The 53,059-nt window shown below is 72.2% G+C and carries 53 protein-coding genes and 1 pseudogene; 27 read left to right on the top strand and 27 right to left on the bottom strand.

Features of this window, described 5'->3' with window-relative positions:
• Window positions 1-406 precede the first annotated feature (406 nt).
• From Apa02nite_RS42375 to paaK, 3 genes are read left to right on the top strand one after another with little or no spacing between them, the layout of a single operon-like run.
• Complete coding sequence (locus Apa02nite_RS42375) at window positions 407-1,033, top strand: HD domain-containing protein (RefSeq protein WP_203830120.1); 627 nt, start codon at window positions 407-409, stop codon at window positions 1,031-1,033.
• Window positions 1,021-2,037 carry a GlxA family transcriptional regulator gene (locus Apa02nite_RS42370; protein ID WP_239164944.1) on the top strand — a complete coding sequence of 339 codons (1,017 nt, stop codon included), beginning with the start codon at window positions 1,021-1,023 and terminating at the stop codon, window positions 2,035-2,037. Before Apa02nite_RS42375 ends, Apa02nite_RS42370 begins: the two co-directional genes overlap by 13 nt.
• A gap of 8 nt (window positions 2,038-2,045) precedes the next feature.
• Window positions 2,046-3,347: a phenylacetate--CoA ligase PaaK gene (gene paaK, locus Apa02nite_RS42365; protein ID WP_203830119.1), complete on the top strand. Its 1,302-nt coding sequence runs from the start codon at window positions 2,046-2,048 to the stop codon at window positions 3,345-3,347.
• Window positions 3,348-3,689: 342 nt separating this feature from the next.
• Here the strand turns inward: paaK and Apa02nite_RS42360 are convergent, their stop codons facing one another.
• Window positions 3,690-4,670, bottom strand: a complete 981-nt coding sequence (locus tag Apa02nite_RS42360) for a hypothetical protein (protein WP_203830118.1) — start codon at window positions 4,668-4,670, stop codon at window positions 3,690-3,692.
• 88 nt (window positions 4,671-4,758) lie between these two features.
• Here Apa02nite_RS42360 and Apa02nite_RS42355 point away from each other — a divergent pair, with 88 nt between their 5' ends.
• On the top strand, window positions 4,759-5,055 hold the full coding sequence (locus Apa02nite_RS42355) for a hypothetical protein (RefSeq protein WP_203830117.1): 297 nt from the start codon (window positions 4,759-4,761) through the stop codon (window positions 5,053-5,055).
• 54 nt (window positions 5,056-5,109) lie between these two features.
• Here Apa02nite_RS42355 and Apa02nite_RS42350 read toward each other — a convergent pair whose 3' ends face one another.
• Window positions 5,110-5,838, bottom strand: a complete 729-nt coding sequence (locus tag Apa02nite_RS42350) for an SDR family oxidoreductase (protein WP_239164943.1) — start codon at window positions 5,836-5,838, stop codon at window positions 5,110-5,112.
• A 169-nt stretch (window positions 5,839-6,007) separates the two neighbouring features.
• Here Apa02nite_RS42350 and Apa02nite_RS42345 point away from each other — a divergent pair, with 169 nt between their 5' ends.
• On the top strand, window positions 6,008-8,596 hold the full coding sequence (locus Apa02nite_RS42345; RefSeq protein ID WP_203830115.1) for a glycoside hydrolase family 30 protein: 2,589 nt from the start codon (window positions 6,008-6,010) through the stop codon (window positions 8,594-8,596).
• Window positions 8,597-8,620: 24 nt separating this feature from the next.
• Here Apa02nite_RS42345 and Apa02nite_RS42340 read toward each other — a convergent pair whose 3' ends face one another.
• A complete protein-coding gene (locus tag Apa02nite_RS42340; protein WP_203830114.1) occupies window positions 8,621-9,055 on the bottom strand; it encodes a MarR family winged helix-turn-helix transcriptional regulator in 435 nt (144 codons plus the stop codon).
• A 70-nt stretch (window positions 9,056-9,125) separates the two neighbouring features.
• On the opposite strand from Apa02nite_RS42340, the gene Apa02nite_RS42335 reads away from it, so the two are divergent.
• Together Apa02nite_RS42335 and Apa02nite_RS42330 are read left to right on the top strand one after the other, a co-directional pair.
• Window positions 9,126-10,070, top strand: a complete 945-nt coding sequence (locus tag Apa02nite_RS42335; RefSeq protein ID WP_203830113.1) for an NAD-dependent epimerase/dehydratase family protein — start codon at window positions 9,126-9,128, stop codon at window positions 10,068-10,070.
• Between the two features lie 49 nt (window positions 10,071-10,119).
• Window positions 10,120-12,339 carry an MMPL family transporter gene (locus tag Apa02nite_RS42330; protein ID WP_203830112.1) on the top strand — a complete coding sequence of 740 codons (2,220 nt, stop codon included), beginning with the start codon at window positions 10,120-10,122 and terminating at the stop codon, window positions 12,337-12,339.
• Window positions 12,340-12,342: 3 nt separating this feature from the next.
• Here the strand turns inward: Apa02nite_RS42330 and Apa02nite_RS42325 are convergent, their stop codons facing one another.
• The 3 genes from Apa02nite_RS42325 to Apa02nite_RS42315 all read right to left on the bottom strand — a co-directional run bounded on the left by Apa02nite_RS42325 (window position 12,343) and on the right by Apa02nite_RS42315 (window position 15,360).
• Window positions 12,343-14,403 carry a sensor histidine kinase gene (locus Apa02nite_RS42325; RefSeq protein ID WP_203830111.1) on the bottom strand — a complete coding sequence of 687 codons (2,061 nt, stop codon included), beginning with the start codon at window positions 14,401-14,403 and terminating at the stop codon, window positions 12,343-12,345.
• A 51-nt stretch (window positions 14,404-14,454) separates the two neighbouring features.
• The gene (locus tag Apa02nite_RS42320; RefSeq protein ID WP_203830110.1) at window positions 14,455-15,012 is read right to left on the bottom strand and encodes a GGDEF domain-containing protein; all 558 of its coding nucleotides are present in this window, start codon (window positions 15,010-15,012) and stop codon (window positions 14,455-14,457) included.
• Between the two features lie 78 nt (window positions 15,013-15,090).
• Window positions 15,091-15,360 (bottom strand): hypothetical protein, encoded by a 270-nt coding sequence (locus tag Apa02nite_RS42315; protein WP_203830109.1) that lies wholly within the window; start codon window positions 15,358-15,360, stop codon window positions 15,091-15,093.
• Between the two features lie 165 nt (window positions 15,361-15,525).
• On the opposite strand from Apa02nite_RS42315, the gene Apa02nite_RS52125 reads away from it, so the two are divergent.
• Window positions 15,526-17,112 (top strand): GGDEF domain-containing protein, encoded by a 1,587-nt coding sequence (locus tag Apa02nite_RS52125; protein WP_203830108.1) that lies wholly within the window; start codon window positions 15,526-15,528, stop codon window positions 17,110-17,112.
• Window positions 17,113-17,161: 49 nt separating this feature from the next.
• On the opposite strand, the gene Apa02nite_RS42305 is transcribed toward Apa02nite_RS52125, so the two are convergent.
• The 8 genes from Apa02nite_RS42305 to Apa02nite_RS42270 form a co-directional block, all read right to left on the bottom strand.
• Window positions 17,162-19,000: an EAL domain-containing protein gene (locus Apa02nite_RS42305; RefSeq protein WP_203830107.1), complete on the bottom strand. Its 1,839-nt coding sequence runs from the start codon at window positions 18,998-19,000 to the stop codon at window positions 17,162-17,164.
• Window positions 19,001-19,157: 157 nt separating this feature from the next.
• On the bottom strand, window positions 19,158-19,439 hold the full coding sequence (locus Apa02nite_RS42300) for a hypothetical protein (protein ID WP_203830106.1): 282 nt from the start codon (window positions 19,437-19,439) through the stop codon (window positions 19,158-19,160).
• 7 nt (window positions 19,440-19,446) lie between these two features.
• On the bottom strand, window positions 19,447-19,875 hold the full coding sequence (locus Apa02nite_RS52120) for a polymorphic toxin type 17 domain-containing protein (RefSeq protein WP_203830105.1): 429 nt from the start codon (window positions 19,873-19,875) through the stop codon (window positions 19,447-19,449).
• The gene (locus Apa02nite_RS42290) at window positions 19,868-20,359 is read right to left on the bottom strand and encodes a WXG100-like domain-containing protein (protein ID WP_203830104.1); all 492 of its coding nucleotides are present in this window, start codon (window positions 20,357-20,359) and stop codon (window positions 19,868-19,870) included. Before Apa02nite_RS42290 ends, Apa02nite_RS52120 begins: the two co-directional genes overlap by 8 nt.
• Window positions 20,360-20,364: 5 nt before the next feature.
• A complete protein-coding gene (locus Apa02nite_RS42285) occupies window positions 20,365-20,682 on the bottom strand; it encodes a WXG100 family type VII secretion target (RefSeq protein WP_203830103.1) in 318 nt (105 codons plus the stop codon).
• On the bottom strand, window positions 20,679-21,101 hold the full coding sequence (locus tag Apa02nite_RS42280) for a YbaB/EbfC family nucleoid-associated protein (protein WP_203830102.1): 423 nt from the start codon (window positions 21,099-21,101) through the stop codon (window positions 20,679-20,681). Before Apa02nite_RS42280 ends, Apa02nite_RS42285 begins: the two co-directional genes overlap by 4 nt.
• Before the next feature lie 186 nt (window positions 21,102-21,287).
• Window positions 21,288-22,766, bottom strand: a complete 1,479-nt coding sequence (locus Apa02nite_RS42275) for a GGDEF domain-containing protein (RefSeq protein WP_203830101.1) — start codon at window positions 22,764-22,766, stop codon at window positions 21,288-21,290.
• A gap of 65 nt (window positions 22,767-22,831) precedes the next feature.
• Window positions 22,832-24,433 carry a serine/threonine-protein kinase gene (locus Apa02nite_RS42270; protein WP_239164942.1) on the bottom strand — a complete coding sequence of 534 codons (1,602 nt, stop codon included), beginning with the start codon at window positions 24,431-24,433 and terminating at the stop codon, window positions 22,832-22,834.
• Window positions 24,434-24,584: 151 nt separating this feature from the next.
• On the opposite strand from Apa02nite_RS42270, the gene Apa02nite_RS42265 reads away from it, so the two are divergent.
• Complete coding sequence (locus Apa02nite_RS42265; RefSeq protein WP_203830100.1) at window positions 24,585-26,249, top strand: DUF8823 domain-containing protein; 1,665 nt, start codon at window positions 24,585-24,587, stop codon at window positions 26,247-26,249.
• Window positions 26,250-26,275: 26 nt separating this feature from the next.
• Window positions 26,276-26,890: a DedA family protein gene (locus Apa02nite_RS42260; protein ID WP_203830099.1), complete on the top strand. Its 615-nt coding sequence runs from the start codon at window positions 26,276-26,278 to the stop codon at window positions 26,888-26,890.
• On the opposite strand, the gene Apa02nite_RS42255 is transcribed toward Apa02nite_RS42260, so the two are convergent.
• Window positions 26,883-27,152, bottom strand: a complete 270-nt coding sequence (locus Apa02nite_RS42255; protein WP_203830098.1) for a hypothetical protein — start codon at window positions 27,150-27,152, stop codon at window positions 26,883-26,885. The two genes, Apa02nite_RS42260 and Apa02nite_RS42255, sit on opposite strands and share 8 nt — an antisense overlap.
• Window positions 27,153-27,574: 422 nt before the next feature.
• Here Apa02nite_RS42255 and Apa02nite_RS42250 point away from each other — a divergent pair, with 422 nt between their 5' ends.
• Both Apa02nite_RS42250 and Apa02nite_RS42245 read left to right on the top strand, forming a co-directional pair.
• Window positions 27,575-28,573, top strand: coding sequence for a hypothetical protein (locus Apa02nite_RS42250; RefSeq protein ID WP_203830097.1), 999 nt, complete (start codon window positions 27,575-27,577; stop codon window positions 28,571-28,573).
• Between the two features lie 38 nt (window positions 28,574-28,611).
• Window positions 28,612-28,941: a hypothetical protein gene (locus Apa02nite_RS42245; protein WP_203830096.1), complete on the top strand. Its 330-nt coding sequence runs from the start codon at window positions 28,612-28,614 to the stop codon at window positions 28,939-28,941.
• A 7-nt stretch (window positions 28,942-28,948) separates the two neighbouring features.
• Here Apa02nite_RS42245 and Apa02nite_RS42240 read toward each other — a convergent pair whose 3' ends face one another.
• The gene (locus Apa02nite_RS42240) at window positions 28,949-29,902 is read right to left on the bottom strand and encodes a cyclase family protein (protein WP_239164941.1); all 954 of its coding nucleotides are present in this window, start codon (window positions 29,900-29,902) and stop codon (window positions 28,949-28,951) included.
• Window positions 29,903-30,023: 121 nt separating this feature from the next.
• On the opposite strand from Apa02nite_RS42240, the gene Apa02nite_RS42235 reads away from it, so the two are divergent.
• A complete protein-coding gene (locus Apa02nite_RS42235; protein ID WP_203830095.1) occupies window positions 30,024-30,848 on the top strand; it encodes an SCO6745 family protein in 825 nt (274 codons plus the stop codon).
• A gap of 98 nt (window positions 30,849-30,946) precedes the next feature.
• On the top strand, window positions 30,947-31,159 hold the full coding sequence (locus tag Apa02nite_RS42230; protein WP_203830094.1) for a hypothetical protein: 213 nt from the start codon (window positions 30,947-30,949) through the stop codon (window positions 31,157-31,159).
• Here the strand turns inward: Apa02nite_RS42230 and Apa02nite_RS42225 are convergent.
• Complete coding sequence (locus Apa02nite_RS42225; protein ID WP_203830093.1) at window positions 31,122-33,011, bottom strand: WD40 repeat domain-containing protein; 1,890 nt, start codon at window positions 33,009-33,011, stop codon at window positions 31,122-31,124. The two genes, Apa02nite_RS42230 and Apa02nite_RS42225, sit on opposite strands and share 38 nt — an antisense overlap.
• A gap of 116 nt (window positions 33,012-33,127) precedes the next feature.
• Between Apa02nite_RS42225 and Apa02nite_RS42220 the strand changes: the two genes are divergently transcribed.
• Together Apa02nite_RS42220 and Apa02nite_RS42215 are read left to right on the top strand one after the other, a co-directional pair.
• On the top strand, window positions 33,128-33,949 hold the full coding sequence (locus Apa02nite_RS42220; RefSeq protein ID WP_203830092.1) for a CPBP family intramembrane glutamic endopeptidase: 822 nt from the start codon (window positions 33,128-33,130) through the stop codon (window positions 33,947-33,949).
• A 27-nt stretch (window positions 33,950-33,976) separates the two neighbouring features.
• Window positions 33,977-34,555 carry a P-loop nucleotide/nucleoside kinase family protein gene (locus tag Apa02nite_RS42215; protein WP_239164940.1) on the top strand — a complete coding sequence of 193 codons (579 nt, stop codon included), beginning with the start codon at window positions 33,977-33,979 and terminating at the stop codon, window positions 34,553-34,555.
• Window positions 34,556-34,853: 298 nt separating this feature from the next.
• On the opposite strand, the gene Apa02nite_RS42210 is transcribed toward Apa02nite_RS42215, so the two are convergent.
• Genes Apa02nite_RS42210 through Apa02nite_RS42200 form a run of 3 tightly spaced genes read right to left on the bottom strand, consistent with a single transcriptional unit; the run spans window position 34,854 to window position 38,226 of the window.
• A complete protein-coding gene (locus Apa02nite_RS42210; protein ID WP_203830091.1) occupies window positions 34,854-35,585 on the bottom strand; it encodes a class I SAM-dependent methyltransferase in 732 nt (243 codons plus the stop codon).
• Window positions 35,586-35,630: 45 nt separating this feature from the next.
• On the bottom strand, window positions 35,631-37,127 hold the full coding sequence (locus Apa02nite_RS42205) for a hypothetical protein (protein ID WP_203830090.1): 1,497 nt from the start codon (window positions 37,125-37,127) through the stop codon (window positions 35,631-35,633).
• Window positions 37,128-37,137: 10 nt separating this feature from the next.
• Window positions 37,138-38,226, bottom strand: a complete 1,089-nt coding sequence (locus Apa02nite_RS42200) for an FAD-dependent monooxygenase (protein ID WP_203830089.1) — start codon at window positions 38,224-38,226, stop codon at window positions 37,138-37,140.
• A gap of 200 nt (window positions 38,227-38,426) precedes the next feature.
• Here Apa02nite_RS42200 and Apa02nite_RS42195 point away from each other — a divergent pair, with 200 nt between their 5' ends.
• The 3 genes from Apa02nite_RS42195 to Apa02nite_RS42185 all read left to right on the top strand — a co-directional run bounded on the left by Apa02nite_RS42195 (window position 38,427) and on the right by Apa02nite_RS42185 (window position 42,052).
• Window positions 38,427-39,890, top strand: coding sequence for a glycosyltransferase family 39 protein (locus tag Apa02nite_RS42195; RefSeq protein WP_203830088.1), 1,464 nt, complete (start codon window positions 38,427-38,429; stop codon window positions 39,888-39,890).
• A gap of 61 nt (window positions 39,891-39,951) precedes the next feature.
• Window positions 39,952-40,323 (top strand): BlaI/MecI/CopY family transcriptional regulator, encoded by a 372-nt coding sequence (locus Apa02nite_RS42190; RefSeq protein ID WP_203830087.1) that lies wholly within the window; start codon window positions 39,952-39,954, stop codon window positions 40,321-40,323.
• 115 nt (window positions 40,324-40,438) lie between these two features.
• Window positions 40,439-42,052 (top strand): methyl-accepting chemotaxis protein, encoded by a 1,614-nt coding sequence (locus tag Apa02nite_RS42185; RefSeq protein WP_203830086.1) that lies wholly within the window; start codon window positions 40,439-40,441, stop codon window positions 42,050-42,052.
• Between the two features lie 58 nt (window positions 42,053-42,110).
• Here Apa02nite_RS42185 and Apa02nite_RS42180 read toward each other — a convergent pair whose 3' ends face one another.
• Complete coding sequence (locus Apa02nite_RS42180; protein ID WP_203830085.1) at window positions 42,111-42,800, bottom strand: phosphatase PAP2 family protein; 690 nt, start codon at window positions 42,798-42,800, stop codon at window positions 42,111-42,113.
• 46 nt (window positions 42,801-42,846) lie between these two features.
• Window positions 42,847-44,439 (bottom strand): sensor histidine kinase, encoded by a 1,593-nt coding sequence (locus tag Apa02nite_RS51580; RefSeq protein WP_239164939.1) that lies wholly within the window; start codon window positions 44,437-44,439, stop codon window positions 42,847-42,849.
• Between the two features lie 110 nt (window positions 44,440-44,549).
• Here Apa02nite_RS51580 and Apa02nite_RS42165 point away from each other — a divergent pair, with 110 nt between their 5' ends.
• The gene (locus Apa02nite_RS42165) at window positions 44,550-45,233 is read left to right on the top strand and encodes a response regulator transcription factor (protein WP_203830084.1); all 684 of its coding nucleotides are present in this window, start codon (window positions 44,550-44,552) and stop codon (window positions 45,231-45,233) included.
• 42 nt (window positions 45,234-45,275) lie between these two features.
• Here the strand turns inward: Apa02nite_RS42165 and Apa02nite_RS42160 are convergent.
• Window positions 45,276-45,588 (bottom strand): annotated as a pseudogene (locus tag Apa02nite_RS42160) (DedA family protein); the annotation flags it as partial.
• 89 nt (window positions 45,589-45,677) lie between these two features.
• Between Apa02nite_RS42160 and Apa02nite_RS42155 the strand changes: the two are divergent.
• The 4 genes from Apa02nite_RS42155 to efeU are packed head-to-tail and all read left to right on the top strand — an operon-like array spanning window position 45,678 to window position 48,700.
• The gene (locus Apa02nite_RS42155) at window positions 45,678-45,899 is read left to right on the top strand and encodes a hypothetical protein (protein ID WP_203830083.1); all 222 of its coding nucleotides are present in this window, start codon (window positions 45,678-45,680) and stop codon (window positions 45,897-45,899) included.
• Window positions 45,896-47,047 carry a glycosyltransferase gene (locus Apa02nite_RS42150; protein ID WP_203830082.1) on the top strand — a complete coding sequence of 384 codons (1,152 nt, stop codon included), beginning with the start codon at window positions 45,896-45,898 and terminating at the stop codon, window positions 47,045-47,047. The genes Apa02nite_RS42155 and Apa02nite_RS42150 overlap by 4 nt, the downstream gene beginning before the upstream one ends.
• 37 nt (window positions 47,048-47,084) lie before the next feature.
• A complete protein-coding gene (locus tag Apa02nite_RS42145) occupies window positions 47,085-47,825 on the top strand; it encodes a polysaccharide deacetylase family protein (protein WP_203830081.1) in 741 nt (246 codons plus the stop codon).
• A gap of 29 nt (window positions 47,826-47,854) precedes the next feature.
• On the top strand, window positions 47,855-48,700 hold the full coding sequence (efeU, locus tag Apa02nite_RS42140) for an iron uptake transporter permease EfeU (RefSeq protein ID WP_239164936.1): 846 nt from the start codon (window positions 47,855-47,857) through the stop codon (window positions 48,698-48,700).
• Between the two features lie 67 nt (window positions 48,701-48,767).
• On the opposite strand, the gene Apa02nite_RS42135 is transcribed toward efeU, so the two are convergent.
• Both Apa02nite_RS42135 and Apa02nite_RS42130 read right to left on the bottom strand, forming a co-directional pair.
• The gene (locus Apa02nite_RS42135; protein ID WP_239164935.1) at window positions 48,768-49,520 is read right to left on the bottom strand and encodes an ABC transporter permease; all 753 of its coding nucleotides are present in this window, start codon (window positions 49,518-49,520) and stop codon (window positions 48,768-48,770) included.
• A 12-nt stretch (window positions 49,521-49,532) separates the two neighbouring features.
• On the bottom strand, window positions 49,533-50,165 hold the full coding sequence (locus tag Apa02nite_RS42130; protein WP_203830080.1) for a phosphatase PAP2 family protein: 633 nt from the start codon (window positions 50,163-50,165) through the stop codon (window positions 49,533-49,535).
• A 24-nt stretch (window positions 50,166-50,189) separates the two neighbouring features.
• Between Apa02nite_RS42130 and Apa02nite_RS42125 the strand changes: the two genes are divergently transcribed.
• Entirely contained in the window at window positions 50,190-50,366 is a 177-nt protein-coding gene (locus tag Apa02nite_RS42125) for a hypothetical protein (protein ID WP_203830079.1), read from the top strand.
• A gap of 111 nt (window positions 50,367-50,477) precedes the next feature.
• Window positions 50,478-50,921, top strand: a complete 444-nt coding sequence (locus Apa02nite_RS42120) for a HEAT repeat domain-containing protein (RefSeq protein WP_203830078.1) — start codon at window positions 50,478-50,480, stop codon at window positions 50,919-50,921.
• Here Apa02nite_RS42120 and Apa02nite_RS42115 read toward each other — a convergent pair.
• Window positions 50,918-51,469 carry a ferredoxin gene (locus Apa02nite_RS42115; protein ID WP_203830077.1) on the bottom strand — a complete coding sequence of 184 codons (552 nt, stop codon included), beginning with the start codon at window positions 51,467-51,469 and terminating at the stop codon, window positions 50,918-50,920. The two genes, Apa02nite_RS42120 and Apa02nite_RS42115, sit on opposite strands and share 4 nt — an antisense overlap.
• Window positions 51,470-51,495: 26 nt before the next feature.
• The gene (locus tag Apa02nite_RS42110) at window positions 51,496-52,071 is read right to left on the bottom strand and encodes a TetR/AcrR family transcriptional regulator (RefSeq protein ID WP_239164934.1); all 576 of its coding nucleotides are present in this window, start codon (window positions 52,069-52,071) and stop codon (window positions 51,496-51,498) included.
• A gap of 76 nt (window positions 52,072-52,147) precedes the next feature.
• Here Apa02nite_RS42110 and Apa02nite_RS42105 point away from each other — a divergent pair, with 76 nt between their 5' ends.
• The gene (locus tag Apa02nite_RS42105) at window positions 52,148-53,017 is read left to right on the top strand and encodes an SDR family oxidoreductase (protein ID WP_203830076.1); all 870 of its coding nucleotides are present in this window, start codon (window positions 52,148-52,150) and stop codon (window positions 53,015-53,017) included.
• Window positions 53,018-53,059 lie beyond the last annotated feature (42 nt).

Raw genomic sequence — 53,059 nt, 5'->3', positions numbered from 1 at the left:
TAGCCGCACGCGATCTGGCAACGCGGACTCGCACCGCCCTGCCCAGCCGCGGGCCAGACGGTTCCTGGCCGCCAACGGCCCACCGAGATCAACTTGAGCTGAGCGGCATTGGAGGACGCGGGGCTGGTGCTGGCGGGTGCCTCAAGCCCTCCGAGGCAGCCACCAGCACCAGCCGAAGACGTGACGCGCGTGCGGAGCCGTGGGAGCGCGGATCGTCGCGTGCTCCCAGTCGTACCGTGGGATGTTTGTCGTCCGGCGAACCCGCGTCGGACCGCCTGCCCGGACTGCCAGGCGGTCCGGAGGACGGCCGCGACCAGCTGCGGAACGGGTGGGTGGTGGCTGGATCTGTGGGAAGGTGGTCCGTGCGGACATGGCTGCTGGCGGGCGGAACGGCGAGGCTGGGTGCATGACGACGATTGACGTTCCGGACACCACGCTCGCCCGTGAAGCCACCGAACTCGTGCGGGACACCGCCAGCGAGCTGGTTTATCACCACTCCCGCCGGGTGTACCTGTTCGGAGCCCGCCAGGGGCGGAACCGGGACCTGAGCTTCGACCCGGAGCTGCTCTACATCGGCGCGATGTTCCACGATCTCGGGCTGGCCGAGCGGTTCCGCGGCGGCGGGCGGCGGTTCGAGGTGGACGGTGCCGACGAGGCGCGACGGTTCCTGCAGGCGCGCGGGGTGCCGGAGGACAGTGTGCGCCGGGTCTGGCTGGCGATCGCGCTGCACACCACGCCGGGGATCCCGCCGTTCCTGGAGCCGGAGGTCGCGCTGGTCACCGCCGGTGTCGAGTACGACGTGCTCGGCCTGGGCTACGACGACATCAGCGCTCAGGAGCGGGCCGCGATCGTCGCGCTGCACCCGCGGCCGGACTTCAAGCGGCGGATCCTGGCGGCGTTCACCGACGGGATCCGGACTCGGCCGGAGACCACGTTCGGCAACGTGAAGGCCGACGTGCTGGAGCACTATGTGCCCGGGTTCGAGCGGGGCGACTTCGTTCGGACGATCCTGGACTCGCCGTGGCCGGAGTGAGGCACCTGGTGGTGATCCTCGCGTTCGACGGGGTGCAGTTGCTCGACGTGGCCGGGCCGGCCGAGGTCTTCACGACGGCGAACAGGTTCGGCGGGGACTACGACGTGCGCGTGATCTCCGGAACCGGCGCCGACGTCGTCACCTCCTCGGGGGTCCGGATCGGGGCCGGGACCGCGCCGGACGGGCTGCCCCGGCGGCTCGGCACCCTGATCGTGCCGGGGCGCTCCGACTGGCCCGCCGCGGTCCGCGACGAGGTGACCATGGCGGCCGTGACCGGGCTGGCACCGCGGGCGCGCCGGGTGGCGTCGGTGTGCGCCGGGGCGTTCCTCCTCGCGGAGGCCGGGCTGCTCGACGGGCGGCGGGCGACCACGCACTGGCAGCTGGCCGGTGACCTGGCCCGGGCGTACCCGAAGGTGCGGGTCGACAGCGATCCGGTGTTCATGAAAGACGGCGGGGTGCTGACCTCGGCCGGGGTCACCGCCGGGATCGATCTGTCGCTGGCGCTGGTCGAGGACGATCACGGCGCCGAACCGGCTCGGGAGGTGGCCCGGCAGCTGGTCGTGTTCATGGCGCGGCCGGCCGGGCAGTCGCAGTTCAGTGCCCGGCTCAGCGTGCGGGACGCGGAGCATCCGGTGCTGCGGGCGGCGATGGACGCGGTCACCGGTGACCCGGCCGCCGACCACGCGACCGAACGGCTGGCGTCACGGACCGGGGTCAGCCCGCGGCATCTGACCCGGCTGTTCCGGGCGCACACCGGGCTGAGCCCGGGGCGGTATGTGGAGTCGATCCGGGTGGAGGCCGCGCAGGTGCTGCTGGAGGGCGGTTCCGGCTCGGTGGAGCAGGTCGCCGCGGAGTCCGGTTTCGGCTCGTCGGAGACCATGCGCCGGGTGTTCCAGCAGCACCTGGGCGTCTCACCGACCACCTACCGAGCCCGCTTCCGCAGCACCGGCATGGCCGCATCGCGGAGCGCTGAACAGCCCGACGCGGAGCTTCCGCGGGCTTAGCATGGTGAATGCTCGATCTCACGCCGCGACCCGGTGACCTGGAATCCATCGAGACGGCCTCGCTTGATGAACTGCGGGCGCTGCAGCTGACCCGGCTGCGCGCGACGCTGCGTCACGCGTACGAAAATGTGCCTCTCTATCGCCGCAAGTTCGACGCCGCAGCCGTGCACCCGGACGACTGCCGTGCGCTGGAGGACCTGGCCCGGTTCCCGTACACGACGAAGCAGGACCTGCGGGACTCCTATCCGTACGGAATGTTCGCGGTCCCGCGCGACCGGATCGCCCGCATCCACGCGTCCAGCGGAACCACCGGGCGGCCGACAGTGGTCGGCTACACCCAGGCGGACCTGAACATGTGGGCGGATGTGATGGCGCGTTCGCTGCGCGCGGCCGGCGCCCGGCCCGGCGACCGGGTGCACGTCGCCTACGGGTACGGCCTGTTCACCGGCGGTCTCGGCGCGCACTACGGCGCGGAACGCCTGGGGTGCGCGGTCATCCCGGTCTCCGGCGGCATGACCGAACGTCAGGTCCGGCTGATCCTGGACTTCGAACCCGACGTGATCATGGTGACGCCGTCCTACATGCTGACGATCCTCGACGAGTTCGAGCGGCAGGGCATCGACCCGCGCAGCACCACCCTCAAGGTCGGCGTCTTCGGCGCGGAACCGTGGACCGAGAGCATGCGCACTGAGGTCGAACAGCGAATGGACCTTCACGCCGTGGACATCTACGGCCTCTCCGAGGTGATCGGCCCCGGCGTCAGTCAGGAGTGCGTCGAGACCAAGGACGGCCTGCACATCTGGGAGGACCACTTCTACCCGGAGATCATCGACCCGACGCTGGAGCACGTGCTGTCCGACGGCGAGGAAGGCGAATTGGTATTCACTTCGCTGACCAAGGAGGCCATGCCGATCATCCGGTACCGCACCCGCGACCTCACCCGGCTGCTGCCCGGCACGGCACGCACGATGCGCCGGATGGAGAAGGTCACCGGCCGCAGCGACGACATGATGATCCTGCGGGGCGTCAACGTCTTCCCCACCCAGATCGAGGAACTCATCCTGCGCCTGCCCGAGCTCGCCCCGCAATACCAGTGCGTCCTCGCCCGCCCCGGCCGCCTCGACGAGATGACCGTCCGCGTCGAATCCCGCGAACCGAACCCGAATCGCTCCCGCCTCTCGCAGACCCTGTCCGACCTGATCAAGCACAATGTCGGGGTCACGGTCCGGGTCGAGGTGGTCCCGCCGGCCGCCCTGGAGCGCTCGATCGGCAAGGCCCGCCGCATCGTCGACAACCGCCCCCGCCCGTGATCCAGACTGCGGCCTCCCCTTCCGACCGTCATTTTCCGGTACGAATACGGAGCGACCGCCCGCAGGCTACCGGCCGAGTCCCGCCCGTGCCCTCGCCAGACCGCAGCCACCCCCGACCGCCCCGCGCCCCCGGGTGATCGGCTGGCCTCGAGGGGTGCCTCAACGGCGTTGAGGCACCCCTGAGGGCCAGCCGGGACGGGGAGCCGCATCGCGGTCCGGAACTGCGCTCAACCTCGCGAGACCACCACCGGCCCGGACCGCGCCCGGCGGCGACAGCTCCGACGGGGTCCGTCTGGGGCCCACCGCGCTGCTGGCCCGCGCACCGAACACCGGCGGGCGCGGTCAGGCGCGCTCCTGACCCCGCCGCAGCCCCGGTTGACTTCCGAGCCGGGCCAGGGGGCACGGCGGCCGGGTCATCGCGTAGTACGACGTGGCCGCCACCAGCAGCCCGACCCCCCACAGCGTGTAGCCACCCATCTCCAGCAGCAACGGCACGAACGCGCCCCCGAAGTCACCGCGGATCCAGGCGGTCATCCCGGCGATACCGAAGTAGGCGGTGAGGCTGCCGCCCATGAACAGGCCGGTGCCGAGCACCAGCCACCGTGGCACGTCCCGGCCGCGCCACGGCACCACCCACGCCGGCCAGATCCGGCCCCAGCGGTGCGCGAGCGCCAGCGGCAGCACGGTGCCGGCCACGCTCATCAGCACCACGAAGACCACCAACGCCCCCAGAGATGCCTCGCTCCCCGCGCCCGGCCACCGCCCGGTGACCGTGTCGGCCAGCCACACGCTCATCCGCGCCGCGTACCCGGCCACGGCGACGTACGCGCCGGCGAAGGCCCAGCGAGGCGCCGTCTCCGCCCGGCTCTCCGGCGACCTGCCGTGCACCCGCCCGCACGACTCGCACGGCTGCACGGCCAGCCGCCGCTCCCCCGCCGCGACAAGCAGGCAGAACACACCGCCGACGGCACCGGCCCCGGTCGCCAGCAGGCTGGCCACCATCCCGCCGCCGGGCCCCTCGAACAGCAGCGACACCACCATCACCGGGAACAGGAACGAGTACACGCACAGGGCGGCGCCCGCGACGGCGGTGACGCCCGCGAGCACGTAGTGACCGGTTCTGGTCACCACACGCCCGGCGGCGAGGCATCCGGCCGCGGCCAGGGCCCCGAGCGCCACCGGCACCCAGCCGCCGGGAAAGTACGACTCCCGGCCGCTGAAGAACCGCGGCGCACCACCGATCACCCACCAGAGGTGCACCCCGACGTACGCAAGCTGCCATCCCGGCGCGACCCTGCGGACGAATCCATCGACATTCATCACGCCCGCAGTCTCGGCGTCCCCGACTGGGACGGGGCTGAGAAACCCTCAGCGACCACTCAGCCCGGCCGGTGCCCTACGATCGGCAGCCGTGACTTCGATCGACGAGTGGCCCTTTGCCGGCGACGCGCCGGACACCGTGGTGCCCACCCTGCTGCGGATCGTCGAGGGCCGCGCCGAGGCCCGGTTCGTCGGGCGTTCGCCGGAAGGCACCTGGTTCTTCGGCGACGGCGACGAGGTGGAGGACGAGGACATCACGCGGGTCCGGCTGGCCGTGCTGGTCGACCGGTTCCCCCGCCTGCGCGAACTGGGCGACATGGGCCTCGGCGAGAAGGCCTGGCTCACCCCCGAGGGCACCTGGAGCCGCTGGGCGTCCGACGCCCACTGAGTCAGCCCGGCCGCGCTCACCGCCGACGCCGATCGGGCCGCCGAGGCCGATCCGTCAGCCCTGCGCGGTCGGCCTGACGATGATCTCGCTGACGTCGACGTTCACAGGCTGGCCGATCGCGTAGCCGATGGCGTCGGCGACCGCGGACGCCGGGATGGCCAGTTGCTTCGTCGCGGCCTGCACGGCGGCCCGCACGTCCGGGTCACCGCCGCGGTCGGCCAGCTCGGAGTGGGTGAAACCGGGGCTGATCACGGTGACCCGGATGTCCTGGCTCTCCTGGCGCAGCCCCTCGGACAGCGCCCGGACGGCGAACTTGGTGGCGCAGTAGACGGCCGCGGTCGGATCGACGCGGTGACCGGAGGTCGAGGCGACGTTGACGACGTGACCCGAGCCCTGGGTGCGCATCAGCGGCAGCACGGCGGCGATCCCGTGCAGCGTGCCACGCAGGTTGACGTCGATCATCTGGTTCCACTCGTCGACGCGCAGCGCGTCCAGGCGCGACAGCGGCATCACGCCGGCGTTGTTGACCAGCACGTCGATCCGGCCGTGCGCGTCGGCGGCCCGGGTGACGAAGGCACGCACGCTGTCCACGTCGGTCACGTCCAGCTCGTGGTGGTCGACGGTGCCACCGGCGTCGCGGATCTCCTGCGCGAGCGCGGCGAGCCGGTCCACCCGGCGGGCACCCAGCACGACGTGGTGCCGGTCGGCGGCCAGCCGGCGCGCGGTCGCCGCGCCGATCCCGCTGCTGGCACCGGTGATGAGAACAATCTTGCGGTCGGTCACGGAGGGCTCCTGAGAAGGGGGGAACGTGTGGCGGAACCCAGCGTCCGACACCGCGCCCGGGCCAGGAAGGGCGCCTCGACCCTGGGTACGCCACACCCCGGGAACGTACCCATTGACACGTATCAATTTTACTCGAATAGTGGGGGCACTCGCGAAGGAAGGGGCCTCCATGCGCCGCGCTGTCGCCGCCGTTCTGCTGCTGCTCTGTGCGGCGATCATGCCGCCCCGGCCGGCACACGCCGCGCCCGCCGACCCCGTCGCGATCACCGTGGACGCTGCGGACATCGCGGTGGACAACGTCAACGGGCTGACGTTCAAAGGCTTCGGCGTGCTGAGCGCGAACAGCACCAGCGCCCTGCTGCTGGATTACAAGGCACAGCAGCCCCGGACCTACGCCCAGCTCCTGAACATCCTGTTCGGCGGCCGGCACCCGATCATGGACCATGTCAAGATCGAGATGGGGAACGACCGGAACAACTCGACCGGGTCCGACCCGGCCACCATGCGCTGGGAGACCGAGCCGGCCAACGTGGCCCGGGCACCCGGATTCCAGCTCGCCGCCGACGCCAAGCGGCTGAACCCCGCCCTCAAGGTCAGCATCCTGCGGTGGAACGCGCCGGCCTGGGCGAACACCAACGACAAGATCTACACCTGGTACAAGAACACCATCCTGGCGGCGTACCGGCGCTACGGCTTCATGGTCGACTACGTCAATCCCGGCGTGAACGAGGCCGCCGCCGACCTCACCTGGACCAAGCAGTACGCGGAGCGGGTGCGCACCGACGTCGAGGGCTTCCGGCCCGGCGAGGCGGAGCGCTACCACCGCATCAAGCTCGTCATCTCGGACGAGGCCGGGATCGGCAGCTTCGGCGCCGCCCTGACCGGAGACGCCGAACTGCGGGACGCGGTCACGGCGGCCGGGTACCACTACAACACCGACGACGACAGCGGCGGCAACTTCACCCGGCTGGCCGAGCAGTACGACACCGAGGTCTGGAACAGCGAGGCGCAGGCCACCTTCAGCAACTCCGCGTTCCGCCCGCACAACAACACGCCCGACCCCACCGTGGCGGGCACCGGCCTCGGCGGCTCCGGCAGCGCCCTCGAAATGGCGAACACCGTCGTCAAGGGCTTCGTGAAGTCACGCCGCACCCACTTCGTCTACCAACCGGCGATCGGCTCGTTCTACGAGGGCGGCCAGTACGCGTTCAAGGAACTCGTCTCGGCGCGTGACCCGTGGTCCGGCTGGATCCACTACGACGCCGGGCTGGCCGTGTTGCAGCACTTCACCAGCTTCGCGAGGGCCGGCTGGGAGAACGCGTCGAACACGGCGGGCATCTGGCGGGTGATCCCGCAGGCGAGCGCGTCGACCGCCACCGGGACGAACCCGGTCGTCGGGCGCAACGGCCTGCCCGACTACCTGACGATGGCCGCCCCGGACGCGTCCGGCTTCTCCACCGTGATCGTCAACGACTCGGAGAGCTCCCGGACGTACAAAATCAGCCCTGTCGGTTTTGATCTTGATCCGGAAGCGAAGCTCGCGGTCTGGCAAACGTCGGCGGCCGGGGCGGGTGTGCGGTTCAACGACGGGTACAAGCAGCACCTCGGCGACGTCGCGCCCGGGGAGGTGATCACGGTCGCGCCCTACTCGATCGCGACCGTCACCACGCTCGACGTCAGTCACGACCCGGCGTGGACCGCGCCGCTGCCGGTCGAGGGCCAGCGCACCGTGCTGGACGCGGATCCGGCGCACGGCACGCTGTGGTCCGACGATTTCCGGTACGACCGGAAGTTCATCGACGCGCGTGGTGGGGACACCGGCGCGACGCCGCTCTACACGTGGGACCGCAACGGCGCCTTCGAGGTGGTCGGGAGCGTGCTGCGCCAGCAGGTCGACCGGGAGACCACCGGGGTCGGCGGGGCGTGGAACAGCGCTGATCCGGTCACCGGCGTGGGTGATCTGCGGTGGACCGACTACCAGGCAGGTGTCGACGTGGCCTTCGACCGGGCGCCGGCGGCCGACAACTACGCGGCGATCGGGGCACGCTCGACCGGCGGGGCAAGCTCACACAACGTGAACGGCACGCCCTACGTGGTGCGGCTCGGCTCGGACGGCATCTGGCAGCTGCGGCGCACCGGGACCGTGATCGCCAGCGGCGTGGTCGAGGGCTTCGACGCGAGCGCGTGGCACCGCCTCGACATCCGGGTCGTGGGCGCACAGGTGACCGGTCTTGTCGACCACGAGCAGGTGGTCACGTGGACCGATCCGGTGCCGTTCCTGTCCGGGCGCGTCGACCTGGCCAGCGGCTTCCATTACACGCGGTTCGACAATCTGCGCGTGACCCGCGTACCGGGAAATCCGCCCTATTACCGCGAGCTGATCGACAACCTGGAGATGAGCGATCTGGCCGTGACTCCCGCGCCGAAGCTGGTCTACGGCGGCGGCTGGCGGCACGCCAACGGGCGCGGCATGTTCGAGTACCAGCGTTCCGCCTCGATCAGCCAGGGGCCGGGCGCCACCCTGAGCTACACGTTCACCGGGACCGGGTTCGACCTGCTCGGCGTCAACGACGGCAGCGCCCGCCTCGACGTGCGGGTCGACGGCGCTCCGGTCGAAACCGGCGTCGCGGCCCGAATCTCGGTTAACTTCCAGCAGACCTACGCCCTGCGCGGGCTGCCCCGGGCCCGGCACACCGTCACCGTCGAGGTTACCGCGGGCACCCTGCTGGTCGACGCGGTCGGCGTGGTCGGCAGATGACCGCAGAGGCGCCGGCCCGCCGAGTCACGCCAGCAGGGTCCGCAGTGTGCTCCGGAAATCCTGCGCCGCACCCGGGCTGATCCCGGCGAGGAACGTCCGCTCGACCTCGGCGTGCGCCACCTGCGCCGCGTCGAAGGTCCGCAGGCCCGGCTCGGTGAGCTCGACGACGTTGCGCCGCCGATCCGCCGGGTCCGGGCGCCGCGTGACGATGCCCTTGCGTTCGAGCACGTCCAGCAACGCCACCATCGTGGTGCGGTCGATGCCGAGGGTCTGCGCCACCTGCAGTTGCGAGGCCGGCTCGCGGTGGGCCAGCAGGCGCAGCGCCCCGAAGTCCTTGCCGTCGATCCCGAACGGCGCGAGCGCCGCGTCCGTCATGGTCGCGAGCTTGAGGGCGGCGTGCTTGAGCAGATAACCCAGGACCTCGTGCGGATCCGCGGTCCCGTTCGGTTCGGTGGACATGCGCCCCAGTCTAGGCCTACGCTGATCGTCAGTGATGCTGACGATCAGCACGACGACGGAAGGCTCCACCATGATTCTCGTTACCGGCGGTGCCGGCTTCATCGGCACGCACACCGTCCGCGCCCTCACCGAGGCGGGCGAGGAGTGCGTGCTGCTCCAACGCCGCAGCCCGCGGGTGCCGGCGCACCTCGCGGGCCTGCCCGTGCACGTCGTGCAGGCCGACGTCGCCGACCTCGACGCCCTGCTCGCCACCGGCCGGCAGTACCCGATCACCGGGATCGTGCACCTCGCCGTTGCCCTGCCCTGGCCGGTCACCGACGACGACCCGATCGACGCCTCCGGGCGTGCGCTCGAGGCATTCCTCAACATCGTCCGCGCGGCGCGGGCCTGGGGTGTGCGCCGCGTCGTGACCGCGAGCACCATCGGCGTCTACGGACTCACCGGCGGGGGTGCGCTCACCGAGGACATGCCGATCTCGCTGGAGCACCTGCATCCCATCCCGACGTTCAAGAAGATCACCGAGCTGCTCGCCGCGCATCTCTCCTCGGTGACCGAGGTGGAGATCGTCAACGCCCGGATCTCCGGGACGTGGGGACCCGGCGGCCACCTGCCCGACCCGTTCTTCGCCGCCCCGTCGCTGGCCCACGCCGCCGCCCGGCGTGGTGAGCCCGACCTGTCCGGGCTGCTCGCCGCGCCGCACGCCGAGGACGCGCTCGACCTGCTCTACGTCAAGGACACCGGCCATGCGCTCGCCCTGCTGCAGCTCGCCGGCGAGCTGCGGCACACGACGTACAACGTCGCCTCCGGTCACACGACCAGCAATGCCGACGTGATCGCCGCGATCGCGTCCACCGAACCCGGATTCGGCTACCAGCTCCCCTCGGCCGGCGCCCGCCCGGTGAGCTGGCTCGACATCACCCGCCTGCGCAAGGACACCGGGTTCGAGCCGCGCTGGGACACCGCGGCCGCGGCCGCCGACTACATCGCGTGGTTCCGCGCCGGAAACGAGCGGTGAGCCTGGCCGTTCCCCCGCCTGCGGGTTCCCGGATCGCAAGAATGGATCAGTGGCGAACCTTCTCTTCCGGCTCGGCGGCGCCGCGGCCCGGCGTCGCTGGCTGGTCCTGGCGGTGTGGGTGGCGGTCCTGGCCGCCGTCGGCGTCGGCGCGGCGACCCTGGCCCAGCCGACCAGCTCGGCGATCACGATCCCGGGCACCGAGTCGCAGCGGGCCATCGAGTTGCTCGCCACCAAGTTTCCCGGCACCGGCGGGGCGAGCGCCCGGATCGTGGTCGCCGCGCCGGCCGGGCACACGCTGACCGAATCCGCCTACACCACGCTGGCCTCCGACGCCCTGGCAGCGCTCGCCCAGGCGCCGCAGGTCATCTCAGTCACCGGGTTCACCAAGGCCACCCTGAGCGGCGACAAACGCATCGCGTACGCCGACGTCAGCTACGCCGTGGCGGTCGCCGACATCACCGACGAGGCCAAGGACGCCCTCGAGGCGATCGCCGCGCCGGCCCGCGCGGCCGGCCTGCAGGTCGAGTTCTCCGGCGGCGTCATCTCCACCACCGAGGAGGCCGGCAGCAGCAGCGAGGCCTACGGCGTCGTGATCGCCTACCTGGTGCTGGCCGTCACCCTGGGCGGTCTGCTGATCGCCGGCATGCCGCTGCTGAACGCCTTGGTCGGCGTCGCCACCGGCATGCTCGGGATCCAGGTGATCACCGGTTTCGTCACGCTCAACGCGACCGCACCGGCGCTGGCCACCATGCTGGGTCTGGCCGTCGGCATCGACTACGCGCTGTTCATCGTGGCCCGGCACCGCCAGCAGCTGCACGACGGGATGGCCGTGCACGAGTCGATCGCCACCGCGACCGCCACCGCCGGCAGCGCCGTGGTCTTCGCCGGCGTGACCGTGGTGATCGCGCTGTGCGGGCTGGCCGTGGCCGGCATCCCGTTCCTGACCGTGATGGGCCTGTGTGCCGCCGGCACCGTCACCATCACCGTGGTCCTGGCGCTCACCCTCATCCCGGCGCTGCTCGGCTTCGCCGGCAACCGGATCACCCGGAGCCGGATCGCTTTCCTGCACCGGCGCGCCGAACCCCAACCCCACCCTTTCGGTACGCGCTGGGCCCGCATCGCCACCGCCCGCCCGTGGCTGACCGTGCTCGCCTGCCTGGCCGTGGTCGGCGCCATGGCGTTCCCGGTGCTGGACATGCGCCTCGGACTGCCCTCGGACGGCACCAAGTCCACCGCCAGCACCGAACGTCGCGCCTACGACCTGCTCGCCGCAGGGTTCGGCGCCGGGTTCAACGGACCGCTCACGCTCGTGCTGTCCGGGCCCGGCCGTACCGACATGAAGGCCGTCTCCGCGCAGGCGGCCACCATGCTCCAAGGTGACGCGGACATCGCCGTCGCGGTCGCCGCGGCCACCAACGAGGCCGGCGACGTGTCGATCCTGTCGGTCATCCCGAGGTCCGGCCCGGACTCCGAGCAGACCAAGGACCTGGTCAGGCGGATCCGCGCCGCGGGTGAGCAGGCCAAGCAGGCCGGGATCACCGCGTACGTCACCGGCACGACCGCGTTCAACAACGACGTGTCCGACAAGCTCAGCAGCGCCCTCGCACCGTTCCTGATCCTGATCGTGGTGCTCGCCCTGATCCTGCTGCTGCTGGTGTTCCGCTCGATCCTGGTCCCGGTCAAGGCGGCGCTCGGCTTCCTGCTCTCGCTCGGCGCCTCGATGGGCATGGTCACGCTCGTCTTCCAGCAGGGACATCTCGGCGGGCTGCTCGGCGTCGAGGCCTCCGGGCCGATCCTGAGCTTCCTGCCGGTCCTGGTGATCGGCATCCTGTTCGGCCTGGCCATGGACTACGAGGTCTTCCTGGTCTCCCGGATCAAGGAGGCGTACACCCACCACGGCGACGCCCGGCGGGCGATCACCGACGGGATGCGCGACAGCGCCCGGGTGGTCACCGCGGCCGGTCTGATCATGACGGCGGTGTTCGCGGCGTTCATCTTCGGCGACGACGCCACCATCAAGGCCATCGGTCTCGCCCTGGCCAGTGGCGTGGCCATCGACGCGTTCCTGGTCCGGATGACACTCGTCCCGGCCGTGCTGCACCTGCTCGGCCGCAGTGCCTGGTGGCTGCCGCGCTGGCTGCGGCGGTTGCCGAACGTCGACATCGAGGGCGCCGAGCTCGCCACGCCGGTCGTGCACACCGGCAGCCACGCCGAGGCACGCTTGATGGCCGGCGACCCGGCCGTCACCGAAACGTCGGAACGCCGGTAGCGGTCAGCGCGCCTGGTCGAAGGACGACGGCATCCGGTGGGTGTTCGGGCCGGTCGGCGCGCGGGCCGGGATGGTGGCGGACGGGAGCGTGAAGCTGATCCGGGTGCCCGGCCCGGCCGGGTTGTCGGCCGCGGCGATCGTGCCGCCGTGCCGCTCCACGATGCGTTTGCAGATGGCCAGGCCCAGCCCGGTGCCGGTGTAGTCGGTGTCGCGGTGCGCGCGGTGGAAGTTGCCGAAGACCGCGTCGTGGTGCCCGGCCGGGATGCCGATGCCGTTGTCGGTGATCTCGACGCGGGTCAGCCCGTCGCCGTCCGGGTCGGCCGCGGTGGTGACGGTGATCGCCGGGGTGACGCCCGGGGCGGTGTACTTGATCGCGTTGCCGACCAGGTTCTCCAGCAGCTGCCGCACCAGCAGCGGGTCGCCGTCGACGGCGGCCAGGTCGCCGCACCGGAACGACGGCACGGCCTCACCGGCGCTCTGCGCGTGATCGATCCGGCCGGCCGTGATGTCGGCGAGCAGGCTGGTGAGATCGCAGCGGGCCGGCATCAGCGCGGCGTCGCGGGAGGTGGTGTAGACCAGCAGGTCGTCGATCAGGGTGCGCATCCGTGCCGAGGCCCGCTGGATCCGGCCGATGCCGTCGACCAGCGCGGCCGGGTCGTCGAGGTCCTCCAGCAGCGCGTCGCTCCAGCCCTCGACGGTGGCGAGCGGGTTGAGCAGGTCGTGGGCGACGACACCGGCGAAGTTGGCCAGCTCGTCGCGGTGCCGGCGGTCCGCGGTGACGTCGTACACGGCGACCACGGCGTGCGGCTGCTCGTTGATGTGGCCGGGCAGCAGCACCGCGGTGACCTTGACGATCCGGCCCTCGGGGACACCGGCGTTGCGGATCAGGTACTCGGTCGGGGCGAGCTGCTCACCGGCGAGCACCCGGCGCTGCGGCAGATCCTCCTCGGCGACCGGGGTGCCGTCGAGGTGGAACACGCCGTAGTAGGTGGCCGCCTCGGCACTCTCGTCGAGACTGGTGAAACCGCCGAGCAGCCGTCCCATCGCGGGATTGCGTACCAGAAAGGCGCCTTGCTCATCGACGACGCCGATGCCTTCGCTGACCGATTCGATGACCGTGGTCAGCAGTTGCGCCTGCTCGCGCAGCCGTGCGGTGAGCGCGTTGCGTTCGTCGCGGGACAGCGCCAGCGACAACCCGACGATCGCGACGGTGCCGACGAACAGCTGCGCGACCAGGGCGCGGACCGGATGCGATGCGATCATCGCGAACGGGCCCTCGCCTGCCAGGGTGAACAGCACGGCCAGGGTGCCGAACACCAGGTTGTGCAGCACCACGTAGGTGGTGTTCAGCCGCACGCCGGCCCACACCGTCATGGCGATCAGCGCGAACGCCGCGGGCAGGTCGTTCGACAGCCCGAACATCAGGTAGTACGCGGCGACGGAGGCGACGCTGAGCAGCGCGTACTCGAGCGTGCGGCCGACCGGCAGGGCCCGCGGCCGGTAGGAGTGCCGGCGCGCCCACGACCGGCCGACACCGCGAACGGCGATGCTGATCAGCAGGATGCTGACCACGTTGCGGGTGACCCAGACGAGCGCGCCCGGCCAGGAGTACGCCCCACCGGTCAGCCACACCCCGGTCGGGCCGATCAGCGCGCCGGCCCCGCTCGCGATGGCCGCGGCGCCGACCAGCCGCCACACCTGCCACAGCCGCGACAGGCCCTCGCCGTGATCACTACTGGTCACGCTCTCCGGCAGCCAGCGGTGGAACAGGGCGGTGAACAGGTAGGCCTGGACCAGGTTGGCGGCCACGAAGAACGCCGCCAGGGCCGCGCTCGCGCCGGTCGCGAGGTTGACCGCCATGGTGATCGCGGCCAGGCTCAGCCCGTCCAGCCACTGCCACCGGGATCCGCGCTGGGCGACGAACCAGACGACCAGGATGCCGGCGGCCGGCCAGACCAGGCTGAGGTTCGTGTCGTCCAGGACCGTCAGCCGGCCGAGGTACGCCGCCACCAGATACAAGATCGAAAATCCGACGGTACGGGCGGCCGAGCGCGCAAACGTCATCTGTCACCCCCCTCGTCTGCCGTTCGGCCACCGGCGGGAAGACCTGAGCCGTCACGCGGCCGCGGTGGCGGGCGGGTGCGGCACCGGGCTGACCACGCGGTCGCGGCCGGCGCCTTTCGCCTGGTAGAGCAGCTGGTCGGCGAGCAGCGGGAGCCGGTCGGGTTCGGTCACGTCGGCCGGCATGCTGGCCACCCCGACCGACACCGTCACGGTGATCTCGGCGGCCGGGCCGACCGGCACCGGCCGTTCCCGGACCGCGCGATGGATCCGGTCGGCGACCCGGCGCGCCTCCGGCGGTGAGGTGCGCGGCAGCAGGACGGCGAACTCCTCACCGCCGTAGCGGGCGAGCACGTCACCGGGGCGCACCGCCCGGGACAGCCGGTGCGCGACCTCGCGCAGGGCCCGGTCACCGCCGTCGTGCCCGTACGTGTCGTTCACCTGTTTGAAGTGGTCGATGTCGAGCAGCACCACCGCGGCGCCGTGGTGCGGTGACTTCGCCAGGCCGGTCAGCGCGTCCTGGAAGTAGCGGCGGGTGTGCAGCCCGGTCAGACTGTCGATCACCGCCATCCGGCGCTGTACCGCGACCATCCCGGCCAGCCGCCCGATCACCAGCAGGAAGAGTGCTCCGCAGCACGCGCAGATCAGCGGTACGTGCAGCGGCGCCCCGCGCAGGTACTGGGGCGACGGTCAGCACGAGGTAGCCGACCAGCGCGCGGACCGCCACCGAGTTCGTCGGGTGCTCAGCACGAGCCGGGCGCCGAGCGCGAGCAGCAGCAGGTCACCGAGCGGGTAGGCGGCCGAGACCAGCCGGGTCGCGGCCGTCGCGCCGGTGTCGCCGACCGTGGGGCCGATCAGGTAGACCCAGCACAGCAGGCCGGCCGCGACCGTGAGGATGGCCGCGTCGATCAGGCCGGGCAGGTCCCAGCCCGGTGTGCGGCGGCGCAGGATGAACACCATCGCGAACGCGCCCAGCCTGCATGGCCATGGTCCCCCTGTCAACGCCTCATCAGGAGGTTCGGCACATCCGGCACGTGATCAAGCTGGTTGGCGGCGCTACCGCCCGGCAATCGTCCTCCCCGGTCCCTCGCAACCTCGGGCTGCCAGCCTGGAGGGAACGAACCTATGGACGGGACCGAGATGTCGATGCTCGAGCAGGTGGCGCCGCCGCAGACCGCCGCCGGTCTCGCCGCGGAGCTGCTGAAGTTGGAGCTGATCACCGCTCCCGACCTGTCCGCCGAGCGCGACCGGGCGCTCGCGGCGCAGCGCCTCGCCGTGCGCCTGGGCCGGCGCGACCTCTACCTGCGGGCCACCCTGCACCTGGGCGACGTCCGGGGCCGGGAGGGCGACACCGTCGAGCTGGGCCGGATCGCCCACGCCGTCTACCCCGAAGCGGTCCAGATCGGCGACGCCTATCTGCTGGCCCGCAGCCACCGGCAGCTGTCGGTGTTCTTCTACTCGGTGGGCGATCTGGCCAACGCCATGGCGCACGTCGTGCAGTGCATGTCGCACACCGGCGACGACGTCCTGCCGGCGATCCGGGCCCGGCACCTGATGTCACTGGCCGTGGTGCTCGACGAGACCGGCGCCACCGAGGAGGCCGCCGGGCGGTTCGCCGAGGCGCTGGCCATCACCGAGACGCTGGGCGACGAGCTGATGACGCTGACCGTGCTCAACAACATGACCTACACCGCGTTCGAGCAGGGCGATCGGGAGCTTGCCGAGCGGCTGGCCGACCGGATGCGGGAGATCGCCCGCAGCCACGGCATCCCGATCCCGGCCAGCAACCTGGACACCATGGCCCGGGTCTGGATGATGTCCGGCCGCTACGCGCAGGCCGAGAACGAGCTGGCACCGCTGTGGGACGACGACTCGGCGCACCTGCTCAACGTCGGTCACGCCATCGTCGAGGCGCTGGTCACCGCCGCCGAGGCGCAGCGGGAGCAGCACGCCTACGACCGCGCGCAACGCACCCTCGACCATGCGGTGCGGCTGTGCGCCGAGCGGGACCTGCCCGGCTTCCGGGCCAAGACCCGAGAGGCACAAGCACTTTTGTACGCCGCGGCGGGCCGCTGGCAGGAGGCGTTCGAGGAGTTCCGGCGCTTCCACACCGAGACGCAGGCGCTGCAGTCGGCGCAGCGGGAGGCGCGCGCCCAGAGCCTGCACGCCGTCTACGAGGCCGACGAGGCCCGGCGGGCCAGCGCGACGTTCCGCGAGATGGCCTACCGCGACGCGCTCACCACCCTGCACAACCGCCGCTACGTCGACGAGCTGCTGCCCACCCTGCTGGCCGGCCCCGCCTGCCGGGTGCTGTCGGTGGCGCTGCTCGACCTGGACCACTTCAAGACGGTCAACGACACCCTGTCGCACCAGGCCGGCGACCGGGTGCTGCAGGAGGTGGCCACGGTCCTGCTCCGGTCGGTGCCGGCCGCGGCGACCGTGGCCCGGCTCGGTGGCGAGGAGTTCGTGCTGCTCCTGCCGGGTTTCGACGCCGCCGCCGGGCTGCGGACCGCGGAGGCGGCGCGCCGGGCGGTGGCCGAGCACGACTGGGCCCCGATCACCGGCACGCTCGCGGTGACCACCAGCGTCGGCGTCACCACGGTCACCTGCGACGGCGCCGGCACACCGTCGGCCACGCTCGCGGCCGCGGACCACCACCTGTACGAGGCCAAACGCGCCGGCCGCGACCGGGTCTGCGACGGCACCCGGTGATGGGGTGGCCCTGTCTGCGGGAACAGGGCCACCCGTCACCTGCGGTTCGTCACGCCGGCACCGTGATGCTGAACCGCTGAGCAAAGTCGTTCTGGCAGGTGAACTGGTCGATCGGCACGCTGTTGGCCGCGCTCTGGTTGCGCACGGTCAGACACTTGTTCGCGAACGTCTTGATGTAATAGGTCCCGCTCCCGGACGGCACGAGGCTGAACCGCTGGGCGAAGTCGTTCTGACAGGTGAACTGGTCGATCGGCACACTGTTGGCCGCGCTCTGGTTGCGCACCGTCAGACACTTGCCGGCGAACGTCGTGATGTAGTGCGTCCCGCTGCCGGACCCGACCAGGCTGAACTGCTGGGCGAAGTCGCCCTGACACTGGAACTGGTCGATCGGCACGCTGTTCGCCGCGCTCTGGTTGCGTACCGTGAAGCACTTGTCGGCGAACGTCCTGATCTCCTGCGACTGCAGGGAGGCGGGGGCGGCCTGTGCCACGCCACCCGCGGACACCAGTGCCGTCACGGTCGCGGCCGTGGTCACCGCGAGCCGGCGCAGACCGCTTCCCGATGTGCTGTTCATGGGGACTCCTCTTCCGATGACTCGGGGAACCTCGAGGTGTGCACGAGTGGTTCGCCGCGTCGCCGGATGCGGATGTCGAGTGTCGCCCAGACGACAGATCAGAGTGCCGGCAGTGCCGCCACCGTGAGCCTCTGCAACAGCACCCGGCCGATCGACGCGACCGTCGCCGGGTCGTCGGTCCGCAGCACGCCGACGCCGGCCCGGTGGCACAATGCCACCGCGTGGTGCGGGGTCATCACGACCAGACAGCTCTCGCCGGGGAACGGCGTGCTCACCCCGTCGGGCCGCAGCACGGCGGAGTAGAGGGGCCTGCGCACTGACCTGATCGACCTGGGGCTGCCACGGCGCCAGATCGTCCGGGGCGCCGTAGGAGCCGAGCAGCACCGCGTGCTCCTGGCCGTCCACGGCGGCGGCCACCCGTTCCAGCGCGCGCCGGGCCGCCGCTGCGCTGATCCGGTCGGCGCCGCCGGCCGCCGCCACCTCGTACGGGGTGCCGACCGGCTGGTGCAGGCCGGGACGCGGTGCCCGCAGTCGGGGCGCGACGGCGATGTCGGTGAGCCGCAGCTCCGCCGGTGGCGCCGGTCGCCCGAAGTACCAGCCCTGAGCCCAGTCCGCGCCGAGCGCGCGGGCGGTGGCCACGTCCGCCGCGGTCTCCACCCCCTCCGCGATGATCTTGGCGCCGGTCCGTCGCGCGGTCGCGGTGACCACCGCGCACACCTCGGCGGTCGCCGCCGCGGACGGATGGCGCAGCAGGCTCATGTCCAGCTTGATCACGTCCGGGTCGACGAACGGCAGGAACGCCAGCGACATCGGGTCGGCACCGACGTCGTCGAGGGCGATGCCGTTGCCCCGTTGGTGCGCCGCCCCCGCGATGCCCAGCAGGGCGGCCGGCACCGTGGCCAGCGCCCGCTCGGTGAACTCGGTGATCAGCCGGTACGACGGACGGCTGCGCAGCAACTCCCACATCCGCGGCGACGGCTGCTGATCCAGCGCGGCCGGTTCGGCGTTGATGAACAGCAGCGGCGGCGCCACCGGCATCAGCAGCACCGCTTCCAGCGCACGCTCGATGCACAGCATGTCCAGCGCGGCGAGCTGCCCGGCCCGGATCGCCGCGTCGAACAGCTGGTCAGGGCGTTCCAGCGCGGTACCGGCCGGTCCCCGGGCGAGCGCCTCGACGCCGACCACCGCGCCGGTCGTGAGGTCGACGATCGGCTGGACCACCGGCGTGACCAGCCGCTCCCGCAGGATCCGCGCCACCGCGGCGGTGTCCTCGTCGACGCCGACCTGTGCCCGGCTCTCCGCCACCACCTGCACGACGCCATCCCCTCACCGCTGACCGAACTCTTCCGGCCAAGCCGTGGAACCATCGGCCCGCAGCCCGCCGGCTGAAGGTTTCCGCCACGGCCGGCGTAGACAGCGGGGTCAACGGGGTCAACGGGGTCAACGGAACGATGACGAACAGCCGGTCAGATCACTCGGCGGGAGCGATGTCCCCGTAGCCGTCCTTGTCGACGACGACGCGGACCGTCTGCGGCTCGTCGTCGCTGTAGACCTCGGACTCGTCGACGACGACCCCCGTCGAGGCGAGCTCGTACTCCCAGAACATCGCTTCCTCGTCGTCGTCCGGGAACTTCACCGAGTAACTGGCACCGCGACCCTCGTCCTCGCCGATGCCGGTAACAATCCCGATTTGGCCCACGAACTCATCGGTGCGCGCCTGCTCGGTGACCCGGACCTTCTCGTAAAACTGCATGACACCATCACTTGTGAGTTATGTGACCGTCGAGCGACACATTCGCGTGCGAGCCGTCACGGGTCCATTTGCCGAGCTGTTCCCTGCCTTTGCCGCGGAGCTGGACATCCCACTCGAACTCCTGACCGGGAGTGCGACTGGGGCCCTTGGTCCACTCGTTGCCGAAGCGGTCCTTGTAACCGCCTCGAGGCGTCCTGGGCAGCGGCATCGACGGATTGTAGCCCTTCGGCGGGACGTATCGGATACGCCCCTTCGTGGGCAGACCGGCATCCTTGATCCGGCCTTTGGTGCCGGAGCGGGCGGCGCCGCGCGCCGTCTTCCCGCTTCGCGCGGCCGCCTTCTTCGCTTTCTTCAGCAGTTTCCGGGCGGCCCGGGCAATGATGCCCTCGGCGACTTCGGCCCCACCATGCCGGGCGGCACTTCCTCCGCTAGCCAAGAACGACCTCCAGCGCCTGGCTGATCAGAAAATTGATCGCCATGTCGGTCAGTTTCTTGAACACCGGGATCTCCAGCAGCGACGCCCCAAGCGTCTCGGGTGCAGTCAGGACTGCTTGAAGGATCTCTACGGCCAGGACCGTCAGCTGCACGATGACGTTGATCTTCAGAGCAAGGACGATGCCGGCGCAGACGATCAGGGAGGCCCCGATGGCCTGTGCCCCAGTCACCCCCTCGGCCAGCACCTGCCGCCCGGCCTCCTCGCCCGACCACCTCGCCTGGAACGCGTCGATGTCGGCACCGCGGTTGCCGGTCAGTGCGGTACGCACCGCCACGTCCGCCTCCTGCCCCACCTCGCCGAGCGTGTCGGCGAACTGGATCCACTGCTGGCCCAGCGCGAACATCTGGGTCTCGTCCGATTTCGGCCAGGTGTAGCCGAGTTCGTTGAGCAGGTCGGCGAGTTCACCGGGAATCTCCAGCCCCACGACGGCTACCGCATCATCCGGTTGAAACGGTCGGCAATCTCCCGTTCGTTCGCCTCGTGGCTGTCCGCGGACTCCTCCAGGCCGACCCCGAAGTCGTCGAACGACTCCGCCACCGACACGAAGCACTCGTCCGCGATCTGGTGCGCGGCCTGGTACGACGCCCCAATCAAACCGCCCACCGCATCGTCGCCGAAGATGTCGCCCATCGACTGCACCTGGGAGCTGAACCCGGCCCACTCCCGGTCGAGGCGTTCCGCCGCGCGAGCCAACTGTTCCCCGGCGCGGCGCAGCGCGTCGAGGTCGACCTCAACGCCGGTGCTCACCGCCGCTCGCTCCCGGGCTCCCGCATCCGGGCCAGTACGTCGTCCATCGCCTGGCCGAACGCGCTCATCTGCCGGACCGACGCATTCTGCACCTCGCGCAGCTGCTCGGCCAGTCGGGCCGGGTCGACAGTAGCCGGGACGCCGGCGGCCGGCTGCTGGGCGGCAGCCAACGCGGCGTTGACCGCGCTCACGATGTGCTCGCCGAGATCCTCGCTGGCCAGGCGCATCACCCGCGGGTCGAGCCGGACGGAATCGAGCCGGCCGGCGCGCATCACGGCCCGAACCTGACCGTCAGCCGCCTCGCCGACCGCATCCTCGCGGGGCACGTCGGCCTCCTGCGGGCCGGGACGCATGGTGTCCAGCGTCTGCCTCATCTGCGCCATCAACTGGTCGACCTGCGTGCTGCCGAAATCCGCCACCCGCGACCTCCCCGATTGCTCCGCAACCAACCGGACGGCGGCCTAACAACGTCTCGCATCGATTCCGGGCCGCCGCCCCGCTGGAGAGCGTATGCACCCCGGGTCACCTGCCGTAGCCGCTGCATGACCGCGCAGGCCGCCTGCAGCTGCGCGGGTCGCATCCCTGCGGCATGAACGAACCGCGTGTCACGACGGTGCGTCGCTGGTGGCGGCGTCCTCGGCGAGGCCGGCTGCCACGATTTTGTCACGGCCGGTGTGTTTTGCCTGGTAGAGGGCGGCGTCGGCGCGGGCGATCAGCTCCTCGGAGGTCTCGGTGCGGTCCCAGGCCGCCGCGCCCGCCGAGAACGTCTGCGCCGCCGGGGTCACCTGCCGGAGCCGCTGCATGATCGTGCAGGCGGTCTCCAGGCCGGTGTCGGGCAGCAGCACGATGAACTCCTCGCCGCCGTAGCGGGCCAGGACGTCGGACTGGCGCACCTGGCCCAGCCACGCGGCGGCGGCCTCCTTGAGCAGCCGGTCGCCGGCCTGATGGCCGTGGGTGTCGTTGAACATCTTGAAGTGGTCGAGGTCGACCATGCAGACGCTGACCGGCAACCCGGTCTGCCGGGCCCGCTCCAGCACCCGGGGCAACTCGTCGGTCCAGGCCCGCCGGTTGGACAGGCCGGTCAGTTCGTCGCGGCGGGCCAGGTCGCGCACCTGCGCGGTCTGGCGTTCCGCGAAGCGCAGCAGCACCGTCAGCCGGGTGACGACCAGCACCGACATGATCGTGGAGCCGGTGGCGATGGCCAGGCCGTGCTGGAACGCGCCGTGCGACATCTGCAGGATCAGTACGGCCGGTGCCATCAGCAGCGCCAGGAGCAGCATCGACATCAGCGGGATGCCCGGTGGCCGCATGATGGCGTTGGCGCGCTGCTCGTCGGTGGCGGTGGCGTGCCGCACGCCGTACCCGAGGATCACGAACGCGGCGAAGTAGAGCGTGTCGATGCCCCGCGTCGCCCAGTCCGGCACCGTGCGGCTGCCGATGAGCAGCCAGACCAGGTCACCGGCCAGGAACGTGATCAGGCCGGTGGCGAGCCACGGCGGCGCGAGGCCCCAGCGGACCGCGCGGCGGGCTCCGGACGCGCCGCCGCTGCGTACCAGAATGAGCGCCAGGAAAATCAGCAGCAGGTCGCCGACCGGATACGCCACCCGGACGAGTTGCCCGGCCAGGGAGTACTCGGGGTCGCCCAGGGCGGGTTCGATCGCGTAGACCCAGGCCAGCACGCCGATGCCCGAGGTGATGGTGGCCGCGTCGAGGACCGCCGGGCGGATCAGCTGAGGCGGCCAGCGCCGGATCATCAGACCGATGCTGGTCAACACGGCCGGGTAGAACAGCAGGTAGAACGCGTCGGCGACGGTGGGGTAGGCCTCGCTGCCCAGCACGTCGTACACGATGGTGTTGGGAACGACAGCGGCCCCGTTCGCGAGGATGCCGAGAGCCAACAGATACCAGGCGACCCGCGCGTTGCGCGGCAGTCGCCGCGCGGCGACCACGATCACGGCGGTCGGGCCCAGGGTGTTGACCAGCGACCAGGCCAGCTCCACCCACGTGCCGATCGCCAGCAGCAAGTACCCGGCGATGGCGAGCACCATCGCCACGACGGACGTCCGCCACCAACGCCGACCCATGGCTCCAGCAGATCGCAGTCCGGGCGCGCCCATCACCCGAATCGGGTGCAGTACGGGAGCAAAAATCAGGCGGCCGTGACGTGCGCGTCGCGCAGCACGACCTTGATCTTGGGGCCGTTGCCGCCGACCGCTGCCCCGAAGGTGACCTGGCCGCTCTTGTGGCGCGCGCCGGCGGCTTTGCCCCGGGACAGGTCACTGGTCAGCACGGTCTTGCCGTCCACCGACACCTTGGCGGTGCTCTTGACCACGTCCACCCCGATCACGTGCGGACCGTTGTCTTCGATCTTGAGCGTCTTCATGGTGCCGGCGACCACGTTGTGTTCGTCGGAGTAGTCGAGCGCGCCGTCGTTCAGGAACAGCACGGCGACGTCGTCGGCGCAGACCGAGGCGTAGTAGCCGTTGTTGCCGTCGGCGCTGAGGCGGAACCAGATGAGCGTGCAGGACCGCACCGACATCTCGGCCCGGACCGTGATGTGCGTGTCGCCCTCGAAGACCTGCCGGGGGCCGTAGTCGCACTGGGTGAACGCGGTGGCCTGCACGATCAGGCCGTCGGCGGGCGTGCACCCGTTGTCCGCGTCGCCGGAGGCCGACCACAGCCCGTCCGCGGTCAGCGGGTCGAACAACTCCTTCGCCGACTGCCGGGCCGTGGGCAGGACGGCCACCGGGGACGCGCTGGGTTCCGCCGCGGTCGACGGTGTGACCCGCGGGAGCTGCAGACCCGCCCAGACGCCCACGGCGGCGAGCACCACGACGGCCGCCGCGGCGACCCGCCACCGGCCCCGGGGCCGGCGCAGACCCCGGGCGGCCTCGGCGGCCCGGTGCACGTCGGCCGGGATCGCCGCGTCCCGGCCGGGCCCGGCGGTCAGCTCCAGCAGCAGTTCCTGCGCGGTCGGCCGCTGCGCCGGGTCCTTGTCCAGGGCCCGCCCGACGATCCCGGCGAGTCCGGCGGGCAGGCCGTCCAGCTGCGGCGGCTGGGTCAGGATCCGGCCTGCGGTCGCCGCCGGGCTGTCCCCGGCGAACGGGTTCCGGCCGGTCGCCGCGTACGCGACCACCGCGCCCCAGGCGAAGACGTCGGCGGCCGGTGACAGCTGCTGATCCGCGTCCGGCGTGAACCGCTCCGGCGACATGTACGCCAGCGTGCCGACCATCTCCTGGGTGGCCGTGTGATGGCTGGTCGCCTCGACGGCCTTGGCGATCCCGAAGTCGATCACCTTCGGGGAGCCGAGCGCGAACAGCACGTTCGCCGGCTTCAGGTCCCGGTGCACGATGCCCGCGCTGTGGATCGCCACCAGCGCCGACGCCACGCCCACCGCGACGCTGTGCAGGCTGCCACCGCGCAACGGCCCCTGCTCCCGGATGACCTCGGCCAGGGTCGGGCCGTCCACGTACTCGACCACCAGGTACGGCGTCTCGTGGTCGGGGTCGGCGTCGAGGACCTCGGCCGTGCAGAACGCCGGCACCTCCCGCGCCCGGTTGACCTCGCTGCGGAACCGCGCCCGGAAGTTCTCCTCCCGGGCGTACTCCGCCTTGATGACCTTGACGGCGACCAGCCCGCCGGCCGGGTCGCGCGCCAGGAACACGGCGCCCATCCCGCCCTCACCGAGGCGGCCGATCATCTCATAACGGCCCAAAGAGCGCGGGTCCTCCGGGCGCAGGGAAGAAGTCACGCGGGCACTGTAGTCCCCAGTGGACAGCTGGTCACCGGCACGCACTTGACACCCTGGTTCAAGATTCTTTCAGCCCATACGTGTTACGGTCCGCCGCCCGGATCGGCGCGCCCGTCACCGGCGGGAGCAAACGAACGGATCAGACGACCCGATGACACTGCTAGACCAGGTGCACGCCGGCCCGATCATCGCCACCCCGCGCTGGTGGGGCCGCCCTCCGGCGATGGCGGCGCTGCTCGCCGGCGTGCTCGGGCTGGTCTGGGCGCTCTGGTTCGCCCGCGACGCCGGTGACCTCGCCGCCCAGTACGCCTGGACCTCGTTCGTCCGCCACCACCCCGGATCGGCCTACAACCTCTCCTGGTACGGCGGCATCCACCCGGCCTCGTACAGCATCGTCTCGCCGTACCTGATGGCGTGGCTGGGCGTGCGCACCACGGGCGTGCTCGCCTGCGCCGGCGCCGCGTACCTCGGTGGGGTCGCCCTGACCCGGTTCGGCATCCGCCGTCCGCTGCCGGTGGCCCTCTGGATGGCCGTCGCGGTCTGGTCGAACCTGGCCGCCGGCCGGGTCACCTACCTGCTCGGCACGGTGTTCGCGCTGGCCGCGGTCACCCTCGCACCGCCGCGGACCGGCTCGCGGCAGCGGCACCGCCCGGTGATCGCGGCCGGACTCGGCGTGCTGGCGACGCTGTGCAGCCCGGTCGCCGGTCTGTTCATCGAGGTGCTCGCGGCGGCGCTGTTCCTGATCGGCCGCCGCCGGCGCGCCTACCTGCTCGCGGCCGGCCCGCCGGTGGTGATCGCGGCGACCGCGCTGCTGTTCCCGTTCTCCGGCGTCCAGCCGTTCCCCTGGTACGCCGCCTTGGCCACGGTCGGCGCGGCGGTGGCCGTCGCCCGGCTGACCCCGCCTGCCTGGCGCACGATCCGGGCCGGCGCCTGGGTCTACGCCGTCGGTGTCACCCTGACCTGGCTGTTGCCCACGCCGATCGGCAGCAACGTGGAACGCCTCGTCCTGCTGGCCGGTGCCACCATCCTGTTCTGCGCGGCGCCGCTGGCCCTTTCGGTCCGTCGACGATCCCTTGCGTACGCCGTGGCCACCGTCCTGGCGGCCTGGACGGTGCTCCAGCCGCTCGCCGGGCTGGTCCGCACCACACCGGCGAGCGCCGCGACCACGTCCGACGCCAGCCCGATGATCGCCGAGCTGATGCGCCTGGGCGCGCAACGGGGCCGGGTGGAGGTCGTTCCCCTTCGTACCCATATGGAAGCTTCGGTGGTGGCGCCCTACGTCGGGCTGGCCCGCGGCTGGAACCGGCAGGCCGACGTCGAACGCAACCCGCTGTTCTACGACGGCACCCTGACCGCGGCCTCCTACCGCACCTGGCTGACCAACTGGAGCGTCGCGTACGTGGTGCTGCCCACCGACGAGCCGGACAGCTCCGGCATCGCCGAGGCGGAGATCATCACCGCCGGGCCGTCCTGGCTGCCGCTGGTGTGGAGCGACGCGGCGTGGCGCATCTACCGGGTCGAGGGCTCCGACCCACTGGTCTCGGCCCCGGCGACGGTGGTCTCGGCCGGCCCGGCCGCGCTGACCGTGCGGATGCCCCGCGCCGGCACCACCACGCTGCGGATCGCCTGGTCGCCGTGGCTCGCGATCGACGGAGTCGACCAGGACGTGGACGGCGGCGCCTGCCTGACCCAGAACGGCTCCTGGACCGACCTGTCCGCACCGGCCGCGGGGACGTACACGATCGAGGCCCGCTACGCGTTCGACCGCGGCACCCCGTGCCCGGTGGACGGCCCGAGCCGCGCACTCCGGCGATAGCCTCCTACATAATGTAGGTTGCAGGCGTGACCTTTCTCGACCCGGAGTGGCTGATCTCGACGTTCGGCCTGGTCGGGATCCTGCTCATCGTGTTCGCCGAGTCCGGGCTGCTGTTCGGCTTCTTCCTGCCCGGCGACTCGCTGCTGTTCACCGGCGGCCTGCTCATCGCCGGCGGCACCTACCTGCACCAGCCGCTCTGGCTGATGTGCCTGCTGGTGTCGATCGCCGCGATCGCCGGTGACCAGGTCGGCTACCTGTTCGGCCGGCGGTTCGGCCCGGCGCTGTTCCGCCGCCCGAACTCCCGGCTGTTCAAGCAGGAGAACCTGACCCGGGCCCAGGAGTTCTTCGCCAAGTACGGCGCCCGCTCGATCGTGCTCGCGCGGTTCGTCCCGATCGTCCGGACGTTCACCCCGATCGTGGCCGGGGCGAGCCACATGCACTACCGCACGTTCCTGCTCTACAACGTGCTCGGCGGCACGCTGTGGGGCTGCGGGGTGACCGTGCTGGGCTACTTCCTCGGCCAGATCGCGTTCGTGAAGTCCAACATCGAACTGATCCTGATCGGCATCGTGCTCGTCTCGGTGATCCCGATCGGCGTCGAGCTGCTGCGCAGCCGCCGCAAACGCGGCCGGGTCAGCTGACCGCGACCGCACCCGTCCCGGCCGGGAAGAGCGGGGCGGCACCGGGGCGGCGGGTCACCAGCAGCACGACGAGCAGCGCCAGGGCCATCGCCACGGCGTAGCCGATCCGGAACGCCGCCGGATGCTCGGTGTGCCACGGCATGACCAGCGGATTCCACAGGCCGACCGGGTTGTCGTCGGCCGCGAACGTGAAGAAGTGCCACTGGGTCCAGTTCCAGCCCAAGTGCAGGCCCAGCGGCAGGGCGATGCCGCCGGTCTTCACCGACGGGTTCGTGCCCAGGCTCAGCAGGTGGTACCCGCCGAACGCGGCGGCGAGCAGGGCGACGGCCGCGCGCGCTCCGACACCTTCGGCCAGTCGCTGCAGGGCGTACCCGCGGAAGGAAGGTGGTCGGCCGGATCCGCGACCACACGTTCGTCCTGCTGGTCAAGGCCGGCCTCGTCCTCGCATCTGCTTGTTCAAGAGGCGGCTGATGCCCGCCGTAAGCGGACCGTAAGGAGCTCGGACGCCCCCGCCGAGCAGAATCGACATCGACTTAATTCGATACCCAGAGGGGCTTCAGCGATGCGTTCACGGGAACAGCGAGCTACGTCGCGATCGCGGCGGTCCTGGCCGGCGCGGGGATCGCCGCGGCACCGGCCGCCGCCGCGCCGGCACTGCCCAGGTACACCTACATCGACCTCGGCGTGCTCGGGAAACCGACCACCGGCGAGTCCCCGCAGGCCATGGCGGCCGGGTTGAACAACACCCGGACCGTCGTCGGGGACTCCACGATCGCCGGCATCTACGGCTTCCACGGTTTCGTCTGGCGCGACGGCGCCCGCACCGACGTGGGCACGATCCTCGCGAGCCCGTACGCGGCCAGCGGCGCCACCGCGGTCAACGACCAGGGTGTCGTCGTCGGGGCGACAAGCGTGACCGCGACCGATCCGGGTCACGCGTTCCGCTACGCCGGCGGTGTGCTGACCGACCTGGGCACGGGTGCGGGACCCGGCAGCGGCAGCAGCGCCCTGGACGTCAACGACAGCGGCACGGTCGTCGGCCGCCGGGTCACCCAGCAGGGCGCACCCGACGACGGCGCCGTCTGGCGCGACGGCAAGGTCACCGTGCTCGGGTCGCTCGGCGGCAGCGCCGGCCCGTGGGGCACCAACAGCGTCGCCAACGCGGTGAACAACATCGGTCAGGTGGTCGGCCAGGCCGCCGCACCGGACGGCTCCCCGCACGCGTTCCTGTGGCCGGGCAGTGGCGCGCTCCGCGACCTGGGCACCCTCGGCGGCATCGGCAACGGCACCTACGCCACCGACATCAACGACCTGGGCCACGTCGTCGGCGCCTCCGGCACCCGCACCGAGCAGATCCACGCGACGCTGTGGCGCGACGGCGCGATCCGCGACCTCGGCACGCTCGGCGGCACATACTCGGAGGCGCGTGCGCTCAACGAGTCCGGCCAGGTGGTCGGCTCCTCCCGGACCACCGGCGACGCGGACTACCACGCGTTCCTGTGGCAGTCCGGCCGGATGGTCGACCTGAACCGGCGCGTCCCGGCCCTTCCGGCCGGTGTCACCCTGGTCTATGCCGCCGGTATCAACGACCACGGCGCCATCGTCGGCTACGCCTGCCCTTACACCTGCTCGGAAGGCGGCGACTACGCCCGGCGGGCCTTCCTGCTGGTCCCGACGCCCTGACCCGCGGGCCGGACCGTGGGATCCGGCAGAATCAGGCCATGGACGCTGACCGGGGACTCGACGTCGGGGAACACTTGGTGCTCCAGGACCTGGAGGGCGATCCCGTGCCGCCGTGGGAACTCGGCTGGCCGGAGGCGCTGTCGCGGCAGGAGGTCGCCGACGTCCTCGGGCCCGGCCTGGTCTCCCTGGCCGCCCGCGGCTTCATCGAGGTCCGGCGGTTCCCCAGCTGGCCCGAGCCGTGGGAGCACGGCCTCCCGGTAGCCGGCGACGAACTGCTCGCCGCGACCGCACGCATCGAGCTGTGGTCCGACTCCGCCCGCATGCACCTGGCCGCCCAGATCACCGACGCCGGAGTGCCGTACCTGTAGCCGCCGGTCAGAACGTGGCGATCGGGTTGACCGGGCTGCCGGACGTGCCGGCGAAACGGACCGGAGCGACCGCCAGGTGGAAGTCCCACTGGCCCAGCTCGGTGGCCGTCGACGCGCACGCCTCCAGGTCGCAGTTGTCCAGCAGCCACAGGCCCATCGCGACCAGCGCCACCGCGTGCACCGGCATCAGCACGTCCGGGTAGCCCGACGGCTGCACGTCCTGCGGGGTGTCGGCGGCGATCAGGGCGACGCCGCGGTCGTGCAGCCACGGCAGGCAGGACGCGTGCCAGCCGGCCTGGGTGAACCCGCTGTTCTCGCCGCCCTCGCGGCGGGCGCGGCCGTAACCGGTACGCAGCAGCACCGCGTCGCCCGGTCGCACCTGGACACCCTGGCGGCGCTCGGCCTCCTCGAGATCCTCGGGGAAGACGCCCTGGCCCGGCTCCAGCCACGGCACGTCGCGGGCCGCCGCCACGTCCAGCAGGACACCGCGCGTGACGATCCCGCTCGCCGCCGCCGTGACGGCCGCCCACGCCGAGCCGGTGGCCGGGTCGACCAGGGAGTGCGGGCGCCCGTTGTACAGCGTGCCGTCCCAGAACAGGTGGCACGGCGAGTCGAGGTGGGTGAGCGTGTTGCCGTGGAACGTCAGGCCGAGCCGCTCCGTCGAAAAGCCCCAGCGGCGGTCGGCGTGGAACGCGGCCGGCAGGTTCTCACCGCCGGGCATGTCGGCGGCGCACGGGCACGTGGTCGTCGACCGCTCCATGTCCCGCGGCACGGCGACCTCCCACGCACACGACACACTCCGCCCGCGCCGGACCGCCCGCGCCGCCGCCAGCCGGACCGCGTCGGTGATGAGGTTCAGCGTGCCGCGCTCGTCGTCGTCGCCCCACCGCCCCCAGTTCGACAGCGTGTCGAAATACCCGAGCACGTCGTCCTGGGTGGGCATCGACCGCTCTGCCGTCATCCCTGCAGGCTATCGCGACAGTACGGTGCCGGCGGGTTGTCGTATCCGGGGCGCGCCGTTCGTTGCCCTGGTGAGCGGCTGCCCACCCGGGGCGCCGTCACGACCACCGGAGGTACCACCGATGTCGCACCCCCTCATCAAGATCCACCGGATGTTCGAGCTGGTCGAGCCGATCGGCGCCATCACGTTCTCCGACATCCCGAACGAGGCCTTCCTGGCCGTCGGCATGCGCAATTACTGGGACGGCTACTTCGCCGGCCGGGCCGCGCCGCTGGGCCTGGCCCCGGCCGAGGTGGTGCACGCGGTCTTCTACAACTTCGCCGACGGCGAGGTGGCCCGGCACATCCCGTGGGTCTGGGGCAAGATCACCCCGCAGGAGGCGATCGCCGTGCGCGAGCGGGGCAGCGCCGCCGCACTGCGCCAGGCGATCGGGGACCTCGCCCACTCCCCCGGCCTGGCCCGGGTCACCGCCATCGCCACCCGGGCCGCGGTCAGCGCGCCGCTCGAGGGACGGATTTTGTACGCCGGTCTGCGCGCCCTGGCCGTCCCCGAGGAGCCGGTCGCCCAGCTCTGGCACGCGGCGACCCTGCTGCGCGAGCACCGCGGCGACGGCCACAACGCCGTGCTGGTCGCGCACGGCATCGGCGGCACCGAGGCGCACGTGCTGCTCGCGCTCACCCTCGGAATGCGCGCCGAGGAATTCGGCCGGGTCCACCACCTGCCCGCGGAGCAGCTGGCCGCGGTGGTGGGCGGGCTGCGCGCCCGTGGCCTGGTCAACACCGACGGCGGGTTCACCGACGCCGGCCGGGAACTCCGGGAACGGATCGAGGCCCGTACCGACGAGCTGGCAGCACCGGCGTACGACGTGCTCAGCGCGGACGAACTCGACGAGCTGATCGCGGGTCTCGAGCCGATCGCCGCCGCCGTGACAGCCGCCGATCTCTGAAAAGGACCGTGGGGGTGACGTCCGGCCGTAGACGCCCGTACTCCTTCCAAGATCGTTATGTTCGTGTTCCACGAGTCCACCACGAAGGAGCCGAGACTGTGACCGCCACCGTAAGGTCCGTCGACCTGCCCGAGGGCACCACCGCCCACGACGAAACCCTCGATCGCTGGTACGTCAAACGGCTCGCCGGCATGTTCCCGTGGCGAGCCGGCAACGGCGAGAAGCTGACCAACTTCGAGGTCGACAACTTCCTGCGCATCGGCCGCATCATCATCACCCTGCCGGAGCGCCACCAATACCCGGTGGGGTGAGCCGGTCGACCTCGGCACAGTAGAGGTCGCGGCGGCAGGCCAGGACCAGTCGGCCGTGCGGTGCCCAGGCCAGCGCCTGGGCCGGACAGGGCAGAGTGAGCCGGCCGAGTCCTTGCCCGGTGGTGGCGTCGACGACCGACACCGTGGTGTCGACCCGGGCGATCGCGATCAGGCCATCGGCTGCCGCGAGGGCGGCGACCGGCACGTCCTGGCCCGGTTCGACCGGCGACACCTCGCCGGTGCGCAGGTTGTGCATCCGCACCAGAGAACCGCGCACCGTGACCACGGCAGGGCCGGCCCCGATCCATCCCCGGACCGCTTCGCCGATCTCGACGTTCACCCCTTTTTCGGTACGGGCGACCAGGTCACAGACCGTCATCGGACCGAACATGCCCCCGATCGCGGCGGTGGGTCGCCCGTCCAGCAGTCCTACCGCGACGCCGCGGGGCGGATGGCGGTTCACGATCGTGCCCAGGTGCAACCCGGTCCGGACCTGGGTGAGCCGGATCTGGCCGTGGCATCCCGCGGTGAGCACGGCCGGCTCGCCGTCGAGCTCGAACGGGACAGCGATGTCGACGTCCTCGCCGTCGTCCAGTGTGACCGCCGGCGCGGAATCCCCGTCCACCCATCGAAACAGTGAGCGCAGGTCACCCCCGGCGGCCAGCACACAGGTCTGCACCGCGGCGACGGCACTGACCTTCCCGGGCAGCGACCCGAGGTCGGGCCCCCGAACACCGTCGGCCAGCCGCCACACACTCAGGACCCCGTCACCCCCACCCGCCACGACCTCACCGTCCGGGGTGACGGCCAGGCACCGGATGTCGCTGGGATGCCCGGTACCGACACCCGGCCGCCCTTCGCCGCCGAGGTCCCACATAGAGATCGCGTCGTCTGCCTCCGAGCCGACAAGCAGGACGCCGGGCCCGCCGGAGAGCATCCGGGCGTGACTGACCGGCCCGATCAGCGGCGCGCCGACCGACACCTCGGCCCGCACCTCCCACAGGTTCACGGTCTCGCCGTCCGCCATGCCCAGCAGCGGCCGGCCATCGGCGGCGACGAGCGCGGCAATGCTCCATGGCCGGAGCGCAAGACGCTCGCCGAGCAGCCGACGACCACCGGCCCCGGCATCCCCCACCGTGATCACGCCGTCGAAGTCCAGCACAGCAATCATCGAGCTCCCCGACCAGCTGACGATCGCGGCGGGGACCCCGCCGTCAGAGGACAGGCGCAGGGCACCGGCTCGCGTGCCGTCGACGAGGTCCCACAAGGTCACCGCGTCACGCCCTGTCGCAGCCACCGGGCGGCCGGCGACGTGCACGACAGCGACCGCGTTCAACCGCTCGCCGGTGTCCACACTCGTGGTCCGACCGCTCCGCAGGGCCGTGACCCGCAGGAACCCGTCCCAGCCGACGGTCACCACCGCGGGGCCGTCGGCCAGCATCACGGCGGTCATGTCCTGAACATCCAAGGCGCTGTCATGGCCGGGCAGTGTCCCGAGCCCACGGCCGGTCTCCAGGTCCACCACCGTGGGCGGTCGCGCCCACTCCCGGACCACCGCGAGCGGCCGCCCGTCGACCACCACGGTGACGAGCAGCGCCGAGGAGCCGACCTCCGGCACGGTCCGGAGCAGAGCGCCGGTCGCGCGCTCCCAGATCCGCATCCCCGGCTCGGGGCACCGCTGGTGATGCAGGTCGCCAAGGTTGCAGTCGAAGTCCTCATGCCCTTCGGTCAGCGTGACGACGACCTCGACCCCACCGACCACGGCCGTCGCCAACGCGGCCGGCTGGTCTGCGGCGAACACCTGCCGCAGCGCTGGATCCGGCCCCGACCAGGTGCTCCAGAGGACACGCACCCACCGATGCTACGAGCGCCGCATCCCGCCGTACCAAATTTTGTCGCTCTTGCCCGGCACCGCATCCCCGCCGGGGTTGCCAGCGGCCCGGCAGTTCATCATGATCTTCGATCGTGATGTCGCTGATTCTCTCGGTCGCCCTGGTGCTCGCGGTCCTGGTGGACGCGACGGTGGGCACCGTCCGCACCCGGCGCGCGCTGGCGGCCGTCGATGCCGTGCCCGCGAACCGGTCCCGCTTCTACCGGCGTTTCATCGTCATCGGCTGGGTCCGCGCGGTCCTGGCGACGCTCGTGGTGTTCAGCGCGGGTCTCTCGCTCACCGACATCGGCCTGGCCGGACCGGGCAGCGGCCCCACCGCGGGAGTCCCGGACGGCGGCACCCTCGGCTGGCTGGCCGCCGCGACCCTGATCTTGTCCACCGGGATCGGTGCCGTCCGCGCCCGCCGCAGCATGCGCGCCGGTCAGATCCACCCGCAGCGAGTCAAGATCGCCGCCCTGGTCCCGCGAACGACCGGCGAACGCTGGCACGCCGCCGCCCTGTCGATCACCGCCGGCGTCACCGAGGAGATCCTCTTCCGCGGCGCGCTGATCGCCCTCGGCATCACGGTCTTCCACCTGCCGATGCCGGTCGCCGCCGCGCTGAGCCTGGTCCTGTTCGCCGCCATGCACGCCTACCAGGGCCGTCTCGGCGTGCTGAACTCCGGCTTCGTCGGCCTGCTGTTCACCATCCTGACCCTGCTCTCCGGCAGCCTCGTCCCGGCGATCGCCATGCACATCGCGGTCGACCTGTTCGCCCTGCTGGTGGTTCCGGCCGAAGCCACCCCGCGTCCGCCGGACATCCCCGAGCAGCCCGCGGTGGTCCCTGCCGACGTCCCACCCCCGACCGAAAAAGACCAGCAGACCGCGCCCACCCTCAGACCGCCCGCCCCCGCCGGCTGAACAAACCAGATTTCGTACGATGGGAAAGTGAGTGATTCACGGGCGGCGGATCACCGTCCCACCCTGTTCTTGATGGTGGGCCTACCCGCCTCCGGAAAGACCTTCCGAGCGCGGGAGCTGGCAGCGGCCCGCAGCGCCCTGCGGCTCACCCCCGACGAGTGGGCGCTGACCCTTTTCGGTCAGGAGGACCGTCACGAGGAGCCCGGCGGCAAACGCTGGCTGCTGGAGGGCCGGCTCGTGGCACTGGCCCTCGACACCCTGCGCCTGGGCCTCGACGTCGTCCTCGACTTCGGACTCTGGTCACGCGACGAACGCTCCGCCCTGCGCTCGCTGGCCGCTTCGGTGGGAGCGTCCTGCGAGATCGTCTACCTGCCGGTGGACCGCGACGTGCAGTGGCACCGCATCCAGCATCGCTGGAAACACACGCCGGAGCAGACCTTCCCGATGGCCGAGGCGGAACTCGACCCGTGGCGAGAACAGTTCGAGGCCCCCGACGCCGACGAGCTCTCCGGCACGGTTCTGCCCGCTCCACCACCCGACCACGAGAGCTGGCTCGACTGGGCCCAGCGTTTCTGGCCCTCCCTCGCGCACAGCCGAACGACGTAAGTGCCTGTCTCGCTACCCCCGGATGCGCCGAAGACCACGCCACCCACCGGCGACGGCGACCCGGCGATCGTGAGCATTAATCCCTTGACTACGGCTGTGCTCGAACACGCTGACGGCAGCTCTCACCTTGACCGCTCTCGCAGCGGAAGCAGTCGCCGAACTGGCTGTCACGAGAGAACTCGCCGGCCGATGATGTCTTTGCGTTCCAGTAGTGCCTCGGCCGTCTCCTCGGTCACTGCACTCTTGATCGTCGGAGAACACCACACCCCAGCTGGAGAGACAGCCGCCGAAGCCCGTCCTACCGCAGCACCAGCAGGTCGAGTGCATCGACGACCGGACCGGACGGCGCAGACGCGGCCTCGGCCAACCGCGCGACGCCGGCCGCGTACGCCTCGTCGCTGATCAGCTGCAGCGGCGTGTGCGCCTCGCGGCGGAGCCCGGCGGCGGCCACCGCCAGCGACGGCGCGGTCACCTGCGCCACGGGTTCGCAGCCCGCGGTGCTGAACCCGGCCGTGGCGAACGCCGCCTCCACCCCGGCGATGCTCGGATAGCGGTCGAGCACCGCGACCGCCTCCGGGAACCAGCGGAACAGGCTGATCGCCTCGTGCCGACCGGCGAACGCCGACCGGATCAGCACCGGCGCGCCCGGCTTCAGCACCCGCCGGATCTCCCGGGCAGCCGCTTCCAGGTCAGCGACGTGATGGATCACGGTAGAGAGCCAGACCCCGTCGAGGCTCGCGTCCGCGACCGGAATGTCCTCGGCGCTGCCGGCCAGCACCGGCTCGACCACCGCGCGCTCGCGCATCGCCGCGGACGGCTCCACCGCCAGGATCTCGGACTCGGGCCACCAGGTGCGGAACGCCCGCGCCCAGCTCCCGGTGCCACATCCGAGATCGAGCAGGCGCATCCCGGGCCGGGGCCCGAGATACCGGCCGATCGCCGCCCGCCAGACAGCCAGGTCGTCGTCGCGCAGGTGCCGGGTCTGCGCGAACGCCGCAGCGTCCGCACTGTCGTAAGCGATCAGAGCCATCCGTCGATCAAACCGGTGCACCGTCCACCGGACAAGAGACGGCGGTCACGACCGCCGGGCGCACAGATAAGGCCGGGCGAGGGTGAGTGCGACAGTGGTCAGAACGATGCCGATGTAGACCGGGACCACGTGCACGAAGCTCGTGTAGTGGATCAGGACGTGCACGACCACGGCCGGGCCGAAACCCGCGGCCGCGGACAGGGCTAGGGTCCACCACACCCAGGCCTCGCCGCGGCGCCAGCCCCACGCGCTGAGCAGGGTCACGCCCAGCGCGGCGGCCATCAGCGCGCCGCCGAAGCCGGCCCGATCGTGGGCGACGAACCCCAGCAGCCGGGCGTTGGCGGCCTGCAGGTGGGCGGCATCGGTGCCCAGGAACGTCAGGTCGGTGGGGACGAACACCGTGCTGAGCCCGACCACCGAGACGGTCGCGCCACCGGCCAGCAGCCCCAGACCGGTGATGATCATAAGGAGCTGGCCGACCAGGGCGCGCTGCCGGAGACGTTCTGGGCCGTCCGGCAGCACGCGCCAGCGCGGCGGTGCCGGGCGCTTCCAGACCGCGATCAGGTACATCGGGAACAGCAGCACGGTGACCGCGGCGTGCAGGGGTTCGACGAAGCCGGAGCCGAGGAAGTACAGCACGGTGGGGAACCCGACGGCGCCCGAGACGAGGTAGACGGTGCGGGCCCAGGCCCATCCCTGCCGGATGCCACCCCAGGCCAGGCCGGTGTAGAGCACCCCGATCGCGACCATGGTGCCGGCCATCGTGATCCGGTCGTGCTGCAGGAAGTGCACCAGGTGGTGGTTGACCGCGTGCAGCTGTTCGCGGTTCATCCGCAGGTAGTCGTTGTCGTACCAGAGCAGCACCGGCCCGAGGGTGATCACCGCGGCGCCCAGTCCGCCGCCGATCATGCCGAGCCCGACCAGCACGCCCCACCACCACGCCGGCCAGCGCCGCGGGTCGCGGGGAACGCCGCGCAGCCCGACCGGTGGCGCGGCCGGTGTCACCGCCTCGATGACCCGCTGGAACCAGCCGGGCCCGGCGTCGACGAGCACCCCGGGCGTCGCCAGCACCGTCACGGCCGGGTCGGCGAGGGCCGCCACCGCCGACGCGACGGCAGGGTCGCTGAGGCGGATCAGGTCGCTGTCCGCACCGACAAAAACCCTTTCGACGTACGGCGTGAGCTGCGCCGCCACGTCCTCGCTGGTGGCGCGCACGATGACCACGCAGCGCCGGCCGGCCACCGCCTCGCGTACCGCCGCCACGTCGCCGACGCCGACCGGCCCCACCTCGATCACGTCGGCGCCCTGGACCGGCAGCGCCCGGATCGCATCCCGGGCCACCTCCACCGGCACCACCGCGCCGAGCCGCCCCGCGACGCCGGCCGGTGGGCGGGGATGCGCGAACACGGTGGCGACCAGGCGGGCACCGCCCGGGCGGGCGGTCAGTGCGCCCAGCGCCCGCAACGCGAGGAGTTGCGAACGCCGCCGGCCCAGCACGGCGGCCGCCACCGGCCGCAGAGGGTGGTAGGTCCAGTCGGGCACCCGGTCATGATCACATACGCCAGCCGAGGATCGGGGCCATCGACCGCAGGGTCACGGCCGCCGGGGTCAGCCGGGCCGCGACGTCGCGGGCGACCACCGCCGGTGGCCAGGCCAGCTGACCGATCGTGCCCAGCCGGGACGCACGCCGCACCACGGCCTGGGTCCGCGGCCGCCGCACCCGGTCGTAGGCGGCCAGCGCCGACGGCACGTCGCCGTCGCGGTCCAGGCACGCCGCCAGGGTCACCGCGTCCTCCAGGGCCTGGCAGGCACCCTGGCCGAGGCTGGGTGTCATCGCGTGCGCCGCGTCGCCGAGCAGCGCGGTCCGGCCGGCGACGAACGACGGCAGGGGCGGCAGTTCGTACACATCATGGCGAAGCACCGACTCCGGTGACGTGGCCGCCAACAGTGCGGGGATCGGATCCGGCCATCGGCCGAAGCGGCGGCGCAGCTCGGCATACTCGCCGTCGGCGCTCGTCTGGCCCGCGGCGACCGTGCCGGTGGCGAAGCAGTAGACCCGCCCGGCCGCCATCGCGGTGAACCCGAACCGCTCCCCCGGACCCCAGGTGACCGCGCCGTCGGCGAGCGGCGGCACCGGGTTCGTGATCATCCGCCAGGCGGTGTGCCCGGCGTAGCGCGGCGTGATCCCGGGCCACCGGCCGGCCCGGATCGTGCTGTTCAGCCCGTCCGCGCCGACCACCAGATCGGCCTCCGGAGGCTCGGTCACCGCCACGCCGGCGCGCAGCACGTCGGCGGGCAGCGCCGCCAGCAGGATCCGGATCAGGTCGACCCGGTGCACCACGACCAGCGGCAACCCGAACCGGCGCTCGATCGCCGCCGAACTCGACCGCGACAGCCATCGCCCGGCCCGGTCGCGCACCCCGCCTCGGGCCTCGACCACACCCTGGGCCATCACCTGCTCGCGCAGCCCGAGCAGTTCCAGCGCCCGCAGCCCGTTCGGCCACAGCGACAGACCCGCGCCGACCTCGGTGAACGCGGGCGCCCGCTCCAGCACGGTGACGTCCCAGCCGATCCGGCGCAACCCGACCGCGGCCGCCAAACCACCGATGCCGCCGCCCACGATCACCGCTGTCCGCGCCATTCCCCCAGCCTAGGTGCCGGGCAAACCCGGTGGACCGCCATCGCGGCCGGGGCGTGGACCGTCGGTGCCGCGGGCGGGTGGTCCCGGTGTGGCACGCTCGCCGCCATCGCCGCCGTGAGCCGAGGCGGCGACAGAACGGGGAGGCGGGGTCGGGTGACGTTCTCAGCATCGGTTCAGGGGCGGGCCGGAACGGTGAGCGGATGACGATCACCCTCGACCGGCCCGGTGGCGCCACCGTCCGCGCCGTGACGGCGAACCGGAGCGCCCGGCGGTGGCTGCCGATCGCCGGGCCCGGCGTGGACATGCTGGTGATCGGGTTGATCCGGCCGACCCGGACCGTCCTGAGCTGGGACGAGATCGCCACCGCCGACGTGGCGCACCGCTCGGTGGGGCAGATCTGGCAGCTGATCCACCACCTCGACGCGGTGTTCGGGGCGTACTACCTGTCGATGCACGCCTGGATCCAGCTGTGCGGCGACTCGGTGCTGAGCCTGCGGCTGCCGTCGATCCTGGCGATGGCGGGGGCGGCCGCGCTGACCGGGGCGCTCGGCGCGCGCCTGTTCGGCCCGGCGGCGGGCACCCTGGCCGGCGGGTTGTTGTGCCTGGTGCCGAACATCTCCCGGTACGCGGCCGAGGCCCGCCCGTACGCGATAGCCTGCCTCTTTTCGATCTTGGCGCTGCTGTTGCTCCATCACGCGGTGGAGCGGCCCGGGGTCGGCCGATGGACGGCCTATGCCGCGGCGATCGCGGTACTGGGGCTGTTCAGCCTGGTGGCGCTGTCGGCGCTGGCCGGGCACGCCACGGTGCTGCTGGTCCGGTACCGGGGCGAGTGGCGGCGCTGGCTGCCGTGGTGCGCCGCGGTGCTGGCCACGGTCGTGGTGGTCGCGCCGCTGATCTGGTGGGGTCTGCAGCAGCGGGACACCCAGCTGCACTGGATGCCACCGATGACCCTGGGCGCCGTCTATTCGTTCCCGGGGCTGCTGGCCGGCTCACCCGAGGTGGCCTGGCTGCTGCTCGGGCTGCTCGGGCTGGCCCTGATCCGGCCGTCCAGGCCGGTCGTCGAGATGGCGGCCGTCGCGCTGCTGCCGGCCGCGCTGATCTGCGCGGCCGCGTTCGCCGGCGTCTCGTTCTGGGTGAACCGGTACCTGCTGTTCATCCTGCTGCCGGCGGCCATCGTCGCGGCGGCGGGCCTGTACCGGAGCCGGCGCGGCAGCCTGCTGGCCCTGACGGTCCTCGCCATGGCCGCGGTGCCGGGGCAGCTCGCGGTCCGGCGACCGACGATCAAGAACGGCAGCGACTACCGCACGCTGGCCGCCGTGATCGAACGCGGACAGCAGCCCGGCGACGCCATCGTGTTCCAGCGCGGCCGCACGATGCGCGCCGGGCTCGACTACTACCTGCGCGCCGACCGCGGCCGCCCGCAGGACGTCCTGCTGCGCCGGAGCGCGGCGCAGACCGCGACCCTCACCGCCGCCGAGCACACCGACCCGGTCACCCGGCTCGCCGGCACCGACCGGATCTGGCTGGTCGCCAACGGCCGCTTCGCCGATCCGGTCGCCACCCGGCCCGACCTGCGGCGACTGCTGCACGACCGGTTCCGGCGCGCCGGGCTGTGGACGGTGAAGAACGGCACGATGGCGCTCTACCTGCGCACCACCCCATGATCCGGCATTCACGGTCATTCACGGATACCGGTGTGCCGATATCCTGGCCGCGGAGGTCAGGATGGTCACGAAGGACAGGCGGCGGCCCGGAGCGCTCGAGGCGGCCGTGATGGCCGCGCTGTGGGCGGCGGGCGCGCCGATGACGGCCGCCCAGGTGCAGCAGGAGGTCGGGGACGACCTCGCGTACAACACCGTGCAGACGATCCTGATCCGGCTGCACGAGAAGGGTCAGGCGCAGCGGCGCCGGGCCGGGCGCGGCCACGAGTACTGGCCGGCCGAGGACGCCGCGACGGCCGCCGCGGCGCAGATGCGGGCGGCGCTGCCGGCCGGCACCGATCGGCACGCCACGCTGCAGCAGTTCGCCGCCGGGCTGGACGCGTCCGACGCCGCGGTCCTGCGGGCGCTGCTCGCCGAGGCCGGCCGCTCGGCATGACGTTCGCCGTCTGACTACCGCCGCGAAACAGGCCCCAATACCCGGAACCGGGTGAGTCGCGGCACCCGGCACTGCATCCTGACGACAGGTGACGGAGCAGGCGGGAGGGGACGACATGAGCCGGACACGTTCGTGGGTAGCGGATGTCTCGGTCCAGGTGAAGGTGCTGGCCCCGGTCGTGCTGGCGGCGATCGGCATCGCCGTGGTCGCCTGGTCCGGGCTGGCCGCGCTCTCCGCCGAGGGCAAACGCACCCAGGTGATGTACGACCAGGTCGCCCGGCCGCTCAACGACCTGGTCACGTTGCGCGACATGCAGGGTGACTCCCGGGTGGAGATCCGCGATGTGCTGATCCTGCCGCCGGGGCAGGCCCAGGAAGCCGTCATCACCAAGATGACCGAAACCGATGCGGCCGCCGACGACGCGATCACCGCGTACGTCAGCGACCACGGCACCCTGGACGCCGCCCGGACCGCCCTGATCACCCAGGCACAGGCGGGCCTGAGTCAGTGGCGCGAGGTCCGCGACAAGCAGTTCGTGCCGCTCGCCCGCGCCGGGAACACCGCCCGCGGCCAGGCGCTGATCGCCTCGGGCGGCGCGCTGGACGCCGCGAACAAGCAGTTCGGCGCGGCCCTGGACGAGCTCGCCGCGTCCGAGGGCACCGCCGGCGAACAGACCAAGGTCACCGCGGCGGCGGAGCAGAGCCGGCAGCGCACCATCATGGTGATCATCTCGCTGGTGGTGATCGTGGTCGCCCTGGTGATCGGTGTGCTCGTCGCCCGGGTGGTCGTCGGGCCGCTGCTGCGGGTCCGCGGAGTGCTCAGCGACCTGGCCGCCGGTGATCTCACCGGTGACCCCGGTGTCTCCGGCCGGGACGAGCTGGGCCAGATGGGGGCGGCACTGGTCGCCGCGAACACCGCACTGCGGCACACGGTCGGCACCATCGTCGAGTCGGCCGACACCCTGGGCGGTGCCGCCGATCACCTCGCCACCAGCAGCGACCAGATCTCGCATCGGGTCAGCGACCTGGCCACCCAGTTCAGCACGGTGTCCGGCGACGCCGACAGCGCCTCGCACAGCATCAGCACGGTCACCGCGGGCGCCAGTGAGATGACCGCCGCGATCAGCGAGATCGCCCGCAGCGCCGGCCAGGCCGCGGCGGTGGCCAGCGACGCCGTCGCCATCGTCACCGGCACCACGGCCACGATCGAGCAGTTGGGTCAGAGCTCCGCCGACATCGAGCAGGTCCTGAAGACGATCACGATGATCGCCGAGCAGACCAACCTGCTGGCACTGAACGCGACGATCGAGGCGGCCCGGGCCGGCGAACTGGGCAAGGGCTTCGCCGTGGTCGCCGGAGAGGTCAAGGACCTCGCCCAGCAGACCGCGGCGGCCACCGACGACATCGCCCGCCGGATCGGCGCGATCCAGTCCACCAGCTCCGAGGCAGCCGCCGCGATCGGCCGGATCGGCGAGGTGATCAACGAGATCAACGACTACCAGGGAGCGATCGCCGCGGCCGTCGAGGAGCAGACCGCGACGACCGGCGAGATGGGGCGCAGCGTGGCCGAGGCCGCCGAGGCGAGCGCCCGGATCGCCGCCACGATCACCGGCGTGGCCGGCAGCGCCCGGCAGGCGGAGGCCGAGGTGGTGCAGTCGCAGGGCCAGATCGCCACGGTGGCCCGGATGTCCAGCGACCTGCGGGAACTGGTCCGGGGCTTCCGATACTGAGGACCGGCGCGATGCCCGCTCGGGCTCGCGGTGTTCCTGGCCTGGACCGCGAGGCGGTCTACGCCCCGGGCGAGCTGATCCACGCCGCGCTGCGCCCGCGCTGATCCGCCGGGCCGAGCGTCCGGCGGACCACCAGGCCCACGGTCAGCACCATGGCCACGGTGAACAGCCAGGCGCCGTCCACGTCGGTGGGCCAGTGCACGACCAGCGCCACCCGGCTCACCCCGACCGCGACCGCCCACGCCCCGGCCAGCACCGCCAGCAGGATCCGGCCCCGGCGGCGCAGCAGCGGCCAGCAGACCAGCACCAGGACCAGCGCCGCCGTGGCCGAGGCGGCGCTGTGCCCGGACGGGAACGAGTAGTTCGCGGCCGGGGCCAGCTGGTCGACCGGGCGCGGGCGGGCGATCAGCGCCAGCACCGCGAGCCGGGCCAGCGGGGTCACCACCAACGCGGCGGCGGCGAACACCGCCTGCCGCCACCGGCCGGTGGCCAGCAGGATCAAACAGCCGAGCGCGCCGAGCGGGGCGATCACCGCGGTGCTGCCGGTTGCCGTCACCGCCAGCATGACCGAACGCCAGAGCGGGTGGGCCAGGGCCACGGCGTGCGCGTGCGCACTGACGACGGTGTCGAAACTGATCAGCGGGCCGGCCCGTCCGGCCACCGCCATGGCCAGCAGCACAAACGCGGCCGCCGGTGGGCCGATCACGGTCGAGGCGAAGGCCGGGTGGTCGCGTGTCTGCACTGTCATAGCCCGACCCTATCCCCTACAATTTGTAGGTGCCCGGCTCCCGGAGTCACTGCGGCCCTACCGGGAGCCGGACCCGCATGGCGGCACCCTCGGCAAGGTCGTCGACGGTGAGCGTGCCCTGGTGGGCGGTGATGATCTCGCGGGCGATCGCCAGGCCGAGCCCGGCGCCGCCACCCTCGCGGGAGCGGCTGTCGTCGAGCCGGACGAACCGGTCGAAGATCCGTTCCCGGTCGGCAGCCGGGATCGCCGGGCCGTCGTTGCCGACCACGATCTCGCCGTGCCCGTCCCGGGCGCCGACGCCGATGGTGACCCGACCGCGGGCGTGCCGGACGGTGTTGTCGACCAGGTTGCGCAGCACCCGGGTGAGCTGGTCGGGGTCGCCGACCACCCGCACCGGCGAGACGCCGCCCTCGATCCGCAGCCCGGGGTGTTCCAGGCCGACCCGTTCCCGCTCGGCGAAGACCAGGTCGTCCAGGTCGACGTCCTCGTGGCGCGGCGGCGCCGGCTGGTCGTCCACCCGGGCGAGCAGCAGCAGATCCTCGACCAGCCGCGACATCCGCGCACTCTCGGCCCGGATCCGTTCAATGCTGCGAGCCGACCGCTCGGCTGCGTCGTCCCGCTCCGCGCTCGCCGCACCACTCTCGTCCTCAGCCGGGCCCGCCGGGCACCGGACCCCACCCGCCTCCTCCCCGGCGGCGCCTGATCGATTCCGGACCGCGACCGCTTCTTCCCCGGCCGCACCCACCTCTTCCCCGATCGCTTCCCCGGCCGCGCCTGACCGGTTCCGGGCCCCGCCCACCCATTCCTCGACCGCGGCCGGTCGCTTGCGGACCGCGCCGGCCAGCAGGTCGGCGTTGGCGCGGATCGTGGTGAGCGGGCTGCGCAGCTCGTGGCTGGCGTCCGAGACGAACCGGCGCTGGGCCGCGGCGGACGTCTCGATCCGGTCCAGCATGGTGTTCATCGTGGTGGCGAGCGCGGCGATCTCGTCATCGGCGGCCGGCAGCGGCAGCCGGGCGTGCAGGTTCGTCGCGGTGATCGTCGCGGCCTGCCGGCGCATCGCCTCGACCGGGCGCAGCGTGCGCCCGACGAACAGGAACGTGGCGACACCGACCACCACGGCCAGCACCGGCAGACCCAGCAGCATGGCGGTCAGGATCGCCTCGGTGCTGTCCGCGACCGCGTCCATCGACTCGGCGACCAGCACGACCCGCTTGCCGGATGGGCTGTCGACCCCGATCGCCAGGATCCGCCACGGCTCCCCCTCGCCCAGGCGCAGATCCTTCGTCTCGGTCAGCCGGCGGCCGACCGCCGGGCGCAGCGCGGACATCGCCGCAGCGCCCTCGATCGCGGTGGACGCGCCGACCACCTCGCCGCCGGTGGTCAGCACCTGGGCCAGGCTGCGGCCGGCGCCCGAGGTCCGCAACGCCACCTCGAGGGCGCCGGTGTTGCCCGAGGTGAGCGCGCTGGTCACCTGGGCGGCCCGGTCGTTCGCGGCGGTGGTGACGTTGTCGAGCAGGATGCCCCGCGCGGTGACCAGCAGGATCGCGCCGACCCCGAGGGACGCGACGATGACAACGATGCCGGCCGCGATCGCGGACCGCATCCGCACACCGAGCCGCCGCCGTAACAATTGGAGCATGTCGGTCACGGTATCGGCGGCTTGCTGAAGGCGGCCTGAAAGAGGTCTTCAGCGGTTTTTCAGCGGCCGGCGAGCAGCCTGCCGGGTCGGTGACACGGAGAGGCGGTCGGATGCGGGTGCTGGTGGTGGAGGACGAGGTGGCCATGGCGGAGACGATCCGGGACGGGCTCACCCAGGAGGGGTTCACGGTCGACCTGGTCCACGACGGGGCCGAGGGGCTGTGGACGGCCACCGAGCGCCCGCACGGCACCTACGACGCGATCCTGCTCGACATCATGCTGCCCGGGCTGAACGGCTACGAGGTGTGCCGCCAGCTGCGCACCCGTGAGGTGTGGACGCCGATCCTGATGCTGACCGCCAAGGACGGCGACTACGACCAGGCCGACGCGTTCGACCTGGGCGCGGACGACTACCTGATCAAGCCGTTCTCGTTCGTGGTGTTGATCGCCCGGTTGCGGGCGCTGATCCGGCGGGGCGCGCCGGAACGCCCCGCCGTGCTGCGCGCCGGTGACCTGAGCCTGGATCCGGCCGAGCGCCGGGTGCTGCGCGGGGACCAGCCGATCGCGGTGACCCCGCGCGAGTTCGCCCTGCTGGAGTTCCTGATGCGGCACCGGGGCCAGGCGATGACCAAGACCGCGATCATCGAGAACGTCTGGGACGCGCACTTCGACGGCGACCCGAACATCGTCGAGGTCTACGTCGGCTACCTGCGCAAGAAGATCGACCACCCGTTCGGCCGCACCGCGATCGAGACGGTCCGCGGCGCCGGTTACCGCCTGGCCGAGGAGGGCTGAGCACGCGGGCGTCTATCGCCTGGCGGCAGCGGGTTGGGCGCGCCGGGCCAGCACCAGCGACCGGGCGCCGTACCGCTCGAAGAACACGCCGGCCCGGGCCACATTCTGCTGTTTGAACAGCCGCAGGCAGCCGCCCTGATCACCGAGGACCGCGGCCACCGACACCAGCAGGCACCAGCCAGAGCGGCTGGTGCAGCAGCACGCCGCCGGCGACCAGCAGGCCGGTGGTGAACAGTAGCGAGTCGCCGGGCAGGAAGAACCCGATCAGCAGACCGGACTCGGCGAAGACGATCGCCAGGATGCCGGCCAGGCCGACGGCGGTGATCAGCGATTGCGGATCGAGCAGTGAGTGCATGCCGGCACGCTAGAGACGCGACGCTGAGAAACCGTTGAACGACCTCGCCTTCAGCGAACTCTCAACCCGCCGCCGCCAGTGTCCCGGCCATGACGAGCAGATCCGTTCGGGGCTACCTGAGCAAGGTCCTGTCGATCCACGCGGTCGATGCCCCGCGCCGCGAGGCGTTCTCCTGGCTGGCCATCCTGTTCACCTTCGCGCTGGGCACGGTGCTGACCAGCCTGGTCTTCCTGGCCGCCGTCCTCGGGATCGTCGCCTACCTCGGCGTCACCCGCCGCGACCGGCCGGCCCTGGCCCGGTCGTCGTGGTGACCGTGACCGCACCCGGCCCGGTGGTGATCTTCTCGGCGAGCATCGGCGCCGGCCACGACGGCGCCGCCCGCGAGCTCGCCCGCCGGCTGGCCGAACGCGGCATCCCCTCGGTCCGCCACGACTTCCTCGACATGCTGCCCGCCGGGCTCGGTGCGACGCTGCGCGACGCCTACGCCCGCCAGCTGCGCACCATGCCGGCCAGCTGGGGATGGCTGCTCGACGCGATGGCCGGGCCGCGCCTCGGCGCCGGCGCCGGTGGGCTGTCCGCGGGCCTGGCCGCGACCCGGATGCTGGCCGCGATCGGCACCGACGCCGTCGCGGTGGTCTCCACCTATCCCCTCGCCAGTCAGGTCCTCGGGCGGCTGCGCCGGTCCGGGCGGCTGGCTGTTCCGGTCGCCGCGGTGATGACCGACCCGTCGGTGCACCCGCTCTGCGTGGCCGGCGGCGTGGACGTGCACCTGGCGCCCGGCCGGGCCACCGCCGAGCAGATCCACGCCATGGACGCCCCGGCCCTGGCGGTGTCGCCGATCGTCGACCCGGCGTTCCGGCCGGTGCACGACCGCGCCGAGCGCGACGCCGTACGGCGCCGTCTCGGGCTCCCGGCCGACGAACGCCTCGCCGTGGTGATCGCCGGTTCGTGGGGGGTCGGCGACGTCGAGCAGACCGCCACCGACATCGCCCGCACCGGGGCGGCCCTGCCGGTGGTGGTCTGCGGCCGCAACGAGACGCTGCGTGGCCGGCTGCACCGCAGCGGCTCGGCGATCGCGCTCGGCTGGGTCGACGAGATGCCGTCGCTGCTGCGCGCCGCCGACGTCGCGGTCCACAACGCCGGCGGCCTGTCCAGCGTGGAGGCGCTGGCCAGCGGGATCCCGGTGATCAGTTATCGCTGTCTGCCGGGGCACGGCGCGGCCAACGCCGCGGTCCTCGCGGCGGCGCGGCTCTCCCCCTGGCCCGGCACGCCCGGCGAACTCGCCGCGGCGGTGCAGTCGGCGCTCTCCGGCGCGGCCGCCGCCGTCCAGCAGGAGGTCTTCGCCGCCTCGGGCGCCGACCCGGACGCCGCCGACGTCATCGGCCTGCCCGACCGCGTCCCCGCGCACCCGGCCCCGGCCCGGCGCACGCTCTTCACCCGCGCCGCGTCCTACTTCTGATCCGCTCGTCGTTCCCCCGCTTTCGAAAGGCACCTCGATGAACCTCACCTCCACCGGCGCCGGGCTGCTCGCCGCCGTCGCGGCCGCGCACGCCGGCCCGGCACTCGCCGCGATCGGGCCGGTCCGCCGGCGCCTGTTCCCGCAGCTGTCCGGCATCGGCGCGCCCGGTCACGTCGCGCTGACCTTCGACGACGGCCCGCACCCCGACGCCACCCCGCGCCTGCTGCGGATGCTCGACGCGCACGGCATCCGGGCGACGTTCTTCCTGCTCGGCCGGATGGCCGAGGAACACCCCGAGGTCGCCCGGTCGGTCGCGGCCGAGGGCCACGAGATCGCCATTCATGGGTACGACCACCGCCTGCTGATCAAACGCGGTCCCGCCGAGACCCTCGAAGACCTGTCCCGGGCCACCGCCGCAGTCACCGCGGTGACCGGCAGGCAGCCCCGCTGGTGGCGCCCGCCCTACGGGGTGGCCAGCACCGCCGCCCTGCTCGGCGCCCGCCGGCTCGGCCTGACCCCGGTGCTCTGGACCGCGTGGGGCCGGGACTGGACCGCGGCGGCCACCCCCGACTCGGTGTTCCGGGCGGTGCGACGCGGGCTGTCCGGCGGCGGCACGATCCTGCTGCACGACAGCGACCACAGCGCCGCGCCGGGTGCCTACGAGTCGATGCTCGGCGCCCTGCCCGCGATCCTGGTCCACTGCCGGGCCCGGGGCTTCACGGTCGGCCCCCTGCACGAGCACGGACTTGACATCGACCTACAGTCTGTAGGAGTTTGACGGCAGTCAGGTAAGGCTCGGCTAACTGCTTGGAGACACCCGTGGGCGGCGCGTTCTTCGCCAGCTATCTCATCGGCCTGCGCGACGGCTTGGAGGCCGCGCTGGTCGTCTCGATCCTGGTCACGCTACTGGCCCGCTCCCAGCGCCGGGACGGCCTGCTCCCGCTCTGGGCCGGCGTCGTGCTCGCCCTGCTCTGCGCCGCGGCGCTCGGCGCGATCCTCACCTACGTGGCCACCTCGGTGCTCTCCGGTGTGCGCCTCGAGCTGTTCGAGGCGATCACCTCGCTGGTCGCGGTCGCCATGGTCACCTGGATGATCTTCTGGATGCGCAGCAGCGCCCGCACCATCAAGACCGAGTTGACCGGCAAGCTCACCGAGGCGCTCGGGCTGGGCCGGTTCGCCGTCGCGGCGCTCGCGTTCGTCGCGGTGATCCGGGAGAGCGTCGAGATGGTGCTGCTGGTCTTCTCGGCCGCGCAGGCCGCCAGCGAGACCGTCGCCCCGCTGCTGGGCATGCTGGCCGGCGTGGGCTCCGCGGTGCTGCTGGGCGTGCTGATGTACGCCGCGGTGGCCCGGGTCAACCTCGGCCGCCTGTTCACCGGCACCGGCGTGCTGCTGGTGCTGGTCGCCGCCGGGATCGCGAAGTACGCGGTGCACGGGTTCCAGGTCGCCGGCCTGCTGCCGGGCTCGACGGCGGTCGCCTACGACTGGTCGGCCACGATCGCGCCGACCTCCTGGTACGGGACGGTGCTCGCCGCCACGATCAACGTGACCTCGTCGGCCACGGTGCTGGAGATCGCGGCGTGGCTGACGTACGCCATCTTGATCTTGATCTTGTTTTTGCGGCCGGCGGCGAAGCGGGCAGTGACGCCCGCCTGAATCCGGCCCCCGATCGGTCCGGGGGTCAGCGCAGAGAGAGCCGGCTTCAGCGCAGAGAGGGCGGGCTTCAGCGCGGGGACAGACGGCCGACCAGGCTGCCCGCGACCAGTTCGAGGGCGACCGCGGCCGCGATCGCCTCGGCGGCCAGCAGCCCGACCAGCACCAGCAGCTGGGTCGCCCCGGCCTGCACCGCGGACCCGCCGCCGAGCAGCACCCCGACGAACGCGCCGGGCAGCGTCACCAGACCGACCGTCCGGGTCTGATCCAAAGCGGGCATCAGCGCCTGCCCGGCGGTCGGCCGGCACACCTCGAGCGCGGCGTCGCGGGGCAGGAAACCCAGCGCCAGGGCCGCCTCGTATTCACCGTGCCGGTTCCGCAGCTCGTCGAGGGCACGGCGGCCGGACAGCGACGTCGCGGTCATCGCGCCGCCGATCAGGATCCCGGCGATCGGCAGCACCGCCACCTCGCTGCGCGGCACAGTGCCGGAAGCGACGATCACCAGCCCGGCGCTCAGCGCCCCGGCCACGATCGGCACGATCACCAGCCAGCCGAGGCGCAGCGTGCTGACCCGGCGGGCCGAGGTGACCGCCGCGACCAGCACCATCAGCACGATGAACCCGGCGGTCGACCACCACCTCCGCAGCACCGCCGCGATCAGCAGCGAGACCAGTCCGAGTTGCACGACGGCCCGGGCCGTGGCGGTGACCACGGCCCGGCTCACCCCGAGCCGGCCGGCGAGCGCTGCCGCGACCGCGATCAGCGTGAGGGCCGCGAGGACCACGCCGAGCACAGGTCCCATCGAGATCGTCGGCTGGTTCATCCGGGCACTGTGTCAGATCTCCGCGGTGGCCCGGCCGCCGGTCGCACCCGGCCGCCCCGGGGGCGCGGTCGCCGGTCGCACCCGGCCGCAGATCACCACCAGACCGACGGCGAGCAGTCCGAGCGCGGCGCCGGCCGCGATGTCGCCCGGGTAGTGCAGGCCCGCCCAGACCCGGGCCAGCCCGATCATCGCGGCCGCCACGGCCAGCACGACACCCCACCGGCGGCTGAGGAAGACGAAGACGCCGCACGCGATCGTGAACGCGGCGGTCGCGTGGTCGCTCGGCAGCGACACCCCCGGATCGTGGGCGAGCAGCTGGTGGACCTGGTGGCTCTGGAACGGACGGACCTGCCCGCTCAGGTGCGACATCCCGATCGCGCCGAGGAACGCCAGCACCAGCGCCGCGCCGAGCTCGACCACCGGGCGGATCCGCCGCTGCCACAGTGCCCGGGCGGCGAGCACCCCGGCGACCGCGAAGACCGGGTAGATCAGCCAGGTCGCCACGAACTCCATCACGTCGTCGAGACCGTCGGAGCGCCCTGCCCGACCATTGACCAGTTCGAACAGCCAGTAGTTCATCGTCGCAGGCTGCCCGCGGCCCGCTGTGAACCGGCTGAAACCGCCGGCGCGCTCGTTCAGCGTCATCTCAGCACCTCGTAGGCTCGGCCGGTGACAGATCACCGCAGCGACGGCGTACTGGACTCAGTGATCCTGGCGCTGGCGGCGCAGGTCGCCGCTGACCCGTCGGCAGCTCTGGCGCCCGGAGCCGTCGAGGCGCTGGCCGGGTTGGCCGAGGACTACGTGCTCGAGGTCGTCCCCCTCACGAACCTCGCGGCGCACCCCTGACCCGGACAACTGCCGCACCGAGTCGGAGTGCCGGTCCTGTGGTTCGGCGCAGTTCAGGCACCCACCACGGCGCCGATCTGCTGACTGCAGGGCGATGGAACACTGGCCCACATGTCGACCACGTCGCACTGGGGCATCACGCCCCGGCAGAGCATCGAGGCGGAATGCCTCCGGCGCGGCCCCGCTGCCGTGGTCGCCGGATGTCTGCGCCTGATCACGGAGGACGACGGCGGCGACCCCGGGATGATCCTGGTGCTGGGCGGACCGGCCGGGCGGCACTTCATCGGCGGCCCGCCCCGCGATGACCGTTACTGGCTGCGGGTCTGGGGTCTGCGCGGCCTGCTGTGGAACTGGGACGACCGCGCCGTCCCCGCGGTCCGGACCGCGCTGGCCGACGAGGCGTGGCGGGTCCGCGAGATGGCCGCCAAGGTCGCCGCACGGCACCTGGTCGGCGACGCCCTGCCGGAGCTGGCCGGCCTCGCCGCCGACCCGACTCCCCGGGTCCGAGCCGCCGCCGCCCGCGCCATCCGGCTGCTCACCGACGCGGGCGCCTAAAGATCGGGAAGCGTCTCACCGGGCCGCGGCGCCCGCCGGTGGTCCAGCCAGAACCCGTACCCCCGGAGATCCCCCTCGAGCCCACCGGCCAGGTACCGCCCGAAATCCCGCAGGCCCGCCGCGTTGTCGCGCTCATCGGCCCGCTCGCTGACCGACCAGGCTCGCTGAAGTCCGTCGATCCAGGCCGCCAGCCGGTCCCGGTCAGACCACCATTTTCGTACGAGGTCCAGCGTCCAATGCGCGTCCCCGTCCACCGCATAGGACGCGTAAGGATCGTTCCACGCGGCCGACAGCACGAGCCGGACCTCGACGGCGTCCCGCGGCTGCCGGAAGACGATCTCGCTGCCGAACTCGTCCTCGTAGACCACGTGGTCCGGCGCGATCTCCCGCCCCGTCCAGCAGTTGTCGGTGCGCGCGCCGTAGAACGGCCCGGGCACGTTCCGCCAGTCGCGGTCAGCCCAACGCCCGCGCAGATACCTCTCCGTCGGCCCGAGCAGCAGCTCCCGCTCGGCCCGGTTGGCCACCAGTATCCGGGGAGACGCGGCCACCGTCGGCATCGGATCCCAGTACACGACTAGTCCCGGGCGACCATGTCGACAAGCGTGTCCACCAGGTCCTCGGCGGTCACGCCGCCCCACTTCTCGTCGGCGAGCTGGCCGCTCACCTCCAGCCCCGCGATCCCGTTCGCGCTGCTGATCAGCAGCGCCCCGTACCGCCGGGCTGCCTCCTCGCCCACCAGCGCGGCCACGATCGCCAGGAACTCGGTCTGGCTGTGCTGGGCAGCCCGCGCCAGCGCCGCCGGGTCACCGGGCGGATTGCTGAACATCACCTTGTAGAGGTGCGGCTGCGTACGACCGATCTCGATCAGCGCGAGCAGCGCGCCGCGTAGCTTCGCCGCCACCGGGAGCTCCGCGTCGGTGCGGAGTTCCCCGGTCCGTTCGCCGAGACCGGCCCACGCCTGCGCCCCCACCGCGATCAGCAGGTTCTCCTTGTCGGCGAAGTGCCGATAGGGCGCCCCGCGGCTCACCCCGGCCCGCGCGCCCACCTCGCGCAGCGTCACCGCCTCCGGCCCGCCCTCGTCGAGCAGCTCCGCGGCGGCGCCGAGCAGGGCGCGACGGGTGGCGGCGGCGGATTCCACGCGACTGACCATGCCGCGCATCCTATCCAGCTGACAACGTCACCCAACCGGGTTGACAGTGTCATCTCAGTGCGGCACCATCATCCAGGTGACAACGTCATCTGAAACTCGCGAACTCGTCATCGTCAGCGGCGCCTCCACCGGCATGGGCGCGGCCACCGCCCGGGAACTGGCCCGACGCGGCTTCCACGTGCTGGCCGGCGTCCGCCGCGACCAGGACGGCGAGGCCCTGCGCGCCCCCGGCATCGAACCGGTGCTGCTCGACATCACCGACCCGGCCCACATCGCGGCCCTGGTCACCCGGATCACCGACGACCTTCGACCGCTGCGCGCGCTGGTCAACAACGCCGGCATCCCGGGCGCCGGCCCGGTCGAGGTGCTGCCGCTCGACGACTGGCGGCGGATCTTCGAGGTGAACGTCTTCGGACACATCGCGATCACCCAGGCCCTGCTGCCGGCCCTGGTGCGCAGCCACGGCCGGGTCGTCAACATCACCTCGCTGAACGGCAAGGTGTCGATGGCCGGCTACGGCCCGTACGCCGCGAGCAAATTCGCGATGGAGGCCGTCAGCGACGCGCTGCGCAACGAGTTGGCCGGTCACGGCGTCCAGGTGGTGGTGGTCGAACCCGGCGGCGTGCAGACCGCGATGGCCGGCCACGGCACCGCGGCCATCCGCGACCTCGGCGCCCGGATGACAAAAGAGCAATTCCTTCGGTACGGCGGGATGGTGCAGGCCCTGCCCACCCACGTGGCCGCGTTCACCGAGGCCGGGGTCACCGCCGACGTCGCCGCCCGGCGCATCGCCACGGCCGTGACGGCCCGCCGGCCCCGCACCCGATACACGATCGGCGCCCCGGCCGCGCTGCTCACCCGCGCCGCCCGCTTCCTGCCCGACCGCATGCTCGACCGGATGACGAGCGCCGACCTGCGCAAGCACTACCCGGCCGGTGCGCGGTAGGGTGCGATTTCCGTCGCCTCCGGAGGGTAGCTAACTGCTGGC

It is taken from the genome of Actinoplanes palleronii, assembly GCF_016862315.1.
GTDB classification, from domain to species: domain Bacteria; phylum Actinomycetota; class Actinomycetes; order Mycobacteriales; family Micromonosporaceae; genus Actinoplanes; species Actinoplanes palleronii.
Note: the sequence above shows the minus strand (reverse complement) of the source record. Positions and strands in the feature narration are given on the sequence as shown.

Bases quoted from the DNA above. Each gene is read 5' to 3' on its own strand.
- Apa02nite_RS42340 (WP_203830114.1), bottom strand. From the start codon at position 9,055: ATGTCCACCGAACCGAACGGGACCGCGGATCCGCACGAGGTCCTGGGT.
- Apa02nite_RS42240 (WP_239164941.1), bottom strand. From the start codon at position 29,902: ATGACGGCAGAGCGGTCGATGCCCACCCAGGACGACGTGCTCGGGTAT.
- Apa02nite_RS42165 (WP_203830084.1), top strand. From the start codon at position 44,550: ATGCGGGTGCTGGTGGTGGAGGACGAGGTGGCCATGGCGGAGACGATC.
- Apa02nite_RS42235 (WP_203830095.1), top strand. From the start codon at position 30,024: ATGTCGCACCCCCTCATCAAGATCCACCGGATGTTCGAGCTGGTCGAG.
- Apa02nite_RS42155 (WP_203830083.1), top strand. From the start codon at position 45,678: ATGACGAGCAGATCCGTTCGGGGCTACCTGAGCAAGGTCCTGTCGATC.
- Apa02nite_RS42325 (WP_203830111.1), bottom strand. From the start codon at position 14,403: ATGACGTTTGCGCGCTCGGCCGCCCGTACCGTCGGATTTTCGATCTTG.
- Apa02nite_RS42185 (WP_203830086.1), top strand. From the start codon at position 40,439: ATGAGCCGGACACGTTCGTGGGTAGCGGATGTCTCGGTCCAGGTGAAG.
- Apa02nite_RS42275 (WP_203830101.1), bottom strand. From the start codon at position 22,766: ATGGGTCGGCGTTGGTGGCGGACGTCCGTCGTGGCGATGGTGCTCGCC.
- Apa02nite_RS42300 (WP_203830106.1), bottom strand. From the start codon at position 19,439: ATGCAGTTTTACGAGAAGGTCCGGGTCACCGAGCAGGCGCGCACCGAT.
- Apa02nite_RS42130 (WP_203830080.1), bottom strand. From the start codon at position 50,165: ATGACGCTGAACGAGCGCGCCGGCGGTTTCAGCCGGTTCACAGCGGGC.
- Apa02nite_RS42265 (WP_203830100.1), top strand. From the start codon at position 24,585: ATGACACTGCTAGACCAGGTGCACGCCGGCCCGATCATCGCCACCCCG.
- Apa02nite_RS42195 (WP_203830088.1), top strand. From the start codon at position 38,427: ATGACGATCACCCTCGACCGGCCCGGTGGCGCCACCGTCCGCGCCGTG.
- Apa02nite_RS42180 (WP_203830085.1), bottom strand. From the start codon at position 42,800: ATGACAGTGCAGACACGCGACCACCCGGCCTTCGCCTCGACCGTGATC.
- Apa02nite_RS42345 (WP_203830115.1), top strand. From the start codon at position 6,008: ATGCGCCGCGCTGTCGCCGCCGTTCTGCTGCTGCTCTGTGCGGCGATC.
- Apa02nite_RS42110 (WP_239164934.1), bottom strand. From the start codon at position 52,071: ATGGTCAGTCGCGTGGAATCCGCCGCCGCCACCCGTCGCGCCCTGCTC.
- Apa02nite_RS42220 (WP_203830092.1), top strand. From the start codon at position 33,128: ATGTCGCTGATTCTCTCGGTCGCCCTGGTGCTCGCGGTCCTGGTGGAC.
- Apa02nite_RS42335 (WP_203830113.1), top strand. From the start codon at position 9,126: ATGATTCTCGTTACCGGCGGTGCCGGCTTCATCGGCACGCACACCGTC.
- Apa02nite_RS51580 (WP_239164939.1), bottom strand. From the start codon at position 44,439: ATGCTCCAATTGTTACGGCGGCGGCTCGGTGTGCGGATGCGGTCCGCG.
- Apa02nite_RS42135 (WP_239164935.1), bottom strand. From the start codon at position 49,520: ATGAACCAGCCGACGATCTCGATGGGACCTGTGCTCGGCGTGGTCCTC.
- paaK (WP_203830119.1), top strand. From the start codon at position 2,046: ATGCTCGATCTCACGCCGCGACCCGGTGACCTGGAATCCATCGAGACG.
- Apa02nite_RS42210 (WP_203830091.1), bottom strand. From the start codon at position 35,585: ATGGCTCTGATCGCTTACGACAGTGCGGACGCTGCGGCGTTCGCGCAG.
- Apa02nite_RS42245 (WP_203830096.1), top strand. From the start codon at position 28,612: ATGGACGCTGACCGGGGACTCGACGTCGGGGAACACTTGGTGCTCCAG.
- Apa02nite_RS42200 (WP_203830089.1), bottom strand. From the start codon at position 38,226: ATGGCGCGGACAGCGGTGATCGTGGGCGGCGGCATCGGTGGTTTGGCG.
- Apa02nite_RS42375 (WP_203830120.1), top strand. From the start codon at position 407: ATGACGACGATTGACGTTCCGGACACCACGCTCGCCCGTGAAGCCACC.
- Apa02nite_RS52125 (WP_203830108.1), top strand. From the start codon at position 15,526: ATGGACGGGACCGAGATGTCGATGCTCGAGCAGGTGGCGCCGCCGCAG.
- Apa02nite_RS42145 (WP_203830081.1), top strand. From the start codon at position 47,085: ATGAACCTCACCTCCACCGGCGCCGGGCTGCTCGCCGCCGTCGCGGCC.
- Apa02nite_RS42120 (WP_203830078.1), top strand. From the start codon at position 50,478: ATGTCGACCACGTCGCACTGGGGCATCACGCCCCGGCAGAGCATCGAG.
- Apa02nite_RS42315 (WP_203830109.1), bottom strand. From the start codon at position 15,360: ATGGTGTTCATCCTGCGCCGCCGCACACCGGGCTGGGACCTGCCCGGC.
- Apa02nite_RS42190 (WP_203830087.1), top strand. From the start codon at position 39,952: ATGGTCACGAAGGACAGGCGGCGGCCCGGAGCGCTCGAGGCGGCCGTG.